Annotated in this window: 56 protein-coding genes and 2 tRNA genes (1 of these 58 cut by a window edge); 18 read left to right on the top strand and 40 right to left on the bottom strand. The window is 66.8% G+C overall.

The annotated features are described in order from the left end of the window. The 5 genes from FNM00_RS14980 to FNM00_RS14960 all read right to left on the bottom strand — a co-directional run. Positions 1-197, bottom strand: the 5' end (the start) of a protein-coding gene (locus tag FNM00_RS14980; protein WP_143914356.1) for a type II secretion system F family protein. Its footprint begins 703 nt before the window's first position; only the first 197 of its 900 coding nucleotides appear in the window; it begins with the start codon at positions 195-197; its stop codon lies beyond the left edge, outside the window. Continuing rightward, positions 194-1,006, bottom strand: coding sequence for a type II secretion system F family protein (locus tag FNM00_RS14975; RefSeq protein ID WP_143914355.1), 813 nt, complete (start codon positions 1,004-1,006; stop codon positions 194-196). The genes FNM00_RS14980 and FNM00_RS14975 overlap by 4 nt, the downstream gene beginning before the upstream one ends. Further along, on the bottom strand, positions 994-2,157 hold the full coding sequence (locus tag FNM00_RS14970) for a TadA family conjugal transfer-associated ATPase (RefSeq protein ID WP_143914354.1): 1,164 nt from the start codon (positions 2,155-2,157) through the stop codon (positions 994-996). The genes FNM00_RS14975 and FNM00_RS14970 overlap by 13 nt, the downstream gene beginning before the upstream one ends. Positions 2,158-2,295: 138 nt before the next feature. Continuing rightward, positions 2,296-3,063 carry a sulfite exporter TauE/SafE family protein gene (locus tag FNM00_RS14965; protein ID WP_143914353.1) on the bottom strand — a complete coding sequence of 256 codons (768 nt, stop codon included), beginning with the start codon at positions 3,061-3,063 and terminating at the stop codon, positions 2,296-2,298. 105 nt (positions 3,064-3,168) lie between these two features. Continuing rightward, on the bottom strand, positions 3,169-3,786 hold the full coding sequence (locus FNM00_RS14960) for a FadR/GntR family transcriptional regulator (protein ID WP_246065196.1): 618 nt from the start codon (positions 3,784-3,786) through the stop codon (positions 3,169-3,171). A 129-nt stretch (positions 3,787-3,915) separates the two neighbouring features. On the opposite strand from FNM00_RS14960, the gene FNM00_RS14955 reads away from it, so the two are divergent. The 3 genes from FNM00_RS14955 (at position 3,916) to FNM00_RS14945 (ending at position 6,718) form a co-directional block, all read left to right on the top strand. Continuing rightward, on the top strand, positions 3,916-5,271 hold the full coding sequence (locus FNM00_RS14955; RefSeq protein ID WP_143914351.1) for an SLC13 family permease: 1,356 nt from the start codon (positions 3,916-3,918) through the stop codon (positions 5,269-5,271). 185 nt (positions 5,272-5,456) lie between these two features. Further along, a complete protein-coding gene (locus tag FNM00_RS14950; protein WP_143914350.1) occupies positions 5,457-6,236 on the top strand; it encodes a PspA/IM30 family protein in 780 nt (259 codons plus the stop codon). Then, entirely contained in the window at positions 6,233-6,718 is a 486-nt protein-coding gene (locus FNM00_RS14945) for a DUF2505 domain-containing protein (protein WP_143914349.1), read from the top strand. Before FNM00_RS14950 ends, FNM00_RS14945 begins: the two co-directional genes overlap by 4 nt. 93 nt (positions 6,719-6,811) lie before the next feature. Here FNM00_RS14945 and FNM00_RS14940 read toward each other — a convergent pair whose 3' ends face one another. Then, positions 6,812-7,762 (bottom strand): thiamine-phosphate kinase, encoded by a 951-nt coding sequence (locus FNM00_RS14940; protein ID WP_143914348.1) that lies wholly within the window; start codon positions 7,760-7,762, stop codon positions 6,812-6,814. A gap of 82 nt (positions 7,763-7,844) precedes the next feature. On the opposite strand from FNM00_RS14940, the gene FNM00_RS14935 reads away from it, so the two are divergent. Beyond that, positions 7,845-8,081 carry an Lrp/AsnC ligand binding domain-containing protein gene (locus FNM00_RS14935; RefSeq protein ID WP_143914347.1) on the top strand — a complete coding sequence of 79 codons (237 nt, stop codon included), beginning with the start codon at positions 7,845-7,847 and terminating at the stop codon, positions 8,079-8,081. Positions 8,082-8,088: 7 nt separating this feature from the next. Here FNM00_RS14935 and FNM00_RS14930 read toward each other — a convergent pair whose 3' ends face one another. Further along, positions 8,089-9,156 (bottom strand): D-alanine--D-alanine ligase family protein, encoded by a 1,068-nt coding sequence (locus tag FNM00_RS14930; protein ID WP_143914346.1) that lies wholly within the window; start codon positions 9,154-9,156, stop codon positions 8,089-8,091. A gap of 36 nt (positions 9,157-9,192) precedes the next feature. Here FNM00_RS14930 and FNM00_RS14925 point away from each other — a divergent pair, with 36 nt between their 5' ends. After that, positions 9,193-10,236: a trans-sulfuration enzyme family protein gene (locus FNM00_RS14925; RefSeq protein ID WP_143914345.1), complete on the top strand. Its 1,044-nt coding sequence runs from the start codon at positions 9,193-9,195 to the stop codon at positions 10,234-10,236. A gap of 6 nt (positions 10,237-10,242) precedes the next feature. Here the strand turns inward: FNM00_RS14925 and FNM00_RS18875 are convergent, their stop codons facing one another. From FNM00_RS18875 to leuC, 6 genes are all read right to left on the bottom strand, one after another. Continuing rightward, on the bottom strand, positions 10,243-10,407 hold the full coding sequence (locus FNM00_RS18875; protein WP_185973176.1) for a hypothetical protein: 165 nt from the start codon (positions 10,405-10,407) through the stop codon (positions 10,243-10,245). Then, on the bottom strand, positions 10,404-11,405 hold the full coding sequence (locus FNM00_RS14920; RefSeq protein ID WP_143914344.1) for an NAD(P)H-dependent glycerol-3-phosphate dehydrogenase: 1,002 nt from the start codon (positions 11,403-11,405) through the stop codon (positions 10,404-10,406). Before FNM00_RS14920 ends, FNM00_RS18875 begins: the two co-directional genes overlap by 4 nt. After that, on the bottom strand, positions 11,405-12,142 hold the full coding sequence (locus FNM00_RS14915; protein WP_143914343.1) for a lysophospholipid acyltransferase family protein: 738 nt from the start codon (positions 12,140-12,142) through the stop codon (positions 11,405-11,407). The genes FNM00_RS14920 and FNM00_RS14915 overlap by 1 nt, the downstream gene beginning before the upstream one ends. Positions 12,143-12,177: 35 nt before the next feature. Further along, a complete protein-coding gene (locus FNM00_RS14910; protein WP_143914342.1) occupies positions 12,178-12,498 on the bottom strand; it encodes a hypothetical protein in 321 nt (106 codons plus the stop codon). Between the two features lie 203 nt (positions 12,499-12,701). After that, complete coding sequence (leuD, locus tag FNM00_RS14905; protein WP_143914341.1) at positions 12,702-13,301, bottom strand: 3-isopropylmalate dehydratase small subunit; 600 nt, start codon at positions 13,299-13,301, stop codon at positions 12,702-12,704. A gap of 2 nt (positions 13,302-13,303) precedes the next feature. Beyond that, complete coding sequence (gene leuC, locus FNM00_RS14900) at positions 13,304-14,716, bottom strand: 3-isopropylmalate dehydratase large subunit (protein ID WP_143914340.1); 1,413 nt, start codon at positions 14,714-14,716, stop codon at positions 13,304-13,306. 58 nt (positions 14,717-14,774) lie between these two features. On the opposite strand from leuC, the gene FNM00_RS14895 reads away from it, so the two are divergent. Further along, a complete protein-coding gene (locus FNM00_RS14895) occupies positions 14,775-15,485 on the top strand; it encodes an IclR family transcriptional regulator (RefSeq protein WP_087624348.1) in 711 nt (236 codons plus the stop codon). Positions 15,486-15,495: 10 nt separating this feature from the next. On the opposite strand, the gene FNM00_RS14890 is transcribed toward FNM00_RS14895, so the two are convergent. From FNM00_RS14890 to FNM00_RS14865, 6 genes are all read right to left on the bottom strand, one after another. Beyond that, the gene (locus tag FNM00_RS14890) at positions 15,496-15,897 is read right to left on the bottom strand and encodes a hypothetical protein (RefSeq protein WP_143914339.1); all 402 of its coding nucleotides are present in this window, start codon (positions 15,895-15,897) and stop codon (positions 15,496-15,498) included. 125 nt (positions 15,898-16,022) lie between these two features. Beyond that, on the bottom strand, positions 16,023-16,484 hold the full coding sequence (locus tag FNM00_RS14885; RefSeq protein ID WP_143914338.1) for a methylated-DNA--[protein]-cysteine S-methyltransferase: 462 nt from the start codon (positions 16,482-16,484) through the stop codon (positions 16,023-16,025). After that, positions 16,481-17,914, bottom strand: a complete 1,434-nt coding sequence (locus FNM00_RS14880; protein ID WP_185973175.1) for a DNA-3-methyladenine glycosylase 2 family protein — start codon at positions 17,912-17,914, stop codon at positions 16,481-16,483. The genes FNM00_RS14885 and FNM00_RS14880 overlap by 4 nt, the downstream gene beginning before the upstream one ends. A 117-nt stretch (positions 17,915-18,031) precedes the next feature. Beyond that, positions 18,032-18,107 (bottom strand) — tRNA-Glu (locus FNM00_RS14875). 215 nt (positions 18,108-18,322) lie between these two features. Then, a tRNA-Glu gene (locus FNM00_RS14870) sits at positions 18,323-18,398 on the bottom strand. A gap of 39 nt (positions 18,399-18,437) precedes the next feature. After that, positions 18,438-19,610: an MFS transporter gene (locus FNM00_RS14865; RefSeq protein ID WP_143914336.1), complete on the bottom strand. Its 1,173-nt coding sequence runs from the start codon at positions 19,608-19,610 to the stop codon at positions 18,438-18,440. A gap of 82 nt (positions 19,611-19,692) precedes the next feature. Between FNM00_RS14865 and FNM00_RS14860 the strand changes: the two genes are divergently transcribed. Further along, positions 19,693-20,286, top strand: a complete 594-nt coding sequence (locus FNM00_RS14860; protein ID WP_143914335.1) for a TetR/AcrR family transcriptional regulator — start codon at positions 19,693-19,695, stop codon at positions 20,284-20,286. Here FNM00_RS14860 and FNM00_RS14855 read toward each other — a convergent pair. Further along, entirely contained in the window at positions 20,279-21,442 is a 1,164-nt protein-coding gene (locus tag FNM00_RS14855; RefSeq protein ID WP_143914334.1) for an MFS transporter, read from the bottom strand. The genes FNM00_RS14860 and FNM00_RS14855 overlap by 8 nt on opposite strands. Before the next feature lie 30 nt (positions 21,443-21,472). Here FNM00_RS14855 and FNM00_RS14850 point away from each other — a divergent pair, with 30 nt between their 5' ends. Beyond that, positions 21,473-21,811 (top strand): DeoR/GlpR family DNA-binding transcription regulator, encoded by a 339-nt coding sequence (locus FNM00_RS14850; RefSeq protein WP_185973174.1) that lies wholly within the window; start codon positions 21,473-21,475, stop codon positions 21,809-21,811. Positions 21,812-21,862: 51 nt separating this feature from the next. On the opposite strand, the gene FNM00_RS19050 is transcribed toward FNM00_RS14850, so the two are convergent. Together FNM00_RS19050 and sigJ are read right to left on the bottom strand one after the other, a co-directional pair. Further along, entirely contained in the window at positions 21,863-22,054 is a 192-nt protein-coding gene (locus tag FNM00_RS19050; RefSeq protein WP_221933760.1) for a hypothetical protein, read from the bottom strand. Positions 22,055-22,313: 259 nt separating this feature from the next. Next, a complete protein-coding gene (gene sigJ, locus FNM00_RS14835) occupies positions 22,314-23,237 on the bottom strand; it encodes an RNA polymerase sigma factor SigJ (RefSeq protein WP_143914332.1) in 924 nt (307 codons plus the stop codon). Between the two features lie 150 nt (positions 23,238-23,387). Between sigJ and FNM00_RS14830 the strand changes: the two genes are divergently transcribed. Then, positions 23,388-23,690, top strand: a complete 303-nt coding sequence (locus FNM00_RS14830; RefSeq protein WP_143914331.1) for an antibiotic biosynthesis monooxygenase — start codon at positions 23,388-23,390, stop codon at positions 23,688-23,690. A 177-nt stretch (positions 23,691-23,867) separates the two neighbouring features. Beyond that, positions 23,868-25,274 carry an NAD-dependent malic enzyme gene (locus tag FNM00_RS14825; RefSeq protein ID WP_143914376.1) on the top strand — a complete coding sequence of 469 codons (1,407 nt, stop codon included), beginning with the start codon at positions 23,868-23,870 and terminating at the stop codon, positions 25,272-25,274. A gap of 3 nt (positions 25,275-25,277) precedes the next feature. On the opposite strand, the gene FNM00_RS14820 is transcribed toward FNM00_RS14825, so the two are convergent. The 9 genes from FNM00_RS14820 to yhfZ are packed head-to-tail and all read right to left on the bottom strand — an operon-like array spanning position 25,278 to position 33,804. Beyond that, entirely contained in the window at positions 25,278-26,303 is a 1,026-nt protein-coding gene (locus FNM00_RS14820) for an SIS domain-containing protein (RefSeq protein WP_143914330.1), read from the bottom strand. Then, complete coding sequence (locus FNM00_RS14815) at positions 26,300-27,553, bottom strand: phosphopentomutase (RefSeq protein ID WP_143914329.1); 1,254 nt, start codon at positions 27,551-27,553, stop codon at positions 26,300-26,302. Before FNM00_RS14815 ends, FNM00_RS14820 begins: the two co-directional genes overlap by 4 nt. Continuing rightward, on the bottom strand, positions 27,550-28,713 hold the full coding sequence (locus FNM00_RS14810; protein ID WP_143914328.1) for an alanine racemase: 1,164 nt from the start codon (positions 28,711-28,713) through the stop codon (positions 27,550-27,552). The genes FNM00_RS14815 and FNM00_RS14810 overlap by 4 nt, the downstream gene beginning before the upstream one ends. Further along, positions 28,714-29,826, bottom strand: a complete 1,113-nt coding sequence (locus tag FNM00_RS14805) for an aminotransferase class V-fold PLP-dependent enzyme (RefSeq protein WP_143914327.1) — start codon at positions 29,824-29,826, stop codon at positions 28,714-28,716. After that, positions 29,823-30,746, bottom strand: a complete 924-nt coding sequence (locus FNM00_RS14800) for a phosphotriesterase family protein (RefSeq protein ID WP_143914326.1) — start codon at positions 30,744-30,746, stop codon at positions 29,823-29,825. The genes FNM00_RS14805 and FNM00_RS14800 overlap by 4 nt, the downstream gene beginning before the upstream one ends. Then, positions 30,746-32,134 carry a YhfT family protein gene (locus FNM00_RS14795; protein WP_143914325.1) on the bottom strand — a complete coding sequence of 463 codons (1,389 nt, stop codon included), beginning with the start codon at positions 32,132-32,134 and terminating at the stop codon, positions 30,746-30,748. The genes FNM00_RS14800 and FNM00_RS14795 overlap by 1 nt, the downstream gene beginning before the upstream one ends. A gap of 3 nt (positions 32,135-32,137) precedes the next feature. After that, positions 32,138-32,497 carry a DUF2620 family protein gene (locus FNM00_RS14790; RefSeq protein ID WP_143914324.1) on the bottom strand — a complete coding sequence of 120 codons (360 nt, stop codon included), beginning with the start codon at positions 32,495-32,497 and terminating at the stop codon, positions 32,138-32,140. Then, positions 32,494-32,874 (bottom strand): PRD domain-containing protein, encoded by a 381-nt coding sequence (locus FNM00_RS14785; RefSeq protein ID WP_143914323.1) that lies wholly within the window; start codon positions 32,872-32,874, stop codon positions 32,494-32,496. Before FNM00_RS14785 ends, FNM00_RS14790 begins: the two co-directional genes overlap by 4 nt. A 15-nt stretch (positions 32,875-32,889) precedes the next feature. Further along, positions 32,890-33,804: a GntR family transcriptional regulator YhfZ gene (yhfZ, locus tag FNM00_RS14780; RefSeq protein ID WP_143914322.1), complete on the bottom strand. Its 915-nt coding sequence runs from the start codon at positions 33,802-33,804 to the stop codon at positions 32,890-32,892. Positions 33,805-33,938: 134 nt separating this feature from the next. On the opposite strand from yhfZ, the gene FNM00_RS14775 reads away from it, so the two are divergent. From FNM00_RS14775 to FNM00_RS14765, 3 genes are read left to right on the top strand one after another with little or no spacing between them, the layout of a single operon-like run. Next, entirely contained in the window at positions 33,939-34,454 is a 516-nt protein-coding gene (locus FNM00_RS14775; protein ID WP_143914321.1) for a 2Fe-2S iron-sulfur cluster-binding protein, read from the top strand. Then, entirely contained in the window at positions 34,451-35,440 is a 990-nt protein-coding gene (locus FNM00_RS14770) for an FAD binding domain-containing protein (protein WP_143914320.1), read from the top strand. The genes FNM00_RS14775 and FNM00_RS14770 overlap by 4 nt, the downstream gene beginning before the upstream one ends. After that, positions 35,437-37,497: a xanthine dehydrogenase family protein molybdopterin-binding subunit gene (locus tag FNM00_RS14765; RefSeq protein ID WP_143914319.1), complete on the top strand. Its 2,061-nt coding sequence runs from the start codon at positions 35,437-35,439 to the stop codon at positions 37,495-37,497. Before FNM00_RS14770 ends, FNM00_RS14765 begins: the two co-directional genes overlap by 4 nt. Here FNM00_RS14765 and FNM00_RS14760 read toward each other — a convergent pair whose 3' ends face one another. Then, positions 37,498-37,848 (bottom strand): VOC family protein, encoded by a 351-nt coding sequence (locus FNM00_RS14760; protein ID WP_143914318.1) that lies wholly within the window; start codon positions 37,846-37,848, stop codon positions 37,498-37,500. 399 nt (positions 37,849-38,247) lie between these two features. Between FNM00_RS14760 and FNM00_RS14755 the strand changes: the two genes are divergently transcribed. Further along, a complete protein-coding gene (locus FNM00_RS14755; RefSeq protein WP_143914317.1) occupies positions 38,248-39,246 on the top strand; it encodes a DNA-processing protein DprA in 999 nt (332 codons plus the stop codon). 178 nt (positions 39,247-39,424) lie between these two features. Here FNM00_RS14755 and FNM00_RS14750 read toward each other — a convergent pair whose 3' ends face one another. The 3 genes from FNM00_RS14750 to ctaD form a co-directional block, all read right to left on the bottom strand. Next, positions 39,425-40,396: a cation diffusion facilitator family transporter gene (locus tag FNM00_RS14750; protein ID WP_246065195.1), complete on the bottom strand. Its 972-nt coding sequence runs from the start codon at positions 40,394-40,396 to the stop codon at positions 39,425-39,427. A gap of 146 nt (positions 40,397-40,542) precedes the next feature. Beyond that, the gene (locus FNM00_RS14745) at positions 40,543-41,787 is read right to left on the bottom strand and encodes a M23 family metallopeptidase (protein WP_185973173.1); all 1,245 of its coding nucleotides are present in this window, start codon (positions 41,785-41,787) and stop codon (positions 40,543-40,545) included. A gap of 189 nt (positions 41,788-41,976) precedes the next feature. Then, positions 41,977-43,671 carry an aa3-type cytochrome oxidase subunit I gene (gene ctaD, locus FNM00_RS14740; RefSeq protein ID WP_246065194.1) on the bottom strand — a complete coding sequence of 565 codons (1,695 nt, stop codon included), beginning with the start codon at positions 43,669-43,671 and terminating at the stop codon, positions 41,977-41,979. A 191-nt stretch (positions 43,672-43,862) separates the two neighbouring features. Between ctaD and FNM00_RS14735 the strand changes: the two genes are divergently transcribed. From FNM00_RS14735 to ccsB, 3 genes are all read left to right on the top strand, one after another. Continuing rightward, entirely contained in the window at positions 43,863-44,456 is a 594-nt protein-coding gene (locus FNM00_RS14735) for a DUF5134 domain-containing protein (protein WP_143914314.1), read from the top strand. Positions 44,457-44,647: 191 nt separating this feature from the next. Further along, positions 44,648-46,234, top strand: a complete 1,587-nt coding sequence (resB, locus tag FNM00_RS14730; RefSeq protein ID WP_143914313.1) for a cytochrome c biogenesis protein ResB — start codon at positions 44,648-44,650, stop codon at positions 46,232-46,234. Beyond that, positions 46,231-47,160, top strand: a complete 930-nt coding sequence (ccsB, locus tag FNM00_RS14725) for a c-type cytochrome biogenesis protein CcsB (protein WP_143914312.1) — start codon at positions 46,231-46,233, stop codon at positions 47,158-47,160. The genes resB and ccsB overlap by 4 nt, the downstream gene beginning before the upstream one ends. Before the next feature lie 96 nt (positions 47,161-47,256). Here ccsB and FNM00_RS14720 read toward each other — a convergent pair whose 3' ends face one another. Next, positions 47,257-47,970, bottom strand: a complete 714-nt coding sequence (locus FNM00_RS14720; RefSeq protein ID WP_221933759.1) for a M23 family metallopeptidase — start codon at positions 47,968-47,970, stop codon at positions 47,257-47,259. 216 nt (positions 47,971-48,186) lie between these two features. Here FNM00_RS14720 and FNM00_RS14715 point away from each other — a divergent pair, with 216 nt between their 5' ends. Continuing rightward, the gene (locus tag FNM00_RS14715) at positions 48,187-48,570 is read left to right on the top strand and encodes an ArsR/SmtB family transcription factor (protein WP_246065193.1); all 384 of its coding nucleotides are present in this window, start codon (positions 48,187-48,189) and stop codon (positions 48,568-48,570) included. 128 nt (positions 48,571-48,698) lie between these two features. Here FNM00_RS14715 and mobF read toward each other — a convergent pair whose 3' ends face one another. The 4 genes from mobF to FNM00_RS14690 form a co-directional block, all read right to left on the bottom strand. Next, positions 48,699-52,259 (bottom strand): MobF family relaxase, encoded by a 3,561-nt coding sequence (mobF, locus tag FNM00_RS14710; protein WP_246065192.1) that lies wholly within the window; start codon positions 52,257-52,259, stop codon positions 48,699-48,701. Positions 52,260-52,313: 54 nt separating this feature from the next. Then, positions 52,314-53,099, bottom strand: coding sequence for a hypothetical protein (locus FNM00_RS14705; protein WP_143914309.1), 786 nt, complete (start codon positions 53,097-53,099; stop codon positions 52,314-52,316). A gap of 402 nt (positions 53,100-53,501) precedes the next feature. Continuing rightward, entirely contained in the window at positions 53,502-54,290 is a 789-nt protein-coding gene (locus FNM00_RS14700; RefSeq protein WP_143914308.1) for a hypothetical protein, read from the bottom strand. Between the two features lie 521 nt (positions 54,291-54,811). Continuing rightward, positions 54,812-56,065, bottom strand: a complete 1,254-nt coding sequence (locus FNM00_RS14690) for a hypothetical protein (RefSeq protein WP_143914306.1) — start codon at positions 56,063-56,065, stop codon at positions 54,812-54,814. Between the last annotated feature and the right edge of the window lie 273 nt (positions 56,066-56,338).

Below are 56,338 nucleotides of genomic sequence, written 5' to 3'. Positions count from 1 at the left end.
CCCACCGCGGTCGTGCTCGCGCGCCAGATCGACGTCAGTCGAGGACCGAGGGACTCCACCGCAGGATCGTGCACCCGTAGATCGCGCACATAGGGCCCGACACGTGCCATCAGCGCCGGACGACGATTCTCGCGCCACGCCACGACCACCAGGACGAGCCCCGTGCTGCCCAGCAGTCCGATGACCGCGCCGATCATGCGAGCACCCGGCCTTCCAAGGGGAGCCGGCCGGCGCGCAGCATCAATCGGTAAGCCACCAGACAGCTGAACGCACCACCGACGAGCACGGCGATGCCCATCGGCTCCCCGAACCGCCCGATGACCTCGCGTTGGCCGCTCATGAAAACGAGGACCAGCCATGGAGCAGCGACGGCCAGCCTGGCACCGGAGACGGTCCACGACTGACGCGCCTCCAGCTCTCCCCGAGTGCGCTGATCATCGCGGATATATCCCGCGAGCGAGCGGAGCATTCGTCCGAGGTCTCCCCCACCGACCTCGCGGGCGAGTCGGAGCGCCTCGACGACACGATCACCCGTCGGGTCCGCCAAACGGCCCTTGAGCAGCTCGAGGCTCTCCACGAAGCGGCCGGAGGACTGATAGTCGCGGGCGAAGGCCGCGAACGGTTCGCGCAGCGGTTCGGGACCGTGCTCGGCCAGGCTGATGACCGACTCAGGAAGCGACATGCCCGCGCGCACCGCTGATGCCAGCTGGTCCACCGCGTCCGGCCAGGCCTGAGCCTGCTCGCGGCGCCGGCGCCGCTCCACGCCGTGGACGATCGTCAACGGCAACACCGCGGCGGCGAGGCCGGCTATCGCACCGATCACCAGGACACCGGTGATCGCCGTGACCAGCAGCCCGCTGATCAGCCCGAGCAACGTCCCCACGCCGAGCCAGGTCCAGGGCACTCGTCGGGAACGCGATCGCCGCCGGGTAGCCGCCCCGGGGTCGTTCGCCGTGAGGATGAGCAACAGCCCGATCCCAGCGGTGAAGCCGATCAGTGCACCCATGCCGGCTCCTCGCGTGTTCGTCGGCCCGCCATCGCGTCGTACACCGTCTCGGTCTCGATCACGTCTCCCTCGATCCGGCCGGTGACACGGATGACCTCGCGCACGGCTCGGCGACCGTCCGCGGCGATGGCGGTGTGGACCACGAGATCCACGCACGAGGCGACGGTGGGCACCACGAACCGCGCGGAGATGTTCTCACCGGCGAGCAACGGCAGCGTGCACAGCTTGGTCAGCGCCTGCAGCGCGGAGCTGGCGTGGACGGTGGCCATGCCCGGCAGGCCGGCGTTGAGCGCCAGCAGCAGGTCGAGGGCCTCCGCGGCGCGCACCTCGCCCACGATGATCCGGCTCGGCCGCATCCGCAGAGCCTCTTTGACCAGGGTGCGCAGCGTGATCTCTCCGGTGCCCTCGAGGCCGGCCTGGCGCGTCTGCAGCGCCACCCAGTCCGGGTGAGCGCAGCGCAGTTCGAAGACCTCTTCCACCGAGATCAGTCGCTGGCTTCCCGGGATCGCGCCGGCCAGACAGTTCACGAGGGTGGTCTTGCCGGCCTGGGTGCCACCGGAGACGACGATGTTGTTGCCGTCCAGGACCGCCTCGCGCAGCAGCGCGGCGAGCTCGGTGTCGATCGTGCCGAGCGAGATGAGGTCGTCGAGTGAGGATGCCTTGGTGACGAACTTGCGGATGTTGACGGCGGTGAAGTCGCGCGCGATGCCACTCAAGGCGACGTGCAGACGATGCCCGCCGGGCAACATCGCGTCGACGAAAGGCTGACTCAGATCGAGCCGGCGCCCAGTGCTCGAGAGCATCCGCTCGACCAGCTCCCGCACACGCTCGGCGGTGAGCCGGACCGATGTCAACTCGTGTCGGCCGTCGCGGGCGATGAAGACGCGATCCGGTTCGTTGATCCAGATCTCCTCGACGTCGTCGTCATCGAAGAACCGCTGCAGCGGGCCGAAACCGGCCGCATCGGCCACCAGCTGCCCGACCACCACGTCGGGGTCGTCCAGCGAACGAACGGCACCGGTGAGACTCCGGGCCTCGTGCTCCGCCACCACATCGGCAGCCGCCGCACGCACCGCCTCGATGTCATCGGCCGGATCGATACGCCGCTCGCGCACGAGACGACGCACCTGTTGCGCCAAAGCCTGATCCACGGCCCCTTCACCCCCGATGAGAAACGGACCCTCCTGGCCGATCTTGCACGAGATGGTCCGCTTCGGGAAGACCCCACCGCCAGAATGTGGACAACCTCGACGCTCACCGCTTCGCGGCGGCGGGGAGACCGGAGGAGCTCAGGTCCAGAGCGTGATGGCGGCGACGATGCCCGCCGCCACCACCCCGGCTCGCAGCAGCGGCGCCGGCATGCGCCGGGCGATCCGCGCGCCGACGTACCCGCCGAAGATCGAGCCGACGGCCAGCAGTGCCACCACAGCCCAGTCGATATCGGCCACCACCACGAAGACCGCTCCCGCGACCACATTCGAGGCCATGACCGATGTCGTCCGCAGAGCACCGATGATCCGCAAGTCGATATCCAGCCCGATCGCGAGGACGGCGATCATCATGACGCCGGCCCCGGCGCCGAAGTAGCCGCCGTAAACACCCGTGAGCACGACGAACACGGTGGTCAGCGGAGAGAGCCGGACTCGAGCGGGCCGGTTCTCTCCCTCGGGATGGCGTGCCGCGAGCCAGCGCGAGATCCGCGGCTGCACTCCCACCAATAGACAGGTGCCGAGGATTAGCCATGGCGCCACCCACTCGAAGACGCTGGACGGCAGACCGAGCAGCAGCGCGGCCCCGATACTCCCCGCGAGCCCGGTCAGGACGACCACCCGCACCGCCAGGCCACGCACCTGGCGCAGTTCCTCGCGGTATCCGACGACCCCGCCGGCGCCAGCCGGGATCAGGCCCACCGTGTTGGTCGTATTGGCGACCACCGGGGGAAGTCCGACCGCGAGCAGGATCGGGAAGCTCAGCAGCGACGCGACCCCGACCGATGAGCTGAGGATGCCGGCACCGAACCCGGCCGCGAGAACGAGCGCGATCTCGGCGGCACCCATCGCCCCTCCCCACACATCGTATTGGATAGGCCACTGAACCACCCTCAGGCTGTTCTCGACAACCCCCGCACCGGCACGACGAGTCGGACACTCGGCATCGAGAGCTCAGTCGAGCATGCCCTGGCATGCCACGGCTGCGGCAGTGGGGTCACCGGCGATGATCGCCTCGGCGACGGCATCGAGGGCACGCAGCAAGTCCGGAGACGCCTGCGGCGCGGGCGCCTGCTCGCTCATCATGTCGTCCAGATCGGCCAACAGCGGCGCATCGGCGAGCTTGCGGATACTCCGCAAGGTGTGCTCGAAGGACCGCGGCCGCCCGTCATCGGCCAGCATCGCCAACCGTAGAGAGGACTGCGGGTTCACGGCAGCTGATCTTGCCATTCCAGCTAGAATCGCCTCCCGCGCGACCACGACTTCACGGACCGGACGGCCCTCGAGCCGCACCCCGCTCCCCGCGTCGGGGCTGGCCGGGGCAGGGTCGCGCACCATCGCACCCACCCCGTGGCGGACCTCGACGCGACCTCGGGTCTCCAGCGCCGCGAGCGCCTGCGAGACCGTCGCACGGCTGACGCCGAGCTCCTGAGCCAACTGACGCTCCGGAGGAAGACGGTCGCCGCCGACCAGCCCCTGAGCCTCGATGAAGTCCGAGATATGGGCCGCCAGGCTCTCGTACAGGCGCTCGCGACGGACCGGCGAGAGACGGTTGACGGGGTTCTTTGCCACGGCTCCATCATAGATACTTCAGTGGCCGAGTTGCCAAGTGGCCTAGCCACTTGTCATAGTAGACGCCATTCGCCGTATGACACCGGTCACACGAACCCAATCTGATCCCAACCCTCTGAGAGAAGTCCCATGTCTCACGCACTCATCGCGTTGACGGTTCTCGCCATCGTCTTCCTGGTCGCGACGATCCGCGGCGTCAACATGGGCGCCTTGGCGCTCGTTGCCTCTTTCGTCGTCGGCCTCAGCGTCTACGGCTCCACGACCGATGACGTATTGGCCGGTTTCCCCGCTGACCTCTTCGTGATCCTCGTCGGCGTCACTTATCTGTTCGCGCTGGCCAAGAACAACGGCACCGTGGACTGGCTCGTGCACGGTGCCGTACGCGCGGTCGGAGGGAGGGTGGCCCTCGTCCCCTGGGCCATGTTCGCCGTCTGCGCACTCGTCACCGCGATCGGCGCCGTGAGCCCCGCAGCAGTCGCCATCGTGGCCCCCGTGGCGATGGGCTTCGCGCTCCGCTACGAGATCCATCCGGTCATGATGGGCATGATGGTCGTCCAGGGCGCTACCGCCGGCAGCTTCTCCCCCATCGGCATCTTCGGCTCCATCACCAACGGCGTGGTCGACTCCAACGGACTCCCCGGCAGCCCCGCCTTCCTGTTCGTCGCGACCTTCCTCGCCGCGACGCTGATCGCCGTGGTCACCTATCTGGCCTTCGGCGGGCGCGAACTCATCTCCCGGGGCCGTGAACAGGCCAGGGTCAACGCGATGGGCGCCGAGGCGGAGGCCGCGAGTCATGAGGCGACGCGTCCCGGCCCGTCGGGCACACCGCACTCGGCGGTCGAAGCCGGCCGCAGCGTCTCCTCCGACGAGTCGGTCGAGGTCGACTTCCGGCTCAACCCGCAGCGGATCGTCACGCTCCTCGGCCTCGTCGCACTCATGGTGGGCGCCCTCGGCTTCGACCTCGATGTCGGCTTCACCGCGCTGACCATCGCGGTCGTCCTGACCCTGGTCTATCCGAAGTCCGCCAAGGGCGCCGTCGAGAAGATCAGCTGGGGCACCGTGTTGCTGATCGGCGGCATCGTCACCTATGTCACGCTGCTGCAGAACCAGGGCGTCGTCGACTGGCTCGGCGACCGTGTGGCCGATGTCGGCAGCCCGCTGGTCGCCGCACTGCTCATCTGCCTCATCGGTGCCGTCGTCTCGGCCTTCGCCTCGACCACCGGCATCATCGGTGCTCTCATCCCCTTGGCCGTGCCCTTCCTGCTCACCGATCAGGTCAACGCGATCGCTCTGATCGCCGCGCTCGGCATCGCGAGCTCGGTCGTCGACTGCAGCCCTTTCTCCACCAATGGCGCACTCGTGGTCGCCAATGCCGAGCCGCGCGATCGCGACATGGTGTTCAAGCGCCTCATGCAGTGGGGCATGTCGATCGTCGTCGTCGCACCTGCGGTCGCCTGGGCCGTTCTCGTGCTGCCCACGGCCTAGGTCTTGACCGAGCGATGGACCTTTCGCCCGACCGTGAGCGGTGAGCTATCCCGCACTTCACCGCTCAAAGTGCGGGATAGCTCACCGCCAGGGCTGGGGCGTGATTCGGCGGTCGGGAGGATGTCCTGACGCGAGTCGTCGCGACCCGGTAGGTTCGAATCATCGTCCAGACGAAGGAGTGACCGATGGCTCAGAAGCAGTCCATCCTCGGCCGCGTCGCCCAACTGACCCGCGCCAACATCAACGCGCTGATCGACCGGGCCGAAGACCCCGAGAAGATGCTGGATCAGATGATCCGCGACTACACGAACTCAATCGCGGAGGCCGAGAAGGCCGTCGCGGAGACCATCGGCAACCTGCGTCTCGCCGAGTCCGACCACGCCGAGGACGTGCGGGACGCCAAAGACTGGGGTGCCAAGGCCCTCGCCGCCTCGCAGAAGGCCGACGCGCTGCGTTCCAGCGGGCAGGACGGCGAGGCCTCCCGCTTCGACAACCTCGCCAAGGTCGCACTCGGCAAGCAGATCCAGCACGAGACCGAGGCCAAGCAGGCGGCCCCGATGATCGAGTCGCAGAACGAGGTCGTCGAGAAGCTCAAGACCGGTCTGGTGCAGATGCGCGGCAAGCTCGGCGAATTGCAGGTCAAGCGCGATCAGCTCGTCGCTCGCCAGAAGACCGCGCAAGCTCAGGCGCAGGTGCAGTCGGCAGTTCAGTCGATCGATATCTTGGATCCCACGAGCGAACTGTCGCGATTCGAGGACAAGGTGCGCCGGGTGGAGGCCCAGGTCGCCGGACAGGCCGAGCTCGCGTCCTCGAGCATCGACGCACAGTTCGAGGAACTCGAGCTGGACACCACCCAGCTCGAGGTCGAGGCACGACTGGCCGAACTCAAGCAGCTCGGCGCCGGATCGGGCACCCCGCAGAGCTCCCTCACCAGTCAACCGGACGAAACGGAGAACCCCGCATGAAGCTCAGCGAGAGCTACACCTATCCCGCTGCCATCGAGGAGGTCTATGCGCTGATCGTCGACCCCTCGTTCCGCGAATCCGGCTGTGAGGCCCAGGGATCGACGGACTACGACGTCAACGTCGTAGCCGACGGCGGCGGGCACACCGTCACGATCAAGCGCACCATGCCGGCCGATGACATGCCCGAGTTCGTCAAGAAGCTGACCGGCAACTCCGTCAAGGTCGTCCAGACCGAGGCCTGGGGCCCGGCGGATTCCGCCGGTGGGCGCTCGGCCGATGTGAAGGTCGAGATCCTCGGTCAACCCGCCCAGATGAAGGGCACCGCGACCCTCAACGGCAGCGGGGACGCCACCGAGTTCGTCGTCGATGGCGATGTCAAGGTGTCCATCCCGCTCGTCGGCAAGAAGATCGAACCGGTCGTCGGCAAGGCGATCGTCAAGGCCTTGGAGACCGACGTGGAGCTCGGCACCGCTCGGCTCTGACCCGTCCGGGCCGCAGGCGGGCCGGACGATCTTCGTGGCGTGTCACGCGACCCCCTCCGCGTGGCACGCCACCATCATGTCCGGCGCCTGCGCTCAGGCGAAGTGGCGATGCCCCGTCGAGCCGGTGTAGGGCTCCCCGTCGACGGTGACACCCTCGCCCGCGAAAGCGGCGCCGATGACGGTCCAGCCGGCCGGAACCTCCGCATCGCCGGGGAAGGTGGCAACCAGCGCGAAGTCCTCGCCCCCGCCCAGGACGAAGCCGAGCGGATCGAGACCACCCAGCGCGCTCGCCAGCGTCGCCACGGCCTCCGGGACGTCGAGACGCTCGGCCTGGATATCGATCGCCACGCCGCTGGACCGTGAGATGTGCTCGAGATCGGCCAAGAGACCGTCACTCACGTCGATCATCGACGTGGCTCCGGCAGCAGCCGCCGCCGGACCGGCGGCATACGGCGGGGAGGGCCGCCGATGCCCGTCGACGGCCACCTTGGGCGACCGGAAACCGCGGCTGAGCGCGGCATAGCCGGCCGCCGACAGTCCGAGGGTGCCCGCGTACGCCACCACGTCCCCGGCGCGCGCTCCCCCTCGCGTGACCGGACGCTCAGCATCACCGAATGCCGTGACCGAGATGACCACCTGATCGGCGGCCGACACATCTCCACCGACCAGATGGGCGCCGACCGTGGCGCACTCGGTCTCGAAACCCACCACCATGTCGTCGGCCCACTGGGCGGGAAGATCCGCCGGAGCCGCGAAGGCCAGGGTCAGCGCCGTGGCCACGCCACCCATGGCGTTGATGTCCGAGAGATTGGCGGCCGCCGCCTTGTGGCCGATGTCCAGGGCCGACGACCAGTCACGACGGAAATGACGGCCCTCGATGAGGATGTCGGTGCTCACGACGAAGGTCCCGTCGGCGGTCGCCACGTGCGCGGCGTCGTCACCGGGGCCGAGCAAGACGTACTCACTCGACCCGATCGACCTCGTCACTCGGTCGATGAGTCCGAACTCCCCGATGGCGGCGATGGTCTGATCGTCGTTGCTCACGCCTTGATTGTCCCAGCCGAGAGGGGCGCGACTGAGCCGTTTGCGATAGCGTGTCGTGGCGGTCTCATAGGAGGGAATACCGATGGCTGTTCAGGCGTACATCCTCGTTCAGACTGAGGTCGGCAGGGCGGCGGAGGTCGCCCGCGCGATCGCCGATGTCGACGGCGTCGTCGTGGCAGACGATGTCACCGGTCCCTACGACGTCATCGCTCGGATCGAAGGACCCAGCGTGGACGAGCTCGGCGCGCTGGTGATCTCGCACATCCAGAAGGTCCCCGGCATCACCCGGACGCTCACCTGCCCGGTCGTGCGGATCTAGGTCGACCTCAGCGCAGGCCGGTGCTCCGGCCGAGCGCGAGCGCGAGGAGTCGCTCCACCAGCTCCGGGTACGCGATCCCGCTGGCTTCCCAGGCCTTCGGGAACATCGAGTAGGGCGTGAACCCGGGCATCGTATTGATCTCGTTGATGACCAGGCCTCCGTCGACGGAGTCGGTCAGGAAGAAGTCCACCCGCGCCAGCCCTTCCCCGCCGATCGCGTCGAAGGCCTGCAGGGCGTACGCCCGGATCCGATCGCGCTGCGTGGTGCTGATCTCCGCGGGGATGACGTTCTGGCTGGTGCCGTCGAGGTACTTGGCCTCGAAGTCGTAGTAGGTGTGGCCGATGCTGTCGTCGACGACGATCTCGCCGACCTCGCTCGCGATCGGCATACCGCCGAGATCCTGGATCACCGCGCACTCGACCTCGCGCTTGTGGCGGGCGGCGGCCTCCACGATCACCTTGGGATCGAGCTTGCGCGCCCCCTCGACGGCATCCTCCAGATGGCCCCAATCGCTCACCATGGTCACGCCCGAGCTCGACCCTGCCCGCGCCGGCTTCACGAACACGGGCAGCCCGAGGGCGTGGACCCGAGCGACGGTGCGCTCACGCTTGGCATCCCACTCCCACGGCTGGATCGTGACATAGGGCAACTGCGGGAGTCCGGCCGCGGAGAACACCGTCTTGGTGAAGGGCTTGTCCATCGCCACGGCGCTCGCGAGAACGCCAGCGCCGACATAGGGCACGCCCGCCATCTCCAGCATGCCCTGGATGGTGCCGTCCTCGCCCCAGGGTCCGTGCAGCAGCGGGAAGACGACGTCCACCTCGTGCTGCAACCGATCCCACGAGAAATCGGGCCGATCATCGCGGACATAGGGCAGCGTGCCGGAGGGGAGATCATCCCAGACCCCGGTCTCCTCGACCCAGTGCCCCGTAGGCGTGATCCCCACGGGAAGCACCTCGTAGCGGGACGAGTCGATCACCGCCATCACCTCACGGGCGGTCGAGCACGAAACCCCGTGCTCACTGGAACGCCCACCGAACACCACTGCCACGCGCACACGCTCTGTACCGGTCATCGAACAGCACACTACCGGTGCGAGGAGAATGGACCCATGACGCCACGCGACCTCTCCCCCGCCTCCATCGCCGTGTCCGCCGGACGGCCCCACGCCCCAGGGGACCCGCTCAGCGCCCCCATCACGCTCGCGAGCGCGCTGGTGCCCGGCGGCGACGCGGAGTACGCGCGCGCCGGGAACCCGGTCTGGGCGCCGCTCGAGACCATCGTCGGCGAGCTCGAGGGCGGGGACGCGCTGGCCTTCGCCTCCGGCATCGCGGCCTCTGCCGCGGTCTTCTCCCTCGTTCCCGCCGGCGGTGTGGTCGTCGCCCCGACACATGGCTACTACGGAACGACGCACCAGCTCCGCCAGCGCGGTGACGTGGAGGTCAGGCTCGTCGACGTGTCGGACACACCCTCCACCGTCGATGCGATGCGCGGCGCCACTCACGTGTGGCTGGAATCGCCGACCAACCCGGCGATGGAGGTCGCCGATCTGCCGACATTGATCGCCGCGGCCCACGATGCCGGGGCACTCGTCGCGATCGACAACACCTTCCGGACCCCGCTACGCGAACGCCCCTTGGAGCTCGGCGCCGATATCGTGACCCACTCGGCATCGAAACTGCTCGCGGGGCACAGCGACGTGATCTTGGGCCTCACCATCAGCCGTGACCCCGAGTTGTACGCCGCGCTGCGCGCGCATCGTCACGATCATGGGGCCATCCCGGGAGCCCTCGAGGCCTGGTTGACGACGCGGGGCCTGCGCACGCTGGCGGTGCGCCTGGATCGTGCCGAGAGCAACGCCCGCGAGTTGGCCGAACGGCTGACGGCGAGCCCCCTCGTCGACGAGGTCCGCTATCCCGGGTTCGGCACGATCATCGGCCTGGTGCTCGACGACGATCAGCGCGCTCAGCGAGCGACCGAGTCGAGCCGGCTGGTGCGCTATGCCACGAGCCTCGGCGGTGTCGAATCCACGTGGGAACGCAGACGGCGTCATGCGAACGAGGCTCCCACGATCCCGGCCGGTCTCATCCGTCTGTCGGTCGGCATCGAGGATGTCGAGGATCTCTGGTCCGATATCGAGGCCGCCCTGGCCTGATCGTGGTCAGGAACGTCGTGACAGCGTGATCGCCGCGACGACGAGGAGCAGGCCCGCGACCGTCAGCAGAGCCGCGAGCAACCGGTGGACGGATCCGGTGATGAGCAGCAGGCCGCCCATCGCGATGACGGCGAGCCCCAGCACCGCGCGCCCGAGCCGCAGCGGCGTCACCGGATCTCGGGTTTCGCCTCACGGCTGATGAGCGCGGCGACGAGCTCGTCGGGGGTCATCTCGTCGTTGACCAGTGTTCGCACGTGCTCGACGATCGGCATGTCGACGCCGTGCAGGCTCGCCAGCTCCGCGATCGAGGTGCACGACTTGGCGCCCTCGGCGACCTGCCGGGTCTGCTCGGCGACCTGAGCAGCACTCATGCCCTCGCCGAGCTTCTGCCCGAAGGTGCGATTGCGGGACAACGGCGACGAGCAGGTGGCGACGAGGTCGCCGAGACCGGCCAGGCCCGCGAAGGTCATCGGATCCGCGCCCATCCGCACGCCGAGCCGGGTGGTCTCGGCGAGACCGCGGGTGATGACCGATGCCTTGGAGTTGTCTCCGTAACCGAGACCATCGCAGACGCCGACCGCGAGCGCGATGACGTTCTTGGTGGCGCCGGAGAGTTCGGAGCCGATCACATCGGTATTGGTATAGGGACGGAAGGACTCGGTGTGGCACCACTTCTGCAGGAATCCGGCCACCCCGGCGTCCTCGCAGGCGACGACACTGGCCGCGGGCTCGCGGCGAGCGATCTCCTTGGCCAGGTTCGGCCCGGTGACGACTGCGATCCGTTCAGGACCGGCGCCGGTGATCTCGGCGATCACCTCGGTCATGCGCTTGTGCGTGCCGAGCTCGACGCCTTTCATGAGACTCACCAGCACGGCGTCGTCACGCAGCATCGGCGCCCATCGCGTCAGGTTCTCGCGCAACTGCTGCGAGGGCACGGCGAGAACCACCACCTGTGCGTCGCGGAGAATCTCAGCCTCGTCGTGCGAGGCGACGACGGTCTCCGGTAACTGGATGCCCGGGAGGTAGTCCGGGTTCTCGTGCGTGCGGTTGATCACCTCGCAGAGCTCCTCGCGACGGCCCCAGAGGCGCACCTCGTTTCCGGCGTCGGCGACGACGATCGAGAAGGCGGTGCCCCAGGAACCGGCACCCATCACAGCGGTCGTCACCATCAGCGCTCCTCCTCGGGGCGGTATCCGGTGCGCGGCGCACCGAGTGTGTGAATGTCGATGCGCGGGCCGGTGGGGCGTTCGCCGCGAACCTCGGCCAACAGGTCGGTGAGCGCATCCATCAGACGCCCTGTTGCTGCGACGATCTGTGCCTCGTTCGGGTCAGCGCCCAGATCGTCGAGGTCGACCGGCTCTCCGACCAGCACACGATAGGTCCGTCGCGGGAAGAGTCGTAGGCGCTTGTCGTAGGGAAACAGGATGTCCTGAGGCCCCCATTGCACGATGGGTACGAGGGGTCGTCCCGTGGCGAGCGCCACGCGGACCGCGCCCGTTCGCCCACTCATCGGCCACACCTCGGGATCACGGGTCATCGTGCCCTCGGGATAGATCGTGACGATGCCGCCGGCCGCCACTGCGTCAACGGCGGCGCGCATCGACTCCGCGGCCCCTTCGGTGCCCCGGTACACCGGGATCTGCTGGGTATTGAGCAGAATCCTCCGGAGCACCGGGACACGGAAGAGCGGATCTTTGGCCAGATAGCGCGGCACGATCCCGTGATCGACCATCCAGTGCCCGAGCAGCACCGGGTCGGTCCACGAGAGGTGGTTGGCAGCGATCACATAGCCGGGCTCTGGGAGGCGCTCGGCTCCACGCCAGTCTCGTTTGGTGAGGACCATCAGCAAGGGCCTCAGGATCCACACGACGACGCGCAGTGTACGCGGCATGGAACGAGCGGCCATGCCCCGAGACTACCGGTCGCGAACCGGAGCCGGGATCACCCCAGCTCGCGCGTTACCGCCGATAGAGCGTCGTGCAGCAGGATCGCGGCATCCTCGTGAACCAAGAGGCCGTTCTCGCCGGTCTCTGCCGGCTCGATGGCGACCCAGGTGGATGGGGAGTCGAAGTGGCGGATCCGGCGCACGATCAGACCGTCGGCATCGGGCACCGGCGGTTGCTCCATATCGGCCTGCGTGCCGATGATCGCCGGGAAATCGGCGAGGATCTGCTCGTGGTACCGGGCTTCCGGCGGGTCATCGGGTGCGTGCGCCTTCTCGCACCAGAGCGGGAAATGCTGGGATGGGGGTAGGGACGACATGGCTGCTTCCTCCGTCTGCGGGCTGGGTGTGGTTGACCATAGGACGGTGGACAGACAGATCGCGTCATCATCGCGTGGTTGTCCACACCCGAGCAGGTACCTCTTATACATTGTCTTCTATACAAGGTACAGCCTCGCGATGACGCAGACGCAGGAGGGGCCGCCCAGCACACTGCTGGACGGCCCCTCATCTGCGAAAACGCCTAGAGTGTCGCGGGTTTGAAGCTCAGCCGACGGCCCTCGTAGGTGACGATGTCGTCTTCATGGGACAACGTGATCGCGATATCGTCGAGGCCCTCGAGCAGACGCCACCGCGTGTAGTCGTCGATCGTGAAGGAGTCCTCGATCCGGTCCGGCCCCTCCCCCGCGCTCACCGTGCGCGCCTCGAGATCGACGCTCACCGAAGCGCCCGGGTTGGCCTCGAGGTACTCCCACAGCGCCGCGACGACCTTGTCGTCGACCTGCGCGGCGAGCAGACCGGCCTTGCCGGAGTTGCCACGGAAGATGTCACCGAACCTGGGGCTGATGACGACCTTGAAGCCGTAGTTCTGCAGCGCCCAGACGGCGTGCTCACGCGACGATCCAGTGCCGAAGTCAGGGCCGGCCACGAGCACCGTCGCGTCACGATAGGCATCCTGGTTGAGCACGAACTCCGGGTCGCTGCGCCAGGCGGCGAAGAGCCCGTCCTCGAAGCCTGTGCGCGTGACGCGCTTGAGATAGACCGCGGGGATGATCTGGTCGGTGTCGACATTCGAGCGCCGCAGCGGGGCGCCGACACCGGTGTGCTGGGTGAACTTCTCCATGCTCAGGCTCCTGCCTTCTCCAGATCGGCGGGGCTGGCCAGGTGGCCGAGGACCCCGGTGGCGACGGCGACATCCGGCGAGACCAGGTGAGTACGCCCGCCCTTGCCCTGACGGCCTTCGAAGTTGCGGTTGGACGTCGATGCACTGCGCTCACCCGGTGTCAGCTGATCGGGATTCATGCCCAGACACATCGAGCAGCCGGCACCACGCCATTCGGCTCCGGCATCCTTGAAGACGACGTCCAGGCCCTCCTCCTCGGCCTGCAGACGCACTCGCACCGAGCCGGGCACCACGAGCACGCGAGTGTCGTCGGCGACCTTATGGCCCTTGATGAGCTCGGCGGCGCGACGCAGATCCGAGATCCGGCCATTGGTGCACGAGCCGATGAAGACGGTGTCGACCTTGATGTCGCGCATCGGCGTTCCCGCCTCGAGCCCCATGTAGCGCAACGCGCTCTCGGCGGCCTCGCGCTGGGTCGGATCGTCGAAGTCGGCCGGGCTGGGCACCGCATCCGACAGCGGCACGCCCTGGCCCGGATTCGTTCCCCATGTCACGAACGGGGTCACCTGCGCAGCGTCGAGCGTCACGACCTTGTCGAAGTGGGCATCGTCATCGGTGACGAGACTGCGCCAGTACTCGACCGCCGCGTCCCACTGCTCGCCCTCGGGAGCGTGCGGGCGGCCTTTGATGTACTCGAAGGTCGTCTCATCGGGGGCGATGAGCCCGGCCTTGGCGCCCCACTCGATCGACATATTGCAGACCGTCATGCGCTCTTCCATCGTCAGCGCGCGGATGGCCTCTCCGCGGTACTCGACGATATAGCCCTGCCCGCCGCCGGTGGTCTCCTGCGCGATGAGCGCGAGGATCAGATCCTTGGCGGTGGATCCCTCGGGCAGCTGTCCGGTCACCTCGACGGCCATCATCTTCGGCTTGGCCTGCGGGAGGGTCTGCGTCGCCAGCACATGCTCGACCTCACTCGTGCCGATGCCGAAGGCGATCGATCCGAAGGCGCCGTGCGTGGAGGTGTGCGAGTCGCCGCAGACGATCGTCATGCCCGGCTGCGTCAACCCGAGCTGCGGACCGACCACGTGGACGATGCCCTGCTCGATATCGCCCATCGGGTGCAGCCGCACGCCGAACTCCGAGGCGTTGCGCCGCAGGGTCTCGACCTGGGTCCGCGAGACCGGGTCCGCGATCGGCTTGTCGAGGTCGGTCGTGGGGATATTGTGGTCCTCGGTGGCGAGGGTGAGCTCGGGGTGACGAACCACGCGCCCGGAGAGGCGGAGCCCGTCGAACGCCTGAGGGCTGGTCACCTCGTGCAGGAGGTGAAGGTCGATGAAGAGCAGGTCGGGCTCTCCCGTCGCCTGGCGGACGACGTGGTCGTCCCAGATCTTCTCAGCGAGTGTCTTCGACATGTGGTGCCTTCCGGATTACTGACTTGCGTCTCAACATGCGATACGGCAGTATCAAGTCATGGACAACTCTAGCGGAGTCGGCGTTCTGGATAAAGCGGCACTCGTGCTGGCCGCCCTGGAACCCGGGCCCGCCACCCTCGCCGGCCTCGTCGCCGCCACGGGACTGGCTCGCCCGACCGCCCATCGCCTCGCGGTAGCGCTCGAGCACCATCGCCTCGTCGCCCGCGACATGCAGGGACGGTTCATCCTCGGACCCCGACTCGGCGAGCTGGCGGCGGCTGCCGGCGAGGACCGCCTGCTCGCCGCCGCCGGGCCCGTCCTCGCCCGTCTCCGTGACATCACCGGCGAGTCCGCCCAGCTGTTCCGCCGCCAGGGCGACTTCCGCGTCTGCGTCGCCGCTGCCGATCGCCCCACCGGTCTGCGCGACTCGATACCGGTGGGTGGGCAGCTGACGATGGCGGCCGGATCGGCGGCGCAGATCCTCCTCGCCTGGGAGGATCCCGAGCGCATGAACAAGGGCCTCCTCAAGGCCACCTTCGCGGCCTCGGAGCTGTCAGCCGTCCGCCGGCGCGGCTGGGCCCAGAGCGTCGGTGAGCGCGAGCCGGGCGTCGGCTCGGTCTCTGCGCCGGTCCGCTCCCCCTCCGGCAAGGTCGTCGCGGCGGTGTCGGTCTCCGGCCCCCTCGAACGCCTGACCCGCCAACCGGGCCGCATGCACGCCCCGGCCGTGGTCGCCGCCGCCGAGCGACTGTCGCAGAACCTCCGGCGCTGAGCAGTGAGCCTCAGGCCGCGAGGTCGTCGGCCAGCACCACCCTGAGGTAGGCATCGTTCGCGTAGTGCGGAGGCCAGGCTGCGACGCCCCGCCGACGCAGCTCGTCGTCGAGGAGACGCAGCCATGCGCTCTCCTCGGGCCGCATCGGTCCTCGTCCCGGCCGGGTCCACAGCACCGCGATGCTGCCCCGCGGCACGAGCCGGTGGTTCACTGCGGCCAGCACGTCGACGATCTCATCGATGACGTGCTGCTGCGGCATCGGGGCTAGTCCGTCGATCGTGGTCAGCTGAGGCTGCGCCACTCCCCGCTCGTCGATCGCGAGGAAGCTCAGCTGGGCGGAGGGAACCTCGAGGGTCTTACGCACGGCGCGCCAGTAACGAGTGATATCGGCCTCGGTCTGCAACAGTCTCATGGCCACACCCTCGCCCGGAGGCGCGGATCCGTCGAGACCGCCGTCCACAGGGTCCGGGTGGCCGCCACCGCCTCCGCGCGGCATCGCGTGGCCGGTGCCGCCGCGCCGCTGATTCGCCGCGAGCCTCAGAACAGCGCCGGACGCTCCAGCTCCAGCAGTGTCCGCTTGCGCTCGATGCCACCCGCGTACCCGGTCAGCTTCCCGCTCGCGCCGATGACGCGATGGCACGGCACGACGATCGGGATCGGGTTCGAGCCGTTGGCAGCGCCGACGGCCCGCGACACCACCGGCAGATAGCCGAGCCGGGCGGCGACCTCACCGTAGCTCGCGGTCTCACCATAAGGGATCTTGCGCAGCTCGTTCCAGACCTTCTGCTGGAACTCCGTGCCATCATTCGCGAGCGGCAGATCGAAGTCGCGTCGATCACCCGCGAAGTACTCGTTCAGCTGCTCCTCGGCGCGATCGAGGAGATCGTCGTCGATGCGCCGGCCGCGCGGAGTCGCGTCGAACTCGATGCGCGTCAACAACCCGGCCGATGTGTGCAACCGCAGCCCGCCGATCGGCGAGTCCATCCATCGGGTGCTCATGAGTCCATCCTCTCGTCGGTGATGCTCTGCCACAGGTGCAGGGCGGCATAGGAACGCCAGGGCCGCCACTGGTCGGTTCTCTCCTCGGTCAGCCCGTGCGCCGCCAGGGCGCGGCGCAACACCAGGTCGGTGATGGGCAGGATGTCGGGATCGCTGAGGGCGCGCATGACGATGTAATCCGCGGTCCACGGGCCGACACCCGGCACCTCCAGCAGCCTGCGCCTCGCATCGGCACGATCGACGCCGGTGTCCAGCACGAGCTCGCCTGCCACGAAGGATCGCGCGACCGCCACCAGCGCACGGGCGCGCGACCGCGGCATCGAGAAACCGGTCTCCGGCGCGTCCACGACACTCTGAGGCGACGGGAACGCGTGACTCAGGCCGAGCTCGGCTGCCATCGGCAGATCGACGGCGGATCCGTGTTTCCGGGCCATCTCGCCCAGCACCGTCCGCGCGCCCGCGACGGAGACCTGCTGGCCGACGATCGCCCGGACCGCGACCTCGAAACCGTCGACCTGGCCGGGCAGCCGCAGCCCGGGGTGGCGATCGACCAGCGGTGCCAGCACCGGGTCGGAGGTGAGCGCGTCGTCGATGGTCGTGGGATCGGCATCGAGGTCGAGCAGACGGCGGCAGCGGTGCACGGCCGTCTGGGTGTCGGCGAGGTCGGTCAGCTCCAACCGAGCCTGCACGGCATCGTCGTCGAGAGTCAGGTCGACGACAGCCGGCCCGTGCGGAAGGCTCACGATCCGCGCATAGCGACGTTCCTCCACTCGCTCGACGCCGGCGATCGCCCGGGCGCCGAGGAAAGCGGTGAGAGCCCCGGCCGCGAAGGGCCGTCGCACCGCGAGCCGGATCTCGAGGCGTCCGCCCCCGCGAGAAGCACCTCGCCTCAGATCCCGGGGAGCGAGCGCATACGCCGTTCGCATCGTGTCGTTGAACTGCCGAACCGACCCGAAACCGGCGGCGAACGCGATATCGGCCAGGGGCAGGTCGGTGGACTCGATGAGGGTGCGAGCGAGATGAGCGCGGTTGCTACGAGCAACCGAGAGCGGTCCGACGCCGAGCTCATCGACGAGGGTGCGATGCACCTGCCGCTCGCTGTAGCCGAGTCGTCGCGCCAACCCCGTCACGCCCTCACGCTCGACGACTCCGTCGGCGATCAGGCGCATCGTCCTCGCAGCCAGATCGCCGCGCAGATTCCATTCCGGGGAACCGGGCGTCACATCCGGCCGGCACCTGCGGCACGCGCGATAGCCAGCGGCCTGAGCCGAGGCCGGATCGCGGTAGAAGGTGACATTCTCCCGTTTGGGAGTGACGGCGGGACACGAAGGACGACAGAAGATGCCCGTGGTGCGCACCGCGGTGAAGAAGACGCCGTCGAATCGCGCATCGCGGGCCTGCACGGCGCGGTAGCGGTCGTCATCGGTCATGATCCCATCATGCGCCCCCGCACGGAGGATTTCTGGCGGAAATCGGACATCACCGTCAGCGAGCTGCGGTCCACGAACGACTCGACCCCCGGCCGATGAGGACCGGGGGTCGATCGCTGGTAGCCCCGACGGGATTCGAACCCGCGCTACCGCCTTGAGAGGGCGGCGTGCTAGGCCGCTACACAACGGGGCCAGCGAGGGAAGACTCTACCAGGCGGGCCGAGCAGACAGACACGGGACCTCCTGACGAGTGGTGCGATCGCGACCGCGAGTGGTGCATATTCGCCCCTCGATGAGCGTTCGGAGGGCGAATCTGCACCACTCGCGGTCCAGCACCGGCACTGAAACGAGAAACTCCCGAACCTGCGATGCAGGTCCGGGAGTCTTCGATGTCTGGAGACATCGCACTGGTAGCCCCGACGGGATTCGAACCCGCGCTACCGCCTTGAGAGGGCGGCGTGCTAGGCCGCTACACAACGGGGCCAGCAGGAGAAGACTCTACCAGCCCGCTGCCGCACCCTTGTCACCCACCCTCGAGCGACCTGCGCGGCGCCAGCGCCGCTCCGATGACGGCGACCGCCGCCGCTACCCCGAATGCCGTCGGCAGGCCGGCGAGCTGGGCGACGAGACCGATCAGCGGGGCACCGAGGGCCTGCCCGAGAGCGAAAACGAGAAAGGACAGCCCGACCCCGGCGGCGGGCGTCCGCCCGTAGATCCGACTGCCCCAGATCAGCACGATCCCCGTGAGAGCGATGTAGGCCGCGCCGAACACCGCCAACATCGCCCACGCGCCAGCGATCTCGGGCCAGGCGGCGAGCAGACCGGTCGTGGCGGCCAGCAGCACGGCGACGAACTGCCACGCCCGGCGCAGACCCAGCCGTCCGATGGCATCGCCCGCTGCAGCTCCCGCAAGGCCACAGGCTCCGAGGAGAATCCACGCGACGAGCGAGAAACGTTCGCTCTGCCCGCCTTCGGTCACGAGCATCTCCCGCCCGAAGGTCCAGATCGCCGAGCTGGACAGCCCCATGGTCGCGGTCGCCACGAGCAGGTGCGCGCCACCAGACGGCAGCAGGGGCCGCGGAAGCATCTCCCGCGGCATCGGTTCGCGCGGGGCCGGAGTGCGGACGACGACGGCGGCCCAGATGGTGGCGACAGCGCACATCACCGCGAAGGCGAGCCATCCGATCCGCCATTGGTCCCGGACCAGCAAGGCGACGGGGCCCGCGACAGCGACTCCGGCTCCTGTGCCGGCGTTGACGACGGCTTGGATCCGGTCACGATCCTTCGCCGGCACGGCGTGGGCGACGGCATGCGCCAAAGGAGGTGAGGCGACGCCGGTGCTCGCCCCCGCAACGATCACGCCGACGGCGAGCATCACGCCATGGGGCGCCACCGCGACCAATGCGGTTCCCACCGTGGCCAGGCCGCCGGCGACCACCACCAGCGGCCGCGACCCCCAGCGTGGGATCAGCACGGTGGTGACGACGATCGCCACGCAGTAGGAGACATAGGAGCCCGCGGCGATCACGCCGATGACCGTGGCGGTGAGAGCGAATTCGTCCCGGAACGCGGGCACGAAGAGGCCGTAGGCGAAGCGCGCCAGTCCGTAGCAGACGGCGATCAGCGACACCCCCGCCCCGGCCAGGCGCAGGGTCTGGACCCTGGCGGAAGGCGCCCCTTCGTCGAGCGTCGTCACCTCGACGTGAACTTTACAGATCTGTGAACCACAGTGTCACTGTAGGTACACTGATCGGTGAAGTCAACCGAGAGGGGCGATCATGTCCGCGACGCAGAGTGCACCCGATCCCCTACGCCCGCCTGCCCTGACGGCCGGCGCCACTCGCCTCCTCGATGTCGCCTCGGGCCTGTTCTACGAACGCGGCATCCACGCCATCGGCGTCGACACGATCGCCGAGGAGTCCGGCATCACCAAGCGCACTCTGTATGACCGGTTCGGCTCCAAGGACGGCCTGGTCGTCGCCTATCTGCAAGCCCGACACGCACACTGGTGGGAACTGCTCGTGCAACGCGTTGACCACGCCGACCGCCCCCGGGCGCTCGCCGTCTTCGATGCCTACGTAGCCGACGAGCTCTCCTCTCACCGCGGCTGCGCCTTCCTCAACGCCGCCGGCGAGCTGTCTGTCGACCACCCCGCTCATCGCGTCGTCAGGGCGCACAAGCACGCCGTCCGTCATCTGCTGGCCGAGCTGCTGCGCGCCGAGGCATCGAGCGACGCCGATCGCGAGTCCGTCGACACCACGGCCGACCATCTCTTCCTCCTCCTCGAGGGCGCCATCGTCCAGCGTGGGCTCACCGACGACACCACCCCCGTCCTTCGAGCCCGTGCGATCGCCGCAGATCTCCTCACCTGACTCCAGGACGGAGCTGGAGCCCGAGGGCCAGCACCGCCACGAGCGCGACCGCCGAGATGGCGATCGGCAACGACGCGACCGTGGCAACGCCGCCGATGGCCGGGCTCAGAGCGATCGTCGCGATCCGCATCGTCCAACCGATCCAGGTGACACCCGCGTGTGGCCGCAGACCCGGCAGAGCGTCGGCGCGAGCGAAAGCCAGAGGAACGGTGATCGCACACCCGAGCCCCGCTAGCGCCAGGCCGACCAGCGTCAACCAGGCTCCCGGTGACCATGCGGCCGACGTCAGCCCCCCGGCCACCGCGGCGAGGCTGGTGATCAGGGCGGCGCGGTGGCCGACGCGATCGATGAAACGATCACCGAGCAGCCGCCCGATGAACTGAGCGATGAGCAGCGCGCTCAGGCCGATGCCCGCGGACGATGCCGGCACATCGCGCTCGGTGGACAACAGAACCGCCGACCAGTTGTTGCCGACGTCCTCGACCGATATCCCCGCCAGCGCCACCAAGGCCAGCGGTGCCAGCAACACCATGGCGTGCCGCCCCAGCGGACCGGGCTCCGCCTCCTCCGTGGACGCTCGGCGCGCCTCGGGAAGGAAGAGGCGTGCAGCCGCTGCCATCGCGATCACGCAGAGCACACCCCACGCCGTGAGGTGGAGCGTCAACGGCACGCCGGCCGATGCCGCGGCGGTACCCACGACTCCACCGATGGCCGCGCCGATGCTCCACCCTGCGTGCATGGACGTCAACACCGAACGTCCGTAGACCTCCTGCACGCGCAGGCCCTGTGCGTTCTGTGCAACATCGACCACGGCATCACCGAACCCGGCGAGGATCAGCCCGGCCGCGAAGATCCCTGCGCTCCCGACCACCACTCCGGAGCCGGCCACCACGAGCGCCAGCGCGATCCACGCGGTGCCGATCGCGGTCGTCCACCTCATCCCCAGGCGACGCAGCACCACGCCGGGGAGGTGGAATGCCCCTGCCGCACCGATCGTGAACCCCACGACCACGATCCCGAAGACCGCGGCGCTGAGTCCGAGGTCGTCCTTCACCTCGGCGTATCGCGCCAGCAGGGTCGCCGGGAGGGCTCCGTTCGTGGCGAAGGCGACCATCGCCGCGGCACGGGCACGACGAGGAGTGGCGGAATGTTGCACATCGAGCACTCTTGCCGTGGAATCGAACATGTGCAACGTGCGAATCGGCTCAAAACGATCGCCAACGCGGTCCGCGTCCCCGGCGGTGCCCGCGTCGGCGACCTGGCGCGGGCCACCGGCACGTCGCCGATGACCATCCGGCGCGACCTCGCCGAGCTGGAACGCCAGGGTGTGCTGCGCCGTACCCACGGCGGAGCGGTGAGCCTGCCCACGCGCGGCAGCCGCCTGCCGTTCGCGGTCCGCCTCGGCGGACATCTGGAGCAGAAGCAGTCGATCGCCGCCGCCACCGTGGAGCTGATCCCCGATGGCTCCAGCGTGATCGTCGACACCGGCACCACCTGCTCCGCCGTGGCTCGGCGGTTGCCATGACAACCGCGGAAGCACATCGTCCGTCCTGGACCGGGTCGGTCGGCACGCCGGTCATCGCCGAGAGACCGGGCGGATCGTGGTCAGGAAGACCGCGGTGAGGATGGCGAGCGCGGCGCCGGAGAGGAACATCCAGGACGCACCGCCTCCGAGGCCGCCGATGAGAGTGCCGAGGCCGATGCCGACATAGATCCCCGAGGAGTTCAAGGCGACCTCCAACGAGGCGTCCTCGGATGCCGCGGCCATCAGGCGGTGCTGCTGTGGCGGGGTCTGGCACCAGGTACTCGCGCCCCACACCCAGGTCACAGGGCGACGAGGATCACCGGGCTCGAGCGAGGACGATCTGCCAACTCCGCCCTCCACCTCGGCGTCCAGATCGGACTCGATTACGTCTGCTGCTCGCCCTATCGGATCCCGGTCGCGCGCCTCGAGGCCGCCCGTGCCGTGTTGATGGACTCATGATGATGCGTTACGGCGGCCATGGCGACCACAATGCATCGTTCACCTAAGTCACGATCTCGTTCCAGGCCGTGAGCTTGTCGGGATTGCGGACCGCGTGGACCCGTTGGATCCTTCCATCGCCCACGGTGAAGGTGATCACGGCGAGGACGCGGCCCACTCCGGTCGCCACGAGCCCCGCCTCGCCATTGACCATGTCCTCGACGATCGTGAGGTCCGGCTGTCTCCCGGCGACGCCGAGGAAGAACCACGCGACCTCCTCGGCACCCCGAAGCGGAGCAACGGAGGCGGAGACGATGCCGCCTCCGTCGGTGACCGCCGTCGCCGACGGATCGAGCGCACTGACGAGGCCGGCGAGGTCGCCCGCCCGCCAGGCACGAGCGAAGGAGCGGACGGCCGCGGTGTGCTCGGAGCGGCTCACCGGTCGAGCACGCGTCTGCCGCAACCGGCGACGGGCGGACGCAGCGAGCTGCCGGCACGCCTCCGGACTGCGACCGACGACTGCCGCGACCTCCGGGAAGGTGCATCTGAACACGTCATGAAGGACGAAGGCCATACGTTCGGCCGGGGTCATCGACTCCAGCACGATCAGGAGCGCCATCGACACCGACTCGTCCATCGTCATCCGGTCGGCGGGATCGAGGGGATCGCCCTCGGCGTGGCTGGTCCACCGTCCCGGCATCGGCACGGGCTCGGGGAGCCACTCCCCCACATACCGTTCCCGACGGACGCGGGCGCTGCGGAGCATGTCGAGTCCGATGCGGCCGACCGTCGTGAGGAGCCATGCGCGCGGTGACGCGACCTGCCGATGATCTCGGTCGTCGAGGCGGTACCAGCGGACGTAGGCCTCCTGCACCGCGTCCTCGGCATCGGCGACCGAACCGAGCAGCCGGTAGGCGAGGCCGAACAGCGCCTCGCGTTCGACCGGCTCAGACTGCCCGCCCCGGCCGGTCCGGCTCTGGTGCGTCATGGCCCCTCCTCGTGACGTCCTGTCCTATTCAAGACGACGCAGCCCGACCGATCGTGAGGTCCGGCGTCCCGCCTCACGATCCGTCGGGCTGCGTCGTCCAGGTCGTAGGCGGACGATCGTCCGTCCACCGCACCGAGAGGAAGGCACCTCATGTCCGACGACCCCATCACGTTCATCAACATCATCGACGTCGATCCGTCGAAACAGCAGGAGGTGGTCGACCTGCTGACCGAGGGTGCCGAGAAGGTCGTCTCCCACCGCCCGGGTTTCGTCTCCCTCACGATCCTGGCGAGCGCCGATCGGAGCCGCGTGGTCAGCATCGCCCGCTGGGAGAACGCCGAGTCCGCCCAGGCGACACAGGCCGATCCGGCGGCAGCGAGATACGCCGAGCGCACGGCGGCCCTCGGAACACCGAGCCCCGGCGTCTACTCCGTCGTCGCCGAGGTCGGCTGAACCGTCGACCCGATCTCTCAGTCTCTGGCCCGTGGTCCTCTGAGGGACGACGACCCGGACCCGGCCCTTCGTCGGCCGGGCGACCGATGACGGACCCGCGTGTCCGACTCGCGGGTAACCGTCTCCATCGCGTAAAAAAGGCGGGTGAGTCACTCGACGACGGACAGCGCGATCGGCATGAACCCGTCCCCCAATATCTCCCACTCGATCACTGTGCGCCTTGAGGTGCCACCCGGCGGAACAGCCGTCGGTCACCTCACCACGACGGTGGAATCGGCAGGCGGCATCGTCACCGCGCTCGACGTCGCCGCGTCGCGCTCCGATGCACTGCGCATCGACCTCACGATCGCCGCGGGCGACACCGCGCACGCCGACCGCATCGTCGACGCGTTGCGCGACATCCCGGATGTCGACGTCAAGAAGGTCTCGGACCGTACCTTCCTCATGCACCTCGGTGGCGTCATCGAGACCGCCTCGAAGCACCCGCTGCGCAACCGCGACGACCTCTCGATGGTCTACACGCCCGGCGTCGCGCGCATCTGCCAGGCGATCGCCGCCGACCGCGAGGACGCGCGCCGCCTGACCGTGAAGCGCAACAGCGTCGCGGTCGTCAGCGACGGCTCGGCGGTCCTGGGTCTCGGCAACATCGGTCCTCATGCGGCACTGCCGGTGATGGAGGGCAAGGCGGCGCTGTTCAAGACCTTCGGTGCCATCGACGCGTGGCCGCTGTGCCTCGACACGCAGGATGTCGACGCGATCGTGGAGACCGTCGCGGCCGTCGCCCCCGGATTCGCCGGCATCAATCTGGAGGACATCTCCGCGCCTCGCTGCTTCGAGATCGAGAAGCGTCTCCGCGAGCGGCTCGACATCCCCGTCTTCCACGACGACCAGCACGGCACCGCGATCGTCGTGCTCGCGGCGCTGCGCAACGCGCTGCGCGTCGTGGAGAAGTCCCTCGACGAGGTGCGCGTCGTGCTCGTCGGCGCGGGCGCCGCCGGAACCGCGATCCTGCGGCTGCTGCTCGGCGCCGGTCTGCGCAATGTGGTCGTCTGCGACATCGACGGTGTCGTCTCGACCGCCCGCGGCGATACCGACCCGACGCTGAAGTGGATCGGCGAGAACACCAATCCCGAGGGCCTGTCCGGCACCCTGCGCGACGCGCTCCCGGGAGCCGATGTGTTCATCGGCGTCTCCGCTCCCGGCCTGATCGGTGCTGCCGATGTCGCCAAGATGGCCGACGGCGCGGTGGTCTTCGCGCTGGCCAATCCCGACCCGGAGATCGACCCCTCGCTCGCCCGCGAGCACGCCACGGTCGTGGCCACCGGCCGTTCGGACTACCCGAACCAGATCAACAACGTCCTCGCATTCCCGGGCATCTTCCGCGGTCTCCTGGACGCTCACGCGCACGATATCGACGTGCCGGTCCTCATCGCGGCTGCCGAGGCTATCGCGGCCTGCGTCGAGGACGAGGAACTCAACGCCGACTACATCGTGCCCAGCGTGTTCCATCCCGAGGTCCACCATCGGGTCGCCGAATCGGTGGAGCGGGTCGCCCGCGAGCAGCTGCGCGAGTCGTCGAGCTGAGGCTCACACCGTCGGTGTGACCTTCGAGAGACCCTCCGGCTGGTCGGGATCGATACCCCGGGCTCGCGATATCGCGAGTGCCAACTGCTGCCCGCGGATGGTCGCGAGGATCGTCGTGAGCTCGGGGTTGGTGGCCGGAAGGCCGGCGTCGGCGTCTCCGGACCCGATGAGCCGGGCCAACCGGCCATCAGCTCGCAGAGCGCCGATCAGATCGCGTGTATCGTCATCGGCCGGACCGTCACCGGCGAATCCGATGACGGGGACGCCCGCATGGGCGAGGTGGACCGGGCCGTGCCGGAAGTCCGCGGTCGAGAATCCGTGCGCGGCGACACCCGCGGTCTCCTGGAGCTTGAGCGCGGACTCGAACGCGGCGGCATCACAGAAGCCGCGCCCCACCAGTGCCATCGCCCCGAAGGCGGCGAGCTCGCCGCCGAGAGCCTGCATCGACTCCCCGTCGTCGAGCACCTCGCGAGCCTGATCCCCCAAGGCGGCGAGCTTGCCGCCGCTGATCCGTGGGCCGCCGAGCGCAGTGACGACAGCGAGTCCGGCGAGCATCTGCGCGGTCACCGTCTTGGTGGCCGGCACCGCCTTCTCCTCCCCTACGCCGAGCACGACCGGCACGTCGCTGACCGCCGCCAAGGGCGAGTCGCCGTCATTGGTCACGCCGACGACCAGCGCCCCCGCCTCACGGCACGAGGCGGCCAGGTCGACGATCTCGGGTGTGCGCCCGGACTGCGACAGCGCCAGGACGAGCCACGACGCGTAGGCAGCCGGCGACTGCCCGTAGGCCGTGTACACACTCGGCGTCAGCAGGCTGACCGGCGTGCCGCTGCGCGCCTGGGCCGCGTAGGAGGCCACCCGTGCGGCGTTGTCGCTCGAGCCTCGCGCCAGCACGGCCAGCCCCCGCCGGGACTCGGCGCCATGGCGCCGCAGCTCCTCGACGATCGCCTCGAAGCGGTCCGCGATCCGTGCGAGCGCAGCTGGCTGTTCGTCCATCTCCTGGCTCATCTGACGGCCAAGCTCGGTCATCGGGGGTTCTCCTCGGGTCGCAGCAGTTCAGTGGGGGTGCCGACCGCCAGTTCGGCGGGCAGGCCGAGCCAGCGCGCGACGCCGGCACCGACATCGGCCAGGGACGTCAGGTCGTGCCCCTTGGACAGGTGGGTCTCGGTCGCACCTCGGCAGGCGAGCACGGGCACCCATTCGCGGGTGTGGAAGGGATGGCCGATGGAAGGGTCGTTGCCGTGGTCGGCGGTGATCACCAGTAGGTCGTCGGGACCACCGGCACAGGCGATCTCGCCGATCCGCTCGTCCACGTATTCGAGCAGATCGGCATACGCCTCCGGCTCCTGGGAATGACCGGCGAGATCGGTCTGCTGCACATTGGCCACCACCAACCCATGGCCGGCGCCCTCGACCACGGTGTCCATGATCCGGTCGGTCTCGACCGCCGGCTCACGACGGAGATCCGCGGCGCCGACGAGCAGGTCGGCAGCCTTGCCGACGAGCGCGACATCGATGCCGTGACGGGCTGCGACCTCGTGCAGCTGACGCTCATGGTCGACCTCGGCCCCCAGATGGAGGACCTCGAGCCCGTCGTGCCGATAGAGCCCGCTCGCCGGGGTGTCCATGCCGATCGCACCGTCTGCCCCCTCCCTGACGGCCTCGGTGAGCGGCCGGTCGGTGTGACCGCCGACAGCGATCACCCGGGCGACGGGAGCCACCGATCGGACGATCCTCGCGATGGCGACGATCTCGTCGAAAGGCAGATCGGTCAGCCGGCAGGAGACGTTCCAGTTCAGCCCCGGATCGGCTTCCAGGTTGTCGTGCACGAGAGCGACTCCGTCGACCACCAGGAGCGGGAGCCCGTTGAGGCGATCGACCTCGTGGCCCGCCGCGCGCAGCGCATCGGTGACGATATCGAGCCTTTCGGCCAGTAGGCACAGGGTCACATGGGACATGTCGGCGCCCATGAGCGTCTGGTGCCCCGCGAAGGAGTCGGCCCCCGGGTAACCCAGAGCGCTGCGCCGCGCGACGGCGTCGAGCGGCGGCCCGGCCAGGGGGTCCGCGAGATCGTCGCCGAGATCGGGTCGCAGCGTGCCGAGACCGAGCCGGGCCAGCCACGGGACGCGGAGGGCCCGGCCCCGTTCACGACGCGACCAGGCGGTGAGCGAGCCGAGCGTGTCGGCACTGACGTCCGATGCGCGCAGCGTCCCGGCATCGGCCGTAGCCCCGATCCCGAAGCCGTCGATGACCACGATCGTGGCCGAGCGATTCGTCATCGCAGCCTCCTCCCCTGTGGGTCGAACACACCGTCCAGACGGGGAGCACCGGCTCCGAGGCCCGAGACGACGGCGACCTGCGAGCGGGTCACGAAGATCTGCGTGCGGAAGGCCATGACGGCGGTGTCGCCGATCCGCGCCTGCGGACCCTCCTCGTCCCAGTCGAACCTGCGGTAGTAGTCGATGCTCGCGGCGGGGGCCTTGTGCAGGGTCGCGGCCCTGGGTCCGTGATCGGTGTGCACGACCATCCGCCGCGCGTGACCCCGTGAGTAGAAGCCGCCGCCGAAGACGCTGGGCGCCGAGCCGAGCTGGGCGATCTCGGAGACGTACACGAGCGCCGGCTGCTCGACGAGATCGTCACGGACCGCGTGCTCCGGAGTCGTCCCGGTGAGCGCGTGACCCGGTTCACCGATGTGTCCGCCGAGGTCGGCGATCTGCCCGATCGTGCTGACGCTCGTATGACTGGGCAGCGACAGCAGTGGATCGATGCCATGGCTGCTCAGGAGGCGAGCCGCCTCAACCACCCTCGGGTAGGTCTCGGTAGGCTCCGGACGCTGCGCGGACTCGTCGAAGCTGATGCAGGGGAACCCGGTCACTCCGGCGATCTCGGCGCCGTCGATCCCGCGGGCCAGGGCGAGTGCTCCCTCGATGTCGTCGAGCTCGAAGCCGCCGTCCTGCCCCGGGAACGTGACGTTCTGGGCACCGCGGACCTTGAGGAACACTCGCTGCGTGCGGCCCAGTGCCGAGGAGGCGGCCGCGACGGCGCGCAGGTTCTCGTTATCGGTCACCGTCACGTAGCCGGGATCGGCGGCCAGCAGTGCCGGCAGCCGGCGGACAGGGATCTGCACGAGGTGGCCGAGGTTAGCGAGCCGCACACCGACGTCGAGGAGGGTCTGTGCTTCCCGATGGTCGATCGCGGTCGCGGAGCCGATGTGCTCGGCGATGGTCGCGCTCACGAGGGGGTTGCGACCGTACTGCTTGGCGACGAACCACAGGTCGACGTCGTGCTCACGCCCCGCGGTCGCGAGGGCGGCGGCGTTGCGAGCGACGGCATCACGGTCGATGACGTAGGTGTCGGGCTCGATGACACCGTCGCGGTGGAGCGCGACGGCCGCGTCGATCAACTCGGGATTGCGGCGTTGGGTGGTGGGCAGGAACACTCAGGCTCCTCTCTCGGCCAGGGCTCGGCGCAGGATGTCGGCGGTCAGCCCGGCCCCGGCACGCATCGGATTGACGCGCACGGCCCACTCCCGCAGCTCCGGCTGCGCCTCGAGGGTCGAGGACGAGAGCCGGTAGACGAGCGGGGTGATCTCGTAGCGGGAGTTGGAACCGACCGGGAAACGAGCGGCACCGTGCTCCGCGGCCCACTGGGGCACGTGCTCGGCGACGGGCTCGTCCAGGAGGGCGATGACGCACAGGTCCTGGACATTGGCGAGACGGGCGTCGACGATGCCCGGGACGCCACCCTCGGACAGCGAGGCGACGAGCTCGACGGAGGCCTGGGCCTGGGCCGCCCAGTTGAGCGGCACCATGACGAGGGCCTGGAGCGCGGCGAGCGCCTGATGGCCCTGGACCTGTCCGCCCCCCGAGTAGTTGGCATGGCGCACCCGCTCGACGACGTCGCCGGCGCCGACGACGACGCCGACACCCTCGGGGCCGTGCAGTTTGAAGAGCGAGAACGCGGAGACATCGGCGCCGAGCTCGGTGCCGATGCGCGGCGCGCGGAACACCGCGTAGTTGTCGTCGACGATGACGCGCCGTCCGGCCTCGGCGGCCAGGGCGATCACCTCGGCGGGCTGGTGGGCGTCGCCGAGTCGTTGTCGAGTGTGCTGCACGTACACCCATGCGGCCGGCTCCTCCTCGAACGTCCGACGGACGGCCTCGATGTCCTCGAAGTCGACGCGGACCGGCTCGACGAGGCCGTCGCGGAAGGTGGTCGCCGTCGTCGAGTAGTCCGGGGCGTCGTGGACGATGAGCCGGCGCGAGCCCTCGGCCCACGGACCGGCGGACAGTGCGGCACGGATGGCACCGGTGCCGGCGCCTTGCACGAGACAGGCGTCGTCAGCACCGAAGGTCTGCGCGAGCGAACGCTCCACCCGACGCGTGGTGTCGGGCTGCCCGAGGCCCGGCACCACCCCGGCATCGCTGCGGAACACAGCGCCCTCGGGCAGATGCTCGGCGACGGCTGCCACGAGCCGCTGTTGGGCTTCCCAGGCCTGCGCGGAGCTGATGATCGGCAGCGGGGTCGTGGTGGGCAGGAGGGGACGATTCATGGTTCCTCGCTTCCGGTCAGCCACCGCAGTGCGTTGGCGCGGTAGAGCAGGTCGAGTACGTCGGCGCCCACTCCCCTGTCCGCGAGCATCCGGCGGAACGGGCCGAGGACGTGTCCGTAGCCCTGGCCCTGGCGATCGCGCAGATAGGTGTCACGGGAGATGTCGTTGCTGAGCAGGAGGTGACGCTCGAAACCGGCCTCCAGCAGATCCAAGAGCAGCTCGGCGCGCCGATCGTCGCTCTGATAGCCGGTCTTGCCGACGGTGTCGAAGGCGATGTAAGCCCCCGCCCGCGCGAGGTCGACGTGCTGGCGGCCGTCGTCGCACAGGTCCTGATGTCCCAGCGACACGCGGTGCGGCGAGAGTCCTTCAGCGGTCAGCAGGTCGAGCTGCTCGCGCGCCCCTTGTCCCAGGTGCGCGTGGGTGCCCAGCGAGAGTCCGCTCTCCACCGCGGCTCGCGCCGAGGCGCGCAACCCGGTGCGCTCCGCGTCGCTCGCCCGCTCCCCATGACTGCCGATCTCACCGAGAACCCCGGGCAGGATGCCGCCATCGAGACCGCCGAGGATGTCCGCGAGCAGCAGCTCGGTCGCTTCCTCGACGGACGTGCCCGGCTCGCCACGAGGGTGGAATCGCTCGTAGTACCAGCCCGTCGCCACGACGACCTCGACGCCGGAGTCCTCGCTGATCCGCCGGACCACGCGAGCGTCGCCGCCCATACCCCGGCAGGTCAGGTCGATGACCAACCCGAGATCGTGGTCGCGCCGGGCATCGGCGAGTTCGGCGGTCACCGCGCCGGTATCGTGCAGCGTCGCCTCGGCGTCGCTCTCTGTACGCAGATCGAGGTGCAGGTGCTCGTGGGCCAGCACCGAGCCGGAGACATCCCCGGCCTCGAGTCTCCGCCCGGTGGCAGTGCGGATCGGCATCAGGAGGCCACCGGCGCCACGAGTCCGACCAGGTACAGCAGATTCAGTGCGATACCGCTGACGATCACGGCGGACGGTCCGGCGGCCATCCGCACCACGGGGCGTCCCATCGACTCGTTGAGCAGGTAGAGACCGCCGACGAGGGCGATGCCCAGGCCTCCGCCCATCGCCAGGCCCGCCATGAGCGAGCCGACGAGGATCGCGAGCGAGAGAGACTCGGTGATCGCGTTGCGGATGTGATCAGCGGCATCGCGCACGCTCGGCCAGTGCTGCAGCCAGCGGCCCAGTGCGCTGAGGAGGAAGACCTCGACGGTCATGATGAGCGCGCCGAGCACGAAGGCCACCGCGAGCGCCAGCGGCCACGAGTCGACGAACATGTGCGTGAGATAGCCCACCGGGTACACGAAGGTGAAGCCCGCCATCGCGTAGGCACCCGAGGCGAGGGCCGTCGTGGCGATGAGCGGCACGAAGCCGAAGGCGCGCAGGAAGTCGACCTGGGCCGCCTCGGCGTACGATCCCTCCGCGACGAGGAAGCTGGTGGCCTCGCCCCCGCCGAAGATCCCGCTCGCCGCCAGCATGCACACCAGGCCACCGAGGATCGCGAACCACACGATGTTCTTGCGCAGACGGGTCGCGTTGGGGCCGAAGAGCTGGTTCGAGACCTCGGCGGTCGCGGCGCGCTGTGTCTCGTACGCCTCCTGCTCCTCGGCGCTCTTGCCGGCGAGCTCGGCCAGCTCCCGGCGCCGAGTGGTGCGGTCCCGGGTCACCGCGAACACGAGCAGCATGATGACGCCGACCGCCATGGCGATGGAACCGGCGAACAGATCGGGCCACAGGTTCATGGAGAGCAGGATGGCGGCGATCTCGACGACGAGCGTGAGAACGCCCTTGAGACGGCCGAACTGCCGCGTGATGGCCAGCACCGGGAAGATCGTGAAGAGCCACAGGATCGGCGTCGAGATCTGTTGCAGCGAGGTGATGAAGTCGATCGGCAAAGCGGTGGCGGCCGAGTTCGCGGCGTTCAGTCCGAAGACGCACACGGCTCCCCACGCGCCACCGGCGACCGCGGCGAGCCAGCGCCACGGGGCCAGGAGGCCCAGGATCTCGACGGGCAGGAAGACCAGCCACGGGTTGAGCACGCCGGTCGAGAGCGCCATCGGCGCGCCCAGGCCGAAGATGAATCCGGCCGACAGTCCGAACACGATCGTCGCGGTCGCCAGGCGTGTGGAGGTGCCGCGGATGTAGTCGAGCAGGAACGGCCGGGCGCCGTCGTTGAAGACGGCCAGCGCGGCATTGGCGATGAGGGCCGCGAAGGCCGACAGCACGATGACGAGGACGCCCTGCCAGGGCTCGAAGGAGACGGTCGACGTCTCGGCGGCGAGCAGCATGGCTCAGGCCCCCTGACGGGCCTCGAGGGCCCTCCACAGCATCGGCACGATGTCCTGCACCTGGTCGATCGAGAAACCGAAGGCGACATTGCCCGCCTCGACGGCGGCGTCGATCTGCTCCTGCGAAGGGAGCGAGCGCCCGAAGGTGTGGGTGCGCTGCGATCCGAGGAAGCCGATCAGTACGCCCAGACTCGCCCCGGCGCCGGTGTGGCACGTGCCGAGGTAGAAGTCGACCGCACCGGACTGCAGCTGGACGGCCGCATCCATATCGGTGCCGATCGTGACGGTGTCGCCGTCGCCCAGCAGTGGTCGCAGCGCGTCCGCGACCTCCGACTTGGCGACTCCTCCGGCGATGATCTTCATGACTGCTCCTTGGTAGAGGTCAGGGCGAGGGTGCCCAGGTGGAGACTGAGGTACTGCTGTTCGATCGACGACAAGGGGACGCCCAGTCGTTCTTCCGCGCGGGTCGAGACCGCGGCGGCATCGGCGACGGCGGAGGGGAAGTGCGTGACGACCTCGCGGTAGACGGTGTCACCCGGTGGGTCGATGTCCGGATCGCGGCGGATCATCCGGCCGAGCGCGGCGATGAGATGTGCGGTGAGCGCCCCTGCCGACTCTTCGGTGACGTCGAACTGCGGTTCGAGTCGTTCCAGCTCCTCGCGGACGAAGTCGACGACGCCGTCGGGGGTGTCGTCCATCGCCTCGTAGAGGGCCAGCCGCTGACGCAGCGTGTCGTCCATCAGGGTCTCCTGGTCTCAGTAGGTCGGGATGCGCCGGCCGGCCACAACCTCCTCGGCGGACCGCATGATGAGGTCGGCACCGAGGGCTCGGGTGACGGGCGTGGGGGTGGAGCCGGCGTCGCGGCGTGCCGCGATCACGGCCGAGGTGGTCGCGGCGGTGTCGACGCCGTCCAGCGGATGCGTGGTGACGGGGACGGTGATGTGGGCGTCGATCTCGTCGAGATTCCATACGGTCGCGTCGACCAACCCGTCGGCGAAGTAGCGGCCGAGCTGGTTGTAGGAGACCTCGACGAGCCGGTCATCGGGCAGCTGGGGGAAGCGCGCCATGGTGAGCGCCGTCTGGTCGGTGGAAGACGGGTCGACGGCGACACGCAGGTCGGGATCCTCGGGATCGCGACCCTCCGCGAGCACGAGACCGTGGGCGCCGACATAGGTATGGGGTCCGAAGTCGCGGATGATCTCCAGCTCGGGGTCGCCCTCGGCGGCGAGCCTCGACATGACGGCGAAGTCGGCGCGCTCGCGATGCAGCGCGGCGGCACGGTCGGCGGCTCCTCGGACGAACATCAGCGTGAGGGGCACCCCGACCTCGATGAAGGCGGCGTGCAGGCCGGTGGCCAGACCCTCGTAGCGGCGCGAGTACGGCAACGGCATCGCAACGGACACGCTGGACCCGCCGGCCAGCTCCCACAGCAGCCGATGGTCGATGCTCGTGACGAAGGTGCCGAGCTTGCCGCGTGGCCGGATCTCGACGGCGCCCGCTTCCTCCAGCAATGCCAGGGCGGCCTGCACCGTGCCCTTGCCGACCTGATGGCGTTCGCTGAGGTCCTGCACCGTCGGCATCCGATCCCCCGCCGAGGCGGCCGACAGCTCGAGCGCGAGGCGATGCGCCACGGCACCGGCCTTCGACATGAGCACGTGCATCCGGGTCATGGCGACAATCTATCCAATATTCTGGATATTAGCTATAGCCCGACGGCCGGTCTCTCGGGAGGCATCACCGCGGCTCCGTTGATTCAATGGCCAGGTACCCCCGACAGCGATCCGACGAGCCCCGAAGGTGTCCCATGGAGTCCAAACTCGCCTTGACCGTCGATGGTGAGGAGCACGCGATCGTCGTGGACAACCGCACCACGCTCCTCGATGCCTTGCGCGATCACCTCGGGTCCACAGCACCCAAGAAGGGCTGTGATCACGGGCAATGCGGGTCCTGCACCGTGCTGGAGGACGATCGCCGCGTGACTACGTGCCTCTCGCTCGCCGTGGCCCACGACGGCGCGAGCATCGTGACCGCGAGCGGTCTGAGCGGTGACGACGGCCTTCACCCGATGCAGCAGGCCTTCATCGACCAGGACGCCTTCCAATGCGGCTACTGCACTCCCGGGCAGATCTGCTCCGCCATCGGCATGCTCGCCGAGGCCGCGGACGGCTCTCCCAGCTTCGTCACCGACGATCTCGCGGAGGCACCGTCGCTGACCGACGCGGAGATCCGGGAACGGCTGAGCGGCAATCTGTGCCGTTGCGGGGCCTACGTCAATATCGTCGCCGCGGTCAAGCAGGCGGCCGAGGAGGGTACCGCGTGAATCCCTTCGACTACGAACGAGCCACCGACGCGGCCGGGGCGGTCACGAGCGTCGCGGCACGCCCTGGCGCGACCTTCCTCGCCGGTGGGACCAATCTCGTCGACCACCTCAAGCTCGGGATCACCTCGCCAGAGCTCCTGGTCGACATCTCCCACCTCCCCCTCACGACGATCGAGGAGGAGGCCGACGGCGCCCTCGTCATCGGCGCGAATGTCCGCAATGCCGACCTCGCCGCCCATCCGCTCGTGCGGAGCCGTCATCCGGTCCTCTCCCGGGCCTTGTTGTCGGGAGCATCGGGGCAGCTGCGCAACCTGGCCACGACGGGCGGCAATCTCCTCCAACGCACGCGCTGTGTGTACTTCCAGGACGTGACCACCCCGTGCAACAAGCGGGTCCCCGGCAGCGGTTGCTCCGCCATCGGCGGCCACACCGAGCAGCACGCCATCCTCGGCGCCTCGGAGCATTGCGTCGCCGTCCACCCGTCCGATATGGCCGTGGCGCTCGCGGCCCTCGACGCCGAAGTCCTGTTCCTCGGCCCGGACGGTCCGGGAAGCGTTACAGTCGAGGAACTGCACCGCCTGCCCGGCGATGCCCCCGAGCAGGACACGGTCCTCGATCCGGGTCACCTCATCACCGCCATCCGCATCCCCGCGCCGGCGCCGGGCGCCCGGTCGACCTATCGCAAGGCGCGCGAGCGCTCGTCCTTCGCCTTCGCTCTCGTCTCGCTGGCGGCGGAGACGGTGGTCGAGGACGGTGTCATCGCCCGCGCGCGACTGGCGCTCGGTGGCGTCGCACACAAGCCCTGGCGCGCCCATCGCGCCGAAGAGGTGTTGCGTGGCGCGCCCGCCACCACCGAGACCTTCACGGCGGCCGCTGAGGCCGAACTCGACCACGCCCGTCCCTTGGAGGGCAATGCCTTCAAAGTGCCGATGGCGCGCACCATGATGATCGCGGCTCTCGAGGAGCTCACCGGGGAGGACGCATGACCGGCGCGATCGGCACCTCGACCGCGCGGGTCGATGGCATCGCGAAGGTCACCGGGACGGCGCGGTACGCCTACGAGCATCCGTTCACCGACCCCGTGTACCTCTATCCCGTGCAGGCCACGATCACCCGGGGGAAGATCGACACCTTCCACGCCTCAGCCGCCGAGGAGGTGGACGGTGTGCTGGCCGTCCTGTCCCCCTGGAATGCTCCCCGCCTCGCGGACATCTCGGACCCCGAGCTGACACTCCTGCAAGGTCCCGAGGTGAAGTTCCGCGGCCAGATCATCGGTGCCGTCATCGCGACCACTCCCGAGATCGCGCGATACGCCCAGTCGCTCGTCGAGGTCGGGTATGCCGAGGAGGAGCACGACACCGTCCTTCGCACCGACCATCCGGACCGTTATCCCGAGGACGATCCGCAGACCATCGGCGATGATGTCGATCAGGCACTGTCGGACGCGGAGATCGTGATCGACCAGCAGTACTCCACACCGGAGGAGCACAATACGCCGATGGAGCCGCATACCTCGGTCGCCCGCTGGCACGCCGAGGAGCAGCACCTGACGCTCACGACCGCCACCCAGGGCCCGCACAGCGTCGTCGACACGCTCGCGCCACTGCTCGGCCTGGAGCCGCAGCAGTTACGGGTGGTCTCGCCACATGTCGGCGGCGGTTTCGGCTCCAAGGCGGCACCTCACGCCCACGATGTGCTGGCCGCGCTGGGTGCCATGGCCGTGCCCGGCCGGTCCGTGAAATATGCGATCACCCGTCAGCAGGGCTTCGTGTTCGTGGGCTACCGCTCCCCCACTCAGCAGCATCTACGCCTCGGCGCCCGTGCCGACGGTACGCTGACGGCGATCGATCACGAGTCCTTCTCACAGGTGTCGCCGGTCGGGAGCTTCTCGGAGAACGCGTCGTCGATCTCGGCGAGCATGTACGCCGCGGACTCCCGTCGCCTCGTCCATCACCTGGTTCCGCTCGATGTACCGCCGCCGCACTGGATGCGCGCACCAGGTGAGGCCCCGGGGATGTTCGCGCTGGAGGTGGCGATGGACGAGCTGGCGGTGGCCGCCGGCGTCGATCCCGTCGAGCTGCGCCTCCGCAACGACCCGCCCCGCGACCCCGCAACCGGCAATCGGTGGACCTCCAGGCGGCTGGTCGACTGCCTGCACGAGGGCGCGCGCCAGTTCGGCTGGCAGGACCGGGATCCTCGCCCCGGGGTACGGCGTGACGGTGAATGGCTGGTGGGCACCGGCATGGCCAGCGCGACCTACCCGCACGTGATGATGCCGGGGACCAAGGCGACGATCCGCCACAACGGCGCCGGCCGCTACACCGTGCGCACCGGCGCGGCCGATATCGGCACGGGAGCCTGGACCACGTTGACGTTGATCTCCGCCGATGCGCTCGGGATCTCACCGGATCGGGTGACGATGGAGATCGGCGACTCGTCGCTGCCGACGGCGACGGTCGCGGGCGGGTCGTCCGGGACAAGCTCGTGGGGTTCGGCGATCGTCGCGGCCGCCGAGATGTTCCGCCGACAGCACGGCGAGGATCCCGACGCCGGGGCCCAGACGACCGGCGGTGTCTCGGAGGACCCACTGGCCGAGGGATACACCGCCGCCTCCTTCGGGGCTCATTTCGTCGAGGTGCGCGTGCACCCGGGCACCGGCGAGGTGCGGGTGCCGCGGATGCGCGGGGTGTTCTCGATCGGCCGGGTCATCAACCCCCGCACGGTCCGCTCGCAGCTCCTCGGCGGGATGGTGATGGGGGTGTCCATGGCCCTGCACGAGAGGAGTGTGCGGGATCCGAGGTTCGGTCATGTGGTGACACAGGATCTGGCGAGCTATCACGTCCCGGTGCATGCCGATATCGAGGACATGGACGCGAGCTGGCTCGATGACAGCGACGAACTCGCCACCCCGATGGGCTCACGCGGCGCCGGGGAGATCGGCATCGTGGGATCGGCGGCCGCCATCGCGAATGCCGTCTACCACGCGACGGGCCTCCGGCTGCGCCACCTTCCCCTCACACCAGCGGTCCTCCTGGGCGACTAGCTAGCCGTGACCGAGGACGTTCACCACGTACCCATCGGGATCGCGCACGAAGAACCGGCGCACTCCCCACGGCTCCTCGGTGAGCGGATGCACGATCTCGGCTCCCAGTCGCCGGGCCGTGGCATAGGCGTCGTCGACATCGTCGACCTCGATCGACACATCGGGCACGACCGGAGCGGAGGCATCGTGCGATGCGACGCTCAGCTGCCGAGCCGGATCGGCAGGATCGGCCAAGGTCACGATCCAGCCATGGTCCATGACGGGCTCCATACCCAGCAGGCCGGAGTAGAACTCGACGGACGCCGGCACATCGGCGCTCTCGATATCAGGAACGATGCGCCGCACGGTCATGCGTTCACACTAACCCTGCTGCACGGGCACCCAGATATCGCCGCGGCGTCGGGCAGGATGCATGCTTCGAACAGAAGTCGGTGACCAACCACGCAATACCAAGGCTTGTGGCTGGGGTACTAGGACTCGAACCTAGAACAACTGAATGGCTTCGAGTTCACGGTTTACCCCGTGCTGAGGTCTAAAATCCTGCGTCATTGCGGGAATTTGAGACACGACTACTATACAACAGCTACGTGTAGCTACGTGGTTATTCTCGGGACTCTCCCCGCAAAACGGGACCGAAAAAGGGACCGCCGAGCAGCCGGCAAACGCATGCGGGCGGTACGGCTTCGGCACCACCCCCGCTAACAGAGGACCGCCTCGTTCACCTTGTCGGTACCGACAAGGGGGTCCGTGATGAACGAGTTGAGCGCGCTGGCGACAGATGAACGGTCCGCACGCATGGTCCTGGCGAACATCGTCGAACCGGGTGACATCTTGACGGGTCGCGTGCTCGCGCATGCCGGCGCGGTGGAGACGGTCCGTGCGCTAACCGAAGAAGGCACGGTCCCAGGGATGGGCGAGGTCGAGGCGCGACTCTGGCGATCGCACCTACCACGACAGGTCGACACTCAACAGGTCGCGGAGACGACGGCACGCGCCGAGCGAGAAGGATTCGGCACGCTGATTCCCGGCGATCGCGACTTTCCGACCTCGTTAGACGACCTCGGTGTCGAGAGACCGTACTTGCTGTGGGTCAAAGGCCACGCATCACTACTGTCAGGTTCGTTAGACAACCGGTTCACCATCACCGGCTCCCGCGATGGGACCGCTTACGGGGTAGAAGTGGCGGGCGGTATCGCAGCAGATCTGGCACGTGATGAGAAAATCGTTGTGTCCGGAGGAGGGTTCGGCATCGATGCCGCGGCACATCGTGCGGCACTGATGGAGGCGGGACACACAATCGCGGTGATAGCCTCAACCGGCGATCGACCGCACGCCGGTTTGCTGGAGCGCATCGCCGATGTAGGGCTAGTGGTCAGCGAGACGCCACCCGGTTCGCCACCCACCAGGACACGAGTCCTCGCTCGTGCTCGGATCGAGGCCGCGCTGTCGGCGGCGACGACGGTCGTGGAATCAGGACCACGTTCAAGCGCACTGGCCGTTGCCGCCAGAGCCCACGAGCTAGGGCGAGGCGTCGGCGCCGTGCCAGGCTCCGTGCTCGGGATCATGAGCAGCGGCACCAACGCACTGCTATGCGACGGAACAGCAAGGGCGGTGACCAACGCGAACGACATCACCGAACTAGGCGCGACCCCAACAGCCAACCGACAACCACCACGTCCCTGCGGATATGGCACCCCCGAGCGCCGCACTCTCAAAGCCCATCGTCCAATCGAACACCGCGACCTATGAGGCGATTTCGACAATCGTCGCAACAAGGTCTACTGAGACCCGCTCGACAAACGTGGCGGGAGCGACATCGGTTCGCCCGCCGCCGCGTCCAATTCCACAGGCGGCGAGGACCTGAGCACGTCGCCCTGTTCATCACGACCGGCTCATAGTCCGTACCGGTCTCGGTGTTCCTGAATGGTCAGGGATGCTTGACGGAGTCGGGTTCGTCGTCGCTGATGTGCTCGGTCTCGACCTGGAAGGTCGAGTGGCTTACGGACACTTCGAAGTGCTCGGCGACGCACTGCTTCACGGCATGGAGAACCTCGGCGGCGTGTCCGTCGGTGAAGCACTCGTCCTCGACGACCACGTGAGCAGTGATGGTGGGCAGGCCGGTCGCCACAGTGGAGGCGTGCAGGTCGTGGACGTCCTTGACGTGATCGAGCTCCAGGATGTGAGCACGAACCTCGTCCAGATCGAGACCCTTGGGTGTGAACTCCATCAGCACGCTGGTGGTCTCCCGCATCAGCTTGAACGCACGCGGCACGATGAGCGCGGCGATGAACAGGCCGGCGATGGCGTCTGCTCGCTGGAACCCAGTTGTGGCGATCATGATCGCGGCGACGATGACGCCGAGGGAACCTAGTGCGTCGTTGAGAACCTCCAGGAATGCGGCACGCATATTGAAGTTCGCGCCCCTGCTGGAGGACAGGATGGCGATCGCAATGACATTGGCGGTGAGACCGACGATCCCGAAAATGAGCAACTCGGTGGAGGGAACGTCCGGTGGTTCGAACAGCCGCCGGATGCCTTCGATCGCAGTGTAGAACCCGACGACGAGCAGCAGGGTCGCCTGGCCGAGGGCAGCGATGACTTCGATACGCCGGAAGCCCCAGGTACGCCTGGAACTAGTTGGCTTCAGCATCAGAGTCGCGGCGATCAGGGCCACGAGCAGCCCTGAAGCGTCGGTGATCGCGTGCGCGGTGTCGGTCAGCAGCGCGAGGCTTCCCGTGATCACCGAGCCGACAGCTTGGGCGACAACGATCGTGGCCGTGATGCCAAAGGCGATCCACAGCTTTTTGCGATAGTCACCGGGAACCCCGGCGGTATCATCAACCGCCGGGCCGTGGTCGTGTCCTGCACCCATCAGGGGAGCTCCGTTCTCTCCGAACATTCTTCACTAGCCAGCTCCAAGAGCGAACTACTGGCGCTATCATCGCTATTTTACGATGATAGCGCTCATAGGTCACACTAAGCAAACCCAGCAGCTAGGAACTTGCGCGACTTGCGTCAAGCGCACGCGCCAGCAGACAGCGTTTCTCAGAGCCAGGACATCGGGTTCGTTGTCGCACCGTTCTGTAGAACCATCAAGTGCATATGGCAGCCGGTGGAGAGCCCCGTAGTGCCGACGTAGCCGATCACGTCACCACGGTTGACGTATTGACCCGGGCTGGCGGCGAAGCCGGACATGTGGTTGTAAGTGGTCATGAGGTTGGAACCACCGATGACGCCGTGGTTGATGATGACTCTGTTGCCGTAGGCAGAGTTGTAATACTGCTCGACGATGGTGCCCGAAGCGGAGGCACGGACCGGAACGCCGCAGCCAGCGCCAAAGTCAGTGCCGTCGTGGAGCTTGTACACGCCAGTGACGGGATGCCGGCGCATTCCGTACGGCGAGGTGATCGGACCGTTGACCGGGTAACCCAGCACGCTGCCACCACCTCCCCCGCCGCCGGGGGCGGGGCCACCACCGCCGCCCTCACGAGCCCGCCGCTCACGCTCCTTGCGCAACTCCTCATCAACTATGGCCCGCATCCGCTGCTCCAAGGCGGCTCGCTCCGCATCGAGTTCGGCCAACGCCTGTTCGTCCTGTGCTTTGGCGGCATTCGCCTCCGTCTGTGCGACCTCCCGCGTCTCTACCAACTGGCTGACCTCTGCGGCTTGGGTTTCAGCCTGGGTCGTAAGTTCTTGCATTCGCACCACGTTCGCTTCGGCCTCGCGCTTCTGTGACGCGACCTGATCACGCAGTTCCTCGACTCGTTGACGTTCCAGTTCAACCATCACCCGAGCCGCATCGAGTTCCTGCATGGTCGCGATCTGCGCATCGCCAATGGATTCGTTCATCTGGACCCGTTCAGAGAACGTCGTCGGAGCCTCACCTTGAAGCAATCCGCTGAAAGCTCGCAGGCCCCGATCGCCCTCCATCACGCTATCGACCGCGAACTGCTCGACGACGGACTCGGAGTCGTCGAGCTCTCTCGCAGCGAGATCGACCCGTTTTTCAGCGGACTTTAGATCGGCCTCGGCACGAGTCAGCTCCTCACGCAACTCAGCATCACGGGACTGCGCCACGGCGAGTTCGCCGCGAGTCTGTCCAAGAACATCTTGAGCTTTTTCTAGCTGACTAGTCGCCGCACTCAGAGCGGAGGACGCTTCCTGAAACCGTGCGGTGGAGTGCTGGAGGTCCTGTTGCGCCCGTGACCGGCGCTGCTCGTTCTCGCCCTGCTGACGCCGGATGTCGTCCTTAGAGTCAGCTATTGCGGGCGGTGCAGCGAGCCCGGCCATCAAGCCGACTGTCAATACTGCCGCGAACATTGTCTTACGAACGGTTGCATGCATCATCTGGTTACCTCGATCTGGGGAAGATTCCGGCAAGCGGAACACAATCGAACCTGCACCACAGATGCGATCTCACGTCGCACCGGGCCGTTCAAGGTCGATCAGACAGGATCTTCGAGATTCCCTTCTCCTTGGCTACTCATCAGGTCTTTCACCGTGCGCGTCACCCAATGCCTCCTCACGTCTATCCACGTCGGGAGCATCGGCGACTCCTTCCTGTTCTCCGGGGTTGTCCAGCAGCTCCACCGACGCCACCTCTGGGTGATGCAGGTCGAAGGCCGGGCTCTCGGAACGGATCCGCGGCAGCCGGACGAAGTTGTGCCGCGGCGGCGGGGAGGACGTCGCCCACTCCAGCGTGCGACCCCAACCCCACGGATCATCGAGGCCGACCATCGGCGCCTTACGGGACTTCCACACGTTGTACATGAACGGGATCATCGACGCCCCCAACAGAAACGCCCCGATCGTGGAGATTCCGTTGAGCGTGGTGAAACCGTCATTCGGTCCATAATCGGCGTAACGACGCGGCATACCGGCGGCACCGAGCCAGTGCTGCACCAGGAACGTTAGATGGAAACCGATGAACAGCAGCCAGAAGTGGATCTTGCCCAGCTTCTCGTCGAGCATCTTGCCGGTGATCTTCGGCCACCAGTAGTAGTAACCGGCGAACATCGCGAACACCACGGTGCCGAACACCACATAATGGAAGTGCGCCACCACGAAATAGCTATCTGACAGCTGGAAATCCAGGGGCGGAGACGCCAGCACGATGCCGGTCAGGCCGCCGAACAAGAAGGTCGTCAGGAAGCCCAGGGCGAACATCATCGGCGTGTGCAGGGAGATGGAACCGCCCCACATCGTGCCGATCCAGTTGAAGAACTTCACACCTGTCGGAACACCGATCAACAAGGTCATGAACGAGAAGAAAGTCAAGTTGACCGCGCCGGTGACGAACATGTGGTGCGCCCAGACCGCCACCGACAGCGCCGCGATCGCCAACGTGGCGAACACCAGGCCGACGTAACCGAACACCGGCTTGCGGCTGAACACCGACAGCACCTCGGTGATGATGCCGAAGAACGGCAGCGCGATGATGTACACCTCGGGATGGCCGAAGAACCAGAACAGATGCTGGTACAGAATCGGTCCACCCGTCGCGGCATCGAAAACATGCGCACCGAGCATGCGATCCGCGGCAATCGCCAACAGGGCCGCCCCCAGCACGGGGAAGACGATGATCACCAGCAGGCTGGTGACCAGGGTGTTCCACACCATGATCGGCATCCGGAACATAGTCATGCCCGGTGCCCGCATCGTGAAGATGGTGGTGATGAAGTTGACGCCACCGAGGATCGTGCCCAGACCCGACATATACAGGCCCATCACCCACAGGTCGCCGCCCATGCCCGGAGAGTTGATCGAATCGCTCAACGGCATATAGGCGAACCAGCCGAAGCTCGCGGCGCCACCGGGCACGATGAACCCGGACAACGCGATCAGGCTGCCGAACAGGAACATCCAGAAACTGAACATGTTCAACCGCGGGAAGGCGACGTCCGGCGCGCCGATCATGATCGGCACCACCAGGTTCGCGAAACCGAAGAACAGCGGCGTCGCGAACATCAACAGCATCACGGTGCCGTGCATCGTGAACAGCTGGTTGAACGTCTCGTCGCCGACCACCTGGGTACCCGGGCGGGCAAGCTCGGCGCGCATGATCAACGCCATCACGCCGCCGATGATGAAAAAGACGAACGTCGTCGCGAGATACATCTTGCCGATCAACTTGTGATCGGTCGTCGTCAGAAGCGTCACGACCTTCTGACCCATGTTGCGCTCACGCCGCACCGACGCCGGGAGCTCGGACTGCTTAGCCTCCTCGAACGCCGCTGTGGTGGCCATCAGCCCTCTCCTTCGTGGAACCTACTGACATGAAGCAACACCGCAGCCAGATCAAAAGGCGACGATCGGTGCCCTGCCCAGACGATCTTATTCTACAATCCGTAGAGTAACATGAGCGGATGCTCTCCCCGCCGTGGAACATCATCTTGACCGTCGCGTTCCTTTTCACCGCATCAGTGTGCGTAGGCAACTATGTCGCCATTCGGAGGCAGACCGCTGCAGCCGGGAACACTCGCACGAGTGAAGAACTAGTGGACATCAACCACGCGGTGATGAGTGTGGCGATGGTTCTGATGATCTGGTCGACCATCCCAAGCGCCGGTAGCTGGCTACAGATCCTCGTATTCATGGTCTTCGCTTTCGCCCTGGTGTGGGCTTTTCTCGACTCTCGCGTAACGACCAGCTGGATTGATACCGCCGGGCACGTCGTCCTCAACATCGCGATGATCTGGATGCTCGCGGCGATGCCGCTACTGATGACTAACGGCACCGGGGAACACTCCTCAAACATGGCAGGCGGTCAGGACCATGACACTCTTCAGACCGCGGCGACCGCATGGGTCGATGCCATGAACGGGGTGGTCGTCGCATTGTGCGCGGCGGGAGCACTTTGGTGGCTCTACCGGACGCTGGTGGCCCGCGGGCATCGGCTGCATTCGCTGTGTCACGCAATCATGGCCGGCGGCATGATCGCGATGTTACTCGCGATGTGAGGCTGGGGCCGGTACTTGGCAGGCGATCCTCGGGTTCCCCGACGACTCACTGTTGAGTCACGGACCGCAGGTTCCCCTCTACCTTTCTTCAACCACTACGGAGCTCCCATGCCACACCGGAACTATCCCCTCACCACGCACCGGCCGGCCGCACGTGGTCACCACGGCATATCTCGATCGAAAGACTCGCCATGAATCCCTCGACGCAGGCCTCGGAGCTGACACCGCGGCAGTTCGTTCGGTGGATGTGGCGGCAGCTGACCTCCATGCGCACGGCGTTGTTCTTGCTGCTTCTGCTCGCCGTGGCGGCGGTGCCCGGCTCATTGGTTCCGCAACGCGGAGTCGACGCACGGGCCGTCCAGGCTTTCTTTCAAGATCATCCGACTCTCGCGCCAGTCCTCGACGCCATCGGCATGTTCTCGGTGTACTCCTCGCCGTGGTTCAGTGCCATCTACCTGTTGCTCATGCTCTCGCTTGTCGGCTGTATCGTGCCGCGCATCGGCGTCTACGCCAAAGCCCTACGTGCTCGTCCCCCGCGAGCGCCGCGCAACTTCGCCCGTCTGCCCGGATCGGGCTCTTTCACGACCACGGCCTCGGTCGATGAGGTCGTGTCTGCCGGACGACAGATGCTCGGACGCGCACGCATCGATGTCGTCCAGACCGGGAACGGCACCGAGCTGCGAGCCGAGAAGGGCTACCTGCGTGAGCTGGGCAACTTGGTCTTCCACTGCAGCATCCTGGTCGTCCTGGTCGGCGTAGCCATCGGTGCGTTGTGGAGTTACCGCGGGGCTGTCATGGTCACCGAAGGCGATGGTTTCTCCAACACGCTCAGCCAGTACGACGAGTTCAACTCTGGCCCACTCTATGATCCCGACAACCTTCCACCGTTTGGGTTGACCGTCGATCGCATGATCGCGGAGTTCCACTCCAGTGGTCCTCAGATGGGAGCACCACGGCTGTTCCAGGCCGACGTCACCTACACGGAGCGGCCCGGCGACGAGCCACAGAACTACGAGATCGTTGTCAACAACCCGTTATCACTGGACGGCGGCGATGTCTTCCTTATCGGCCAGGGCTATGCCCCGGTTATTCGTGTCACCGACGCCAACGGTGAGGTCGTGTTCGACGATGCCGTGATCTTCTTGCCGCAGGATGGCACCTACCTGTCCGAAGGCGTCGTCAAGGTGCCCGACGCTGCACCCGAGCAGTTGGGCTTCCAGGGATTCTTCATGCCAACCGCTGTTTCGACTGGTGACGACGCGCCCACCAGGACCGTGTATCCCGGTGCCGTGAATCCGGTGGTCGGGCTGCGGATGTGGAGCGGCGATCTCGGGCTTGACGATGGCACCCCGCAGTCGGTGTACACACTTCAGAAAGAGCAGATGACCGAGGTGCTCGGCGATGACGGAGAGCCGTTCAACATCAGCTTGAGCCCCGGCCAGGTGCAGGACCTGCCTGGCGGCGGCAGCATCGAGTTCGTTGATCTGCAGCGGTTTGCCCGATTCCAGATCGCCGATGTTCCAGCGAAATCGCTGCCCCTCGTCGGCGTGAGCGTCGGACTGATCGGACTCATGGCCTCATTGATGGTCCGCCCACGACGCACCTGGATCACAGCGACCACCAGTACCGATGAGGCTGGCAGGACGCTCACCTCGGTCAACGTCGGCGTGCTCGATCGCGTGCCCCGTGACGAGACTCCGATCGATCTCGATGCGTTCCTGCGCGACCTGCAACAAGCCTTGCCCACATCCAACAACCTCAAGGAGACACAGACATGAGGCTCGAACAGTACGCACAGATCTCGAACTATGCGATGGTGGCCGCAACCTGCGTCCTCGCACTCGCGTTCGTCGCGCACGTCGCCGAGTGGGCATTCGCCCGCAAGGTCGTCAGCGATGAAAAAGAGCTCGTGACGAGCGGACCGACACCACCTGCTCCCCCAGTTGAGGACGAGGCACCAGTCACAGAACGATTCTCACGTGTCGGCGTGACCCTCACGATCCTCGCCGCGACGCTCCTGGTCGCCAGCGTCATTACCCGGGGCCTGGCCGCCGAACGGGTGCCCTTGGGCAACATGTACGAGTTCGGGCTCGTCGGCGTGGCCGTCGCACTCCTCACCTATCTGGCATTGGTCTGGAAGTACCAGGTGCAGTGGGCCGGCGGAGTCGTCGCCGCCTTCGGCCTGGTGATGCTCGGCATGTCGCTATCCACCTATGTTCCAGCCGGCCCGCTAGTGCCCGCCTTGGACTCCTACTGGTTCGAGATCCACGTCAGCGCCGTCATGCTCGCCGGGGCGTTCTTCCTGGTCGGCGCAGCCGCATCAGTGCTGTACCTGATCCGCGCCCGGGCCGAGGCGAAGGGCAACGTCGGAGCGGTGCTCCGCCGGCTCCCCGCGGCCGCGGTCATGGACAAGCTGGCGTACCGGGTGAACGCGATGGCGTTCCCGCTGTGGACGTTCGGCGCGCTCATCGCCGGGCCCATCTGGGCGCACTACGCCTGGGGCCGGTACTGGGGCTGGGATCCGAAGGAGGTCTGGGCCTTCATCACGTGGGTCGTCTACGCCGGCTACCTGCACGCGCGTGCCACCGCCGGCTGGAAGGGTCGCCGGGCGGCGATCTTCTGCCTGATCGGCTTCGTGACGTTCCTGTTCAGCTACTACGGCGTGAACCTGTTCGGCTCCGGCCTGCACTCCTACGCCAAGTAAGACCCAAAACCCACAGAAACCGCTCGATACATCAATATCAGGGTCCGTGACTCAGACGAATCTGTAAGGGTGCCCGGTGTAGACAAGAACTGGCCGTCAGGGACGAACCCCATGCTCTTGAAGCGCCTCTTCCGGATTGACGGGCTCCCCGCCCTCTGGGCGTACCTCAAGGTGTAGATGTGGGCCGGTGACATTCCCCGTCGCCCCGGTATAGCCGATCACGTCACCGGCGTTGACCTTCTGCCCTGGCTCGACCACGATTCGACTCTGGTGCGCGTACCACATCTCGGTCTGGTTGCCGGGGTCGATGTCGTCCAGCACGATCGACGTCTTGTTGCCATAGGCACCGTCATACCCTGCGGTCTTCACCGTGCCGCTCGCCGCAGCGACAATAGTGGTGCCGGATGGTCCGGCAAGATCCAAGCCTGTGTGTTGCCCGCTAGACCACAGGCCACTGGATTGGCCGAATCGGGCCGTTAGACGGTAGCCAGTGACCGGGATGACCCATTGGTCGGCGACTTGTTCGGCGTAGGATTCCACATCCTGCTCGATTTGCTGGCGTTGTGCAGCTACGATCGCCAGCTGCTCTTCCTGAGTCGTGCGCTGCTCCTCGTAGACTTGCCGGTTGAAGCTTCGGCTGATGTCGGTGCCGTCGGTGCTGCCGGCGTCCACACCGGCATAGGATCGGTCGGTGGTCTGGCGCGGGCCGCTTGACATTACTGTGTCGTCTTGGCTGTCGCCGACCGTCACTGTGCCGAAGCCTGCTGCCGACATCGCGACCAAGCCAGCGATTGCAGGCGCGACGCGCACGCCATATCGGGATTCTTTCTTCGGTGCGACTCGCTTACCGCCGGCGGGATCAGAGGTCGCTCGACCCGCACCACGACGTTGCGCTGTCGGCTTCACCCAGTCTCCGTATCGGTCAAGAACAAACGCGGCGTCAAGACTCCGCGATCGCAATGGACTTGGTCGAGAGTAACGCATGCACCCCTGGAATCAAGCGCTTGCATCGAATATCATCGAGATATGACGATGGGAATCACTAGCCCTGAGGCGGAGCAGCAGTTTGGTGAAGCCGAGGCCATGAAGGCCGCGGCATGCCTGTTTCACGGCTTCAGCGACCCGTCGCGGTTGGTGATTCTTCAGCATCTGCAACTCGGCGAACACCGTGTCGTTGACTTGACGGAGCATCTGGGTCTGTCGCAGAGCACCGTGTCGAAGCACTTGGCGTGCCTGAAGGACGCTGGCCTGGTGACGTCACGGCCGGTGGGACGGGCCTCGGTTTACTCGCTCCAGCATCCTGAAGCCCTCATCGACCTGCTCTCGGCGGCAGAAAGGATGCTGGCGTTGACCGGCGAGGCGGTCAAGTTGTGCCCAGTGCACGGTACTGACACGTTCCGAAGCGCCTGACTCCAGTCCACCTGAGGTAGCGGGCATAACAGGGTTCGACAGTTACCTAGCTTCGCCAAGAGTTCGGACCGCTCGACCCTCCCGCTGGGGTCTCCTTCGTCAGCTGAGCCATGACGATCGCTGCTGCTTCACAGTCGTGGTCCAACCTGATCGTGTTCCACCGGAGGCCGTTCACGGCTATCCGGGCCCTTTCTCGTGGCAATCGCTCGCGTACGCCACAGAGCTGCCTCGGCGCGGGCGTGGTCGATCTTTTGGGCCGTGGTTTCTGGGTCGGGGCCGAGGGGCGTGGCGGTGGTGATCTGGTAGCGATCGCGATAGGCGGCGATGATGCGGGCGTTGCGCCGCCATCGCTTGGCCTCTCTCTTGTCGGTGAGCTGTTCCCCCAGCCGGGTGGTCCAGGGTTCCTTGTCGGCTAAGGCAGCGTCGAGTACGGCGTCGGCGCGTTGTTCGATCAGCTCGTGGCGTTCGTCGAGAGCTCGGCGCATGTCGGTGGTCATGGGGCCGTCCGCATAGGGCATGAGGCCGGCGATGAGACGCGGTGTCTTGCGGTTGCGGCCAGAGCCTGCTGGAAGGGCGGTGGCTTTGGCGAGGCGGGCGTGCAGAACTGACGCGACGTCGGCGGCGTCAGCGAAGCCGCGAGCAGCAACGAGACGCGGGAACAGTCGGTCGAGGTGATAGCTGTTGGCTTCGGCTCGGCGCAGTTCCGCGGACAGGGCGCCGTAGGCGTCGGAGGCCAGGACGTCGGCGACTTGGTCGTCGGTGAGATTGGACTCTGCCAGCAGGGATGCCCAGCGGTCGTGTTGGGCGGCTTGGGCGATGGTCTCGTACTCAGCGGCGAGTTCGGCGATGGAGCCCCATCGTTCGTGTTCGGCGGTGATGGTCTCGTGCGCGGATAGTTCGGCGCCGATGTGGTCGAGCACGCCGTAGAGCGCGGCGCGGGCCATCTGTTCGGGGCCGTCGCCGATGGGTGGTTCGAGGTGTTCATGATCCTCTCTGTCGACTCCGACGTAGGCGTGATTGCGGTCGGCACCCCGGGTCATGGCGACGTAGAAGTTCTCTCGTGTCGTGGTGCGCGTGACAACGGTGTGGGCGGTGTCGGTGGTGATGCCTTGGGCCCGATGGGCGGTGACTGCGTAGCCGAGGTCGACGTGCTCGGCGACATAGTCCGCCGGGAGCACGATTCCGCCGCCAAATCTTCGTCCGACTGGGCGAATCATCATCGAGCCGTCTTCGCGAATGCGGGTGACGGTCCAGCGGTCGCCGTTGCGGACCCAGGTCCGACGGTTGCGTAGCCGGCGGTCGTTGTGGCGGGTGATGATCGTGTCGCCCTCGGACACTCCGGTGCCGTCGCGCAGAGCCAGTTCTCGGGCTGGGTCAATTGTGCCGCCAAGAATCAGATCGACACGGGCGCGCTGGTTGAGCGCGGTCACGATCTGGTGGGTTTCGGCGACGAGGATCGACGCCCGCCCAGCCTGGATATCGTGCCGCCAGGCGGTGTAAGCGGCGTCGATCATGTCCTCTTCCTCGCCGCCGGTGACCCGGCCACGTTTGATGAGGGCGTCGATCGCCTCGGGTCGCCCGTGACGTAGTTGGAGCGAGGTGATCTTCTCCCAGCCGTGGGTGAAACGGTGGACGTCGGTCAGCTCGGGGGCGTCGGAGCGGTCGTGGACGAGCATCGCGAACGCCCCACCCGCATCGACCGATTGGAGCTGGCCGTAGTCGCCGACCAGTAACACCTTCGCCCCAGCGTCGGCTGCCAGGCCGCTGATCCGGTCGAGGGACATGGTGCCGGCCAGGCTGGCTTCGTCGATGATGACAAGTTGCCCGGCCTGAAATGTCGTGCCATACATGATGTGGCTCTGCCACCATTTGGCAGTGTTCTCGGTCTCGATCCCCAACTCATCGCCGAGGACGTCGGCGGCGACCGCAGAGGGCGCCAGTCCGACCACCGAGCCGGGGCCGTGCTGTTTCTCCCACGCTCTGCGCAATGCCGACATGGCGGTGGTCTTGCCCGCACCAGCTGGGCCGACTAGCACGTCGATCGCCCGCCCGGACAGGGCGATCGCGCTAAGCGCGGCGGCCTGGTCGTTCCCGAGCCTTCGTCCTTCACGATCGGGGCGGGAGCTGAACTGTTCCACCGTCTTCAGGTCCACTGTTGGACCAGCGGTGTTGTTGGCACGGTCGAGTAGCCGGTCCTCGGCCTTCAACAAGTGTTCGGCGGAGAATACGGTCGAGTGCTGGGGCCGGAACCTGGTCGTGCCGTCGGCGCGTTGAAATCGGATCGGGCTCGATGCGAGTTCGGGAGGGGTGAGCCGCAGCGAAGCCTGTTCGGCGGCGTCGGCGATCATGCCGGTGATCGCCTCCCGATCGGCTGTACTGGCGAACCGCCATCCCATGACCTGACGGCTCGCTTCGGCCATCAAGTTCCAACGCTGCCAGGTCGAGCGCCTCTCCCCTACAGCCTCGACCACGGCCTGACCGACATCGCCGACCACGTCGAGTGGCACGTCATCGGTCCGCAACACCACAACGGGATCATTGCCGGTAATGACGGTGCGCGCCCAGCCAGTGGCGTCCTGCCCGAGCACCCTGGTGGCACGCTGGCGCCACTCGGCAGTGAGGTCAGCCAACGACCGCACCTGTTTGTCTGGGCGGGTGGCGAGGGTGGCCTGGGCGCGCAGTTTCAGCACCATTCTCGCCGATGGCTGGCGCCCGTGCTGATGCGCGTAGTCGGCGATGAGTCGGTCCTTCTCGACCTCGATATGCCGCGAACGAGTGGAGAACTCGTCGACCAGCTCCTCGCTGACGCCGACGATTTCCCAGGCTCGGTTGCGGTCTCGGCCGCGGTCGCGTTGCTCCCAAGCTACGCCGAGGTTGCGGGTGAGGTGATCGGCCAGAACCGCGTTGTACAACTCGGATAGCGCAACCACCGCTTGGTGCATCGGACGACCAGCCAGCGTTCTCCAGCACCCGTCTTGCACGGTCATCACTTTGTTGCTGATGACGACGTGCGTGTGCAGTTGAGGGTCAGCGGACCTGCTGTCGTAGTGGTCGAACGCGGTGGCCGCGACGCCGGCGACGTCAACATGCGCCACCGCTCCATCCGGCCCTGTGGCACCGACCCTGGTCGTGGCAACCTCGCGCTCCAAGAACTCGATCACCTCAGCAGTCGCGGAATGATGCGCGTCTGCGATCAATGCCTGGGTGCCCACGTCGGCAACAGCCCATAGCACCGACACGCTCTTGGGAACGCTGAACGTGTAGTCGAAGCCCGCTACGGCTCGTCGGGTGCCGCGTTTGGTCTCCTCCGTCTCGATCTGAGCGACCTGCTCGGATCGTTCGCCCGCGCTAAGCGCGGGGTCGAGGTCCGCGATGCGACGCTCGACCCGTTCGGCGACCGACGCGAACCGCTGATACGCCCGCCCCAACGGATCTCCGGTGATCGGATCACAGCCCATCCCGATCAGCAGCTGGAGCTGCGATTCGGACACCTGCGCTCCTATGGTCAGCTGGCCGTCACCGAATGCGGCTAAGCCCGAGCCCATCCAGAAGCCGGGCGGGTTGCCCGCCTCGGCGTAGTAGCGCGTCAGCGGCGTCGAGAGTGACCGGTCGCCGTCACCGGCAACGACCGACTTCAACAGGTACTTGTAGCCACTGCCCGCCGACATGACCCGCATCGAGACCGTCACACCTTTCAGGTGTGCAGAGTTGGCGAAGCCGATGGATGCGAGAGCGATTCGCTATCAGGAGACGGTCTCTTGGGGCGGTGCTTTCTTCATCTCTTCTGGCCGTGGTTGCGCCTGTGCGTGAGGAAGTCTCGACTTTCTGCGGCCATCGGTGCGTTCAAACAAGGAGTTACGCCACTCGACATGCTCGACCTCCTCGTCACCGATGAGTCGAGCTCCGGCGAAGTAGCGCTCTTCGTTATGGACAATTCCGAGAAGACGCCCAGGTCCAACCCGATAGAGGCTGCCAAGTTGCGGGGCACCTCCAGATTTAGGGTCCACGCCCGAGACAACTGCATCGACGAATCCGCTAAAGACGGCTCGGCTTGTATTCGCTGCGCTGCTCAACTGCCAGCTATCCAAGGCGATCGTAATAGCGCTCCTCCCCGAACCGTCGACCTTAAGGCAAGCTGATTGGTTTGGAATGGGCTGGTCTGACACTTCCCAGTCACCGGACTCGTCGACTGATAGTTGGACGAGCCGAAAGACTGCGGTCATACCCTCGCCCGTCCGGTACCCGACGTAGAACGTCACCGGTCGTCGCTCGGCTGCTGGATAGCTACGCCATCCATGTCTCAACACCGAAAGAACGCCGTCGACCGCGGCTCCATCGGAGCGAAAAACCTGCCGGTCGATACGATCGATCAACCCTGGCAATACAAGCGTCGGAAACAACACGTCATCGACATAGGCCACAACAAGCGGCGCCGTCTTTGAGGCGAAGATCTTCTTTCCTTGATCCCAGTAATGAGATACGGACGTTCCGCTTGTCCAACTGATGCGGCTATCTGTGGCGATGTTCAAGGATGCAGGGCCTCGGGTGTCTGCGCCTACCCATGCAACGAGGGACGTCATGTTTCCCTTTCCATCAGATATGTGCGATTCTAGTGTTGCCCGTCTTGTCGGGCTAGCCCTTCTCTCCGGTCGAATGGAAGACGGGCACGCAACTCCTGGGACTGCCTCCATCGTGGCAGTACGAGGTGTCACTGCGGGACTCGTCCCGCACCCAGGTCTTTGAGTGGGGCGCCGATGGTCAAGGTTGGCGCCCCACTCGCATGAGATCCCAAAGACTGTCGTCTCACCTACGGCGGTTCTGCGCCCGCCCTAGCGTCGCCTCTGGGTTCGATCGTGGGCTCTTATCGGTACAGGTGTGTATCCAAGTGGAGCGAACAGCTTCAAGCGTGACTGAGCCGTTGAGTCGGACGGTTAATCTTCGGTTGTCTGCTCGGCTGCTTCTTCAGTCTCTCGTGCCCACTTGAGCAGCCGCGGATGACGATCGGCCCATTCTTCGAGTAGTGCTGGGTCGATGTCCAGGTAGCCGACAGCGTGTTGTGCTGCCCCATATACGCACATGCTGGCAGTCGCGAGCTGCCAGTGGATGACATCGGGTTCTGCGACGAAGGCATGGTGTACGCGGTCATCGAGTTGTTTGATCTGGGTTTGGGCGCGGAGGCGGTGAAGAGACGGGTGCGTGAAGGATGAGAGCGTGTCGTAGAGACCGTTTGCATCAAGGTGGGATTCACCGAAGAGGTTGAGGACCTTGCTGAGGCCGGCGTACGGCTCGCCGCCGACCTCCCAATCATTTAGTTTCTCGACTGTGAACAGATCGATGTCAGGGAACACTTGGCGGGCTTGGGCCAGGATCACTTCGCGCTCTCGTTTCAGTTCCTTGGCGTATCCCCGCTCGCCGATCTTCTCAGCGGCCAGCCTTGCCATGTGTATGCTGACGATCCGCTCCATGTAGAACCGGGCGACGCGACCGGTCGGTGTGACGTCGGGACTCAGCAGCCATGCGGCGCGACCGCAGTGCTCCGCGAGGGTCCTCGTCACCGACCAGCCGGTGAGCACAATCTCTGAGCCGAGCGCAACGAGGGCAGCAAGCGAACGCAACTGCTGCGTTGCGGCGGTCACGTAGAGGACGGCGTCATTGGCAACGGCCCGCGTCAGCTGTTCCGGGGCGGCGATTTCGGGCGGCAGCAGCGTTGCCTCATACATGCAGGGGCTCGATGCGGACGGCGGGTCTCCGCACCGGTATGCCAGAGCATCCCAGGTCGTTGCGAGGTCACGCAGCCCGGCCGTTGCAAGCTTGTAAGGCCCCATCGTGGGCGACTCTCCACTCATTGTCATGATCGGACTAGCCGACGAGGCATGAAGGTCGGTCGTTAGAGAGGAATCGCGCTTTATCGGGCACGTCGAAATCAAGGTCGCCCGAGACGATGAGCTGGCGGAACTGCCTGTGCTTCTTTCGCAGACCGGTACTCAGCCGGCCATCCTCGTTTGCATGCTCCTCGATGTCCCACCTCGTGCTCACGGTCGCAACAGTCATGTGCATTCCCTCCATCCCGCGTCCTGGTCAGCTCAATTATCCCAACTCCAAAGCGCCCTCTGGATGCCAGATCTACGTGGATCAGCAACGATGACGAATCGCGCCTGATGCGATTTGTCATCGTTAACTGGCGCCCTGACGTGAACATGGTTGACGATTTCGAAGGGCCAACTTCGATGCCCCTCGTGGCTCAGTAGTCCATATTGTCGATCGTGTCCTGCTGATACTCCATGTAGCTCAGGTAGGCGTCGAACCTGTCGTCCTTGTCTGCGACGGACCGTATCGTGGCACAAAATTCCGCGTCGAACCGCACGGCGAGGCCTGAGTCGATCCACTTGCTGGCATGACGCAACGTGTTCGCGAGCCATGCGTCGACCTCGTCGAAGAGCGCGAATACGTCCCGGATTGCGAGCTCGCTAGCGTTGGCCAACGAGAAGAACGGCTTAGCGCGAATCGTGTTGAGACCGATCGGCAGCGCACCAGCTCCAGGAACGTGGACGAACACGGTGGAACCGTGCCCCTTCTCAAAGCCACCGTGCGCGTAGGGATTCCGCCAACGTTCCACGACCGCGCCGAGACGATTCAGATAGGTCTTCGCTTCGCCGGACGGTCCGAGCACGCGCTCGAACTTAAGTCCCCATCGCGACCCGATGAAGTCAGCGAGGTGATCTTTGCTCGCGTCGAACCCGACGAACGGAAGCGCCAACACCAAGTCGTGCTCCAGTCTGCTGATGTAAGCGATGACGGCGGCAACCATGTCGTGCGTTGCGTTCAGCTCCATCACTGCTCGCCCGCTTACGAAGGAGTAGAAGAATCCCTCCGGACTTCCGATCTCGCCAAAGGTCGTGTTCTGGTCCTCCACCCTGGTCGGGTTGATAGCGCGGTTGCGGAAGTATTCGTATGCCTTCTGTAGTCGGGAATGTTGGTTGATCACTGTCACGTCCCCGGCGTCTAGGATGCTTCCAGAGGCTCGGTTGACGGCCTTCTCCACGATGCGCATTGATGCGAGCAGTTTTTTCCGGACGGCCTGCAGTAGCGACTCCACTCGCTCAGGTTCGAGGCCGTCGTTCATGAGGCGGAGCCGGAGGCCGAACTTCTGGTGGGCAAGCTCAAAGCGGTGCCCATCAAACACGAACGGTACCCACCACGCGACCTTTTCGCCAGGACCGCAGACCTCCAGATCGATCAGCGATAGTGCGAGCTTGAGCACCGCCGGGATGGGACAGTCGCTCCAAGGAATCGTGATCCGGGCGTTGTCTCGCCCCCAGGGAACACCATGCGTGGAGTCAAGGTCGGGCCCGAACCCTCGCAACGCCGTCATCCGTAGGCGCGCTGCCACGTCGGCAGAGCCGGGCAACTCATCCATCCTCAGATTCTGACAGGCCCAGAACAGGCCGAAACGAATCGAGGGGTGAAGCCACTCGAACACATCGGTGAGCAGCACGTGGCCTCAGAGGTCGAGTCCAGCGAGATGACCTGACGTCCCGCCGACTTGAGCGGCGAGCTTCTCAGCCGGTGAGATGCGGCGGCGTGGTTGGTGGTCGAGAGCGGCGTAGTGCTGCCAGGTGGTGCCGTATTCGGCGGCGACCTTGGGCGTGATGCAGCCGCGGGTGACAGTTGTTGTTTAGGCAGCGGCTGCTGCGTTGGTGGTGATCTTGTCCTCGTACTCGATGGGGGTCAACCCGCCGAGTGAGTCCTGGGGGCGTTGCCGGTGGTA

The organism is Aeromicrobium piscarium, from assembly GCF_007421815.1.
Classification (GTDB): Bacteria; Actinomycetota; Actinomycetes; order Propionibacteriales; family Nocardioidaceae; genus Aeromicrobium; species Aeromicrobium piscarium.
This window is presented reverse-complemented; position numbering and strand designations above follow the sequence as displayed.

Coding starts and splice junctions, on each gene's coding strand:
- FNM00_RS14975 (WP_143914355.1), bottom strand. CDS start 1,006: ATGGGTGCACTGATCGGCTTCACCGCTGGGATCGGGCTGTTGCTCATC.
- FNM00_RS14965 (WP_143914353.1), bottom strand. CDS start 3,063: ATGGGTGCCGCCGAGATCGCGCTCGTTCTCGCGGCCGGGTTCGGTGCC.
- FNM00_RS14955 (WP_143914351.1), top strand. CDS start 3,916: ATGTCTCACGCACTCATCGCGTTGACGGTTCTCGCCATCGTCTTCCTG.
- FNM00_RS14950 (WP_143914350.1), top strand. CDS start 5,457: ATGGCTCAGAAGCAGTCCATCCTCGGCCGCGTCGCCCAACTGACCCGC.
- FNM00_RS14945 (WP_143914349.1), top strand. CDS start 6,233: ATGAAGCTCAGCGAGAGCTACACCTATCCCGCTGCCATCGAGGAGGTC.
- FNM00_RS14935 (WP_143914347.1), top strand. CDS start 7,845: ATGGCTGTTCAGGCGTACATCCTCGTTCAGACTGAGGTCGGCAGGGCG.
- FNM00_RS14930 (WP_143914346.1), bottom strand. CDS start 9,156: ATGACCGGTACAGAGCGTGTGCGCGTGGCAGTGGTGTTCGGTGGGCGT.
- FNM00_RS14925 (WP_143914345.1), top strand. CDS start 9,193: ATGACGCCACGCGACCTCTCCCCCGCCTCCATCGCCGTGTCCGCCGGA.
- FNM00_RS14920 (WP_143914344.1), bottom strand. CDS start 11,405: ATGGTGACGACCGCTGTGATGGGTGCCGGTTCCTGGGGCACCGCCTTC.
- FNM00_RS14915 (WP_143914343.1), bottom strand. CDS start 12,142: ATGGCCGCTCGTTCCATGCCGCGTACACTGCGCGTCGTCGTGTGGATC.
- FNM00_RS14910 (WP_143914342.1), bottom strand. CDS start 12,498: ATGTCGTCCCTACCCCCATCCCAGCATTTCCCGCTCTGGTGCGAGAAG.
- leuD (WP_143914341.1), bottom strand. CDS start 13,301: ATGGAGAAGTTCACCCAGCACACCGGTGTCGGCGCCCCGCTGCGGCGC.
- leuC (WP_143914340.1), bottom strand. CDS start 14,716: ATGTCGAAGACACTCGCTGAGAAGATCTGGGACGACCACGTCGTCCGC.
- FNM00_RS14895 (WP_087624348.1), top strand. CDS start 14,775: ATGGACAACTCTAGCGGAGTCGGCGTTCTGGATAAAGCGGCACTCGTG.
- FNM00_RS14890 (WP_143914339.1), bottom strand. CDS start 15,897: ATGAGACTGTTGCAGACCGAGGCCGATATCACTCGTTACTGGCGCGCC.
- FNM00_RS14885 (WP_143914338.1), bottom strand. CDS start 16,484: ATGAGCACCCGATGGATGGACTCGCCGATCGGCGGGCTGCGGTTGCAC.
- FNM00_RS14880 (WP_185973175.1), bottom strand. CDS start 17,914: ATGACCGATGACGACCGCTACCGCGCCGTGCAGGCCCGCGATGCGCGA.
- FNM00_RS14860 (WP_143914335.1), top strand. CDS start 19,693: ATGTCCGCGACGCAGAGTGCACCCGATCCCCTACGCCCGCCTGCCCTG.
- FNM00_RS19050 (WP_221933760.1), bottom strand. CDS start 22,054: ATGGCCGCGGCATCCGAGGACGCCTCGTTGGAGGTCGCCTTGAACTCC.
- sigJ (WP_143914332.1), bottom strand. CDS start 23,237: ATGACGCACCAGAGCCGGACCGGCCGGGGCGGGCAGTCTGAGCCGGTC.
- FNM00_RS14830 (WP_143914331.1), top strand. CDS start 23,388: ATGTCCGACGACCCCATCACGTTCATCAACATCATCGACGTCGATCCG.
- FNM00_RS14825 (WP_143914376.1), top strand. CDS start 23,868: ATGAACCCGTCCCCCAATATCTCCCACTCGATCACTGTGCGCCTTGAG.
- FNM00_RS14820 (WP_143914330.1), bottom strand. CDS start 26,303: ATGACCGAGCTTGGCCGTCAGATGAGCCAGGAGATGGACGAACAGCCA.
- FNM00_RS14815 (WP_143914329.1), bottom strand. CDS start 27,553: ATGACGAATCGCTCGGCCACGATCGTGGTCATCGACGGCTTCGGGATC.
- FNM00_RS14805 (WP_143914327.1), bottom strand. CDS start 29,826: ATGAATCGTCCCCTCCTGCCCACCACGACCCCGCTGCCGATCATCAGC.
- FNM00_RS14800 (WP_143914326.1), bottom strand. CDS start 30,746: ATGCCGATCCGCACTGCCACCGGGCGGAGACTCGAGGCCGGGGATGTC.
- FNM00_RS14795 (WP_143914325.1), bottom strand. CDS start 32,134: ATGCTGCTCGCCGCCGAGACGTCGACCGTCTCCTTCGAGCCCTGGCAG.
- FNM00_RS14790 (WP_143914324.1), bottom strand. CDS start 32,497: ATGAAGATCATCGCCGGAGGAGTCGCCAAGTCGGAGGTCGCGGACGCG.
- FNM00_RS14785 (WP_143914323.1), bottom strand. CDS start 32,874: ATGGACGACACGCTGCGTCAGCGGCTGGCCCTCTACGAGGCGATGGAC.
- yhfZ (WP_143914322.1), bottom strand. CDS start 33,804: ATGACCCGGATGCACGTGCTCATGTCGAAGGCCGGTGCCGTGGCGCAT.
- FNM00_RS14775 (WP_143914321.1), top strand. CDS start 33,939: ATGGAGTCCAAACTCGCCTTGACCGTCGATGGTGAGGAGCACGCGATC.
- FNM00_RS14765 (WP_143914319.1), top strand. CDS start 35,437: ATGACCGGCGCGATCGGCACCTCGACCGCGCGGGTCGATGGCATCGCG.
- FNM00_RS14760 (WP_143914318.1), bottom strand. CDS start 37,848: ATGACCGTGCGGCGCATCGTTCCTGATATCGAGAGCGCCGATGTGCCG.
- FNM00_RS14755 (WP_143914317.1), top strand. CDS start 38,248: ATGAACGAGTTGAGCGCGCTGGCGACAGATGAACGGTCCGCACGCATG.
- FNM00_RS14750 (WP_246065195.1), bottom strand. CDS start 40,396: ATGTTCGGAGAGAACGGAGCTCCCCTGATGGGTGCAGGACACGACCAC.
- FNM00_RS14745 (WP_185973173.1), bottom strand. CDS start 41,787: ATGGCCGGGCTCGCTGCACCGCCCGCAATAGCTGACTCTAAGGACGAC.
- ctaD (WP_246065194.1), bottom strand. CDS start 43,671: ATGGGTCAGAAGGTCGTGACGCTTCTGACGACGACCGATCACAAGTTG.
- FNM00_RS14735 (WP_143914314.1), top strand. CDS start 43,863: ATGCTCTCCCCGCCGTGGAACATCATCTTGACCGTCGCGTTCCTTTTC.
- resB (WP_143914313.1), top strand. CDS start 44,648: ATGAATCCCTCGACGCAGGCCTCGGAGCTGACACCGCGGCAGTTCGTT.
- ccsB (WP_143914312.1), top strand. CDS start 46,231: ATGAGGCTCGAACAGTACGCACAGATCTCGAACTATGCGATGGTGGCC.
- FNM00_RS14715 (WP_246065193.1), top strand. CDS start 48,187: ATGACGATGGGAATCACTAGCCCTGAGGCGGAGCAGCAGTTTGGTGAA.
- FNM00_RS14700 (WP_143914308.1), bottom strand. CDS start 54,290: ATGTATGAGGCAACGCTGCTGCCGCCCGAAATCGCCGCCCCGGAACAG.